Source organism: Arenibacter flavimaris (assembly GCF_030291335.1).
Lineage (GTDB): Bacteria > Bacteroidota > Bacteroidia > Flavobacteriales > Flavobacteriaceae > Arenibacter.
Map to the genome: position 1 here is coordinate 173786 of NZ_JASWIM010000005.1, position 57671 is coordinate 231456.

The following is a 57671-nucleotide window of genomic DNA, read 5'->3' on the forward strand; positions in this document are numbered from 1 at the left end:
GAAAATTGGCAAACCCCAATTGGAGAAGATTGTAGAGGGCTACACTAGGGAATCCGGGGTGAGGTCTTTGGAAAAACAAATAGCAAAAATGGTGCGGCATGCCGCTAAATCCATAGCAATGGATGAGGAGTACAACCAAAAGGTTTCCTTTGAAGATGTTGAAAAGGTTTTGGGGCCTGCGCGAATGGAAAGGGATAAATACGAGAATAATGATGTTGCCGGGGTGGTTACGGGATTGGCCTGGACCAGTGTTGGTGGCGATATCTTGTTTATAGAGTCCATTTTGTCCAAAGGAAAAGGGAATCTGACCATTACCGGTAACTTGGGTACGGTGATGAAGGAGTCGGCCACGATAGCGATGGAGTACATCAAATCCAATTCTGACAGATATGGAATTGACCCAGAGGTATTTGATAAATACAATGTGCATATCCACGTTCCGGAAGGGGCTACTCCAAAAGACGGACCCAGTGCGGGGATTACCATGTTAACTTCCCTGGTATCCTTGTTTACCCAGAAGAAAATAAAAAAGAGTCTGGCCATGACTGGAGAAATTACCTTAAGGGGGAAAGTGCTCCCTGTTGGAGGGATAAAGGAAAAGATTTTGGCAGCCAAGAGGGCGAAAATTAAGGAGATCATACTATGTGAGGATAACAGGAAGGATATTTTGGAAATCAAGGCGGATTATTTAAAGGGGCTTACTTTTCATTATGTGAATGACATGCAGGAGGTTATTGATATAGCCATTACCGATGAGTCCGTTAAAAATCCAAAGCAACTTTAAAAAGGTTGTTTAAAGACATGCATCAAAAGTACCTACTGGGCGATTGGTAGGTACTTTTGATTTAGAGGGGGATTCCTTTTGTAAAAATGTTAATTTTTAGGATTGTCAATACCGTGCAATTGGGCAATTCTTACTATTTTTAAACTTATGGGAAAGATTACTATTGCTATTGATGGATATTCCTCTACAGGAAAAAGTACTATTGCCAAACAGTTGGCAAAGGCATTGGATTACGTTTATGTAGATACAGGGGCCATGTACAGGGCGGTAACACTTTATGCTATGCGCGAAGGTTTTATTGGAGGCGAAACGGACGATCTGGAAGGATTGGTGGATGCCCTTCCCAAGGTGGACCTTAAATTTGTCTACAATAAATCCCTTGGGTTTTCGGAAATGTATCTCAATGGCGAAAATGTGGAGAAAGAGATCCGGACCTTGCCGGTTTCACAACAAGTCAGCAAGATTGCCACTATTGAGAAGATTAGATTGAAATTGGTGGGGATGCAACAGGAAATGGGTAAGGAAAAAGGCATTGTAATGGATGGTAGGGATATAGGGACCGTTGTATTTCCCAATGCCGAATTTAAAATTTTTATGACCGCTTCTCCAGAAACTAGGGCGTTTAGAAGATATAAGGAGCTTTTGGACAAGGGGGAGAAGGTCTCTTACAAGGAGGTGTTGAAGAATGTTCAAACCCGGGATTATATTGATTCACATCGAGAATTTTCACCCTTGAGAAAAGCCGATGATGCTATAGAATTTGATAACAGTGATATGGGGCTAAAGGAGCAATTGGAACGCATATATAATTTTGCGCTCCGTAAAATTGAAGGAAAATAATTTTTTTTGTTTGATCTTGAAAATATCAATTAGGGCGCAGTCCGGAAGCCTTGTGGCAAGAACCCTGACTGCGCCCTAATTAATTTATGTTTCCCTTAGTTGGGGATAACCAAAACTTGGTCTGGATGAATAACATCGGGATTTTTAAGGATATTGGTGTTTGCCTCAAAAATTTTCTTGTATTTCATAGGGTCGCCATAGTATTTTTTGGCAATCTTGCTTAGGGATTCCCCACTTTTTACGGTGTGTCTGTGGTAAACGCTTTCATCGGCCACGGTAATATTGGCTTGGATGTCCGAAGGATTTTCACCGCCCAGTTCCTTTATTTTATCCCACAAAAGATTTTTCTCATACTGGGTTGCAGCCTGGCCTTTTATTTTAAGGATACCCGCTTCCTCACTTACGTCACCGTCCTTTATTTTTAATTGCTCGCCCAGGTTTAAGACAGCTTGATATTTTGCTTTAACACTCATAATTGTATTTTTTTAACGATTAATATTTATTGCTTCAAGATAGGGATTCTAAGCATAGTTTTTATCAATTTTCAGAAAATAGTCAAGTAATTGTCATTCATCTCATTTTTAGGTTTGTAAAACCATTTTTTAGTTGTATTTTTGCACTCCTTTTTTAGCAAAGCATCGAGAGGAAAAAGGAACCAAAAGAAAATCAATATAACTTCTTTCGTGGTAATTGTTAGCTCTTGTAACTCCATGGAATACAAATTTATAATCAGCAAATGGCTGAAGAAAAAACATCAGTTGAGGTAGAAGAAACTACCGAAGCTACACAAGAAACAAAAGTAGAAACCCCAGCGCAGGATCCAAAAGAGTTTTTGGAGAATTTTGATTGGGACAAGTACGAGCAAGGAATAGAGCGTGTTGATGATTCCAAATTAAAGGAATTTGAAAGCTTGGTCGCAGAAAACTTTGTGGATACGGCAGATGAGGAAGTTGTACAGGGAACTGTAGTGTACCTTACAGAGCGGGAGGCGATTATTGATATCAATGCCAAATCTGAAGGGGTTATTTCACTAAACGAATTCCGATACAATCCAGACCTAAAGGTTGGGGATAAAGTAGAAGTGTTGATCGATATCCGTGAGGATAAAAGTGGACAGTTGGTGCTTTCACATAGAAAGGCAAGAACTATCATGGCTTGGGATCGTGTAAATGCGGCCCATGACAAAGAAGAGATTGTTAGTGGTTTTGTGAAATGCAGAACCAAAGGTGGAATGATCGTGGATGTTTTTGGAATTGAGGCATTCTTACCAGGTTCACAAATAGATGTTAAGCCTATCCGTGATTACGATCAATATGTAAACAAAACTATGGAATTCAAAGTGGTTAAGATAAACCACGAATTCAAAAACGTAGTTGTTTCGCATAAGGCGTTGATCGAGGCTGATATCGAAGAACAGAAAAAAGAGATCATCGGTCAATTGGAAAAAGGACAGGTACTTGAAGGTGTTGTTAAAAACATTACTTCTTACGGTGTCTTTATCGATCTTGGCGGTGTTGATGGATTGGTGCACATTACCGACCTATCTTGGAGCAGAATCAACCATCCTAATGAAGTGGTGGAATTGGATCAGAAATTGAACGTTGTTATCCTTGACTTCGATGAGAACAAATCTAGAATCCAGTTAGGTCTTAAGCAATTGGAGAAACACCCTTGGGATGCTCTTAGCGAAGATATCAAAATTGGAGACAAGGTTAAAGGTAAGGTAGTGGTTATTGCCGACTACGGTGCATTTATCGAAGTTGCAGAAGGTGTTGAAGGATTGATCCACGTTTCTGAAATGTCTTGGTCCACACATTTGCGTTCCGCTCAGGATTTCGTAAAAGTTGGTGACGAGGTGGAAGCTGTTGTATTGACCTTGGATAGGGAAGACCGTAAAATGTCTCTTGGAATTAAGCAATTAACTCCAGATCCATGGACCGATATCACTAGCAAATATCCTGTAGGATCCAAGCATAAAGGTATTGTTCGTAATTTCACCAATTTCGGTGTGTTTGTTGAATTGGAAGAGGGAATAGACGGGTTGATCTACATCTCGGATCTTTCTTGGACCAAGAAAATCAAGCATCCTTCCGAGTTTGTTACCGTTGGGGATACTTTGGAAGTTGAAGTATTGGAATTGGATGTGGATGGTCGTAAACTAAGTTTGGGACACAAACAGACCACAGAAAACCCTTGGGATAAATACGAAACCGAGTTTGCTTTGGATACAGTTCACAAAGGAGCTATAGCTGAAATAGTGGATAAAGGAGCAACCATCGATTTTAACGAGGATATCGTTGCCTTTGTACCATCTCGTCATTTGGAAAAAGAAGATGGCAAGAAATTGGTAAAAGGTGAAGAGGCCGAGTTCAAGATCATTGAATTCAACAAGGAATTCAAAAGGGTAGTGGCCAGTCATACCGCTATCTTTAGAGAAGAGGAACAACGCAATGTAAAAGCTGCCGTTAAAAAAGCTGCAGCCTCTGCTGATGAAGCGAAGCCTACCATAGGTGATGCCAACGAAGCATTACAGGCGTTGAAAGATAAAATGGAGGCTAACGACAAGAAAAAGAAGTAAGCTTTTAGGTTATTGATATAGAGGAGCCCTGGCAAATTGCCAGGGCCTTTTTGTTGGTAAAATTTACTGGTTTTGGATTCCTTTTGGGGTTTCTATGATCAATAGTTTTATTTAATAGGAGTAATTTAGTAAAACCAATGATTAAATTATTCTTTCATTTTACTCAATTGGTTGTTATTGATTTTTAATGGTATTCATGAATGCTACGCATTTGGGCGATGCAAAAAATGAACAGGACACAAACTTGAGATAGTAAATTATATTTTTTTGCAATTCGCACACAACTTTTGAGATTGATCCGTTTCTATTACAATTGTACATTCTTTTAGGGGTAGGCTTGGTTCCAATGCAAACCAAAGGTTTTCAGGGTGTTGTATATGGGTTCAAATTACTTATTTCCGATCTGTAAGGGTCTTTTGTTTTTATGGCGGCAATATTAAATAGAAATCCCTACTTTTGTAATTCAAAAGCATTGGCCAAATCATCTATGAGTCAAAAAGTATTACTTTCTTCCAAAGAAATAAATATTATCCTGCATCGCCTGGCTTGCCAATTATTAGAAAACCATCTCGATTTTAAAAATACCGTTCTCATAGGGATACAGCCTAGAGGGATATTTTTGGCTTCACGCCTTGCCAAGATACTTAAAGAGGATTATGGGGTAAAAAAAATAGATTTAGGATTCTTGGACATTACATTTTACCGCGACGATTTTAGGAGAGGCGACAAGACCTTGGAAGCCAACAAGACCAAAATCGATTTTCTAGTTGAGGATAAGAAGGTAGTTTTTGTAGATGATGTACTTTATACGGGCAGAAGTATAAGGGCGGCTTTAACGGCGATCCAGTCTTTTGGGAGGCCGTTGGAAATAGAGTTGTTGACATTGATCGACCGGCGTTTTAGTAGGCATTTGCCAATACAGCCCAATTATAGAGGGCGGCAAGTAGATGCTATAAATGGAGAAAAGGTAAAGGTAATGTGGGAGGAAAATGATGGAGAGGATGTAATATATTTAGTAAAGACATAGGTATGGGCGAATTAAGTGTAAAACACTTGTTGGGAATCAAGTATCTGAAGGAATCGGATATTCAGCTCATTTTTGAAACTGCAGATCACTTTAAGGAAGTGATCAACCGATCTATTAAAAAAGTTCCTTCCCTACGCGATATCACCATAGCCAATATATTTTTTGAAAACAGTACCCGTACACGACTTTCCTTTGAATTGGCAGAAAAGAGACTGTCCGCAGATGTTGTTAATTTTTCCGCAGCGCAATCTTCAGTAAAAAAAGGGGAGACCTTGATCGATACCGTAAATAATATCCTTTCCATGAAGGTAGATATGGTGGTAATGCGACATCCCAACCCCGGAGCGGGAATCTTCCTTTCCAAACACGTTAAGGCCTCTATAGTCAATGCAGGGGACGGTGCCCATGAGCATCCAACCCAAGCCTTATTGGATTCCTATTCCATTAGGGAAAAATTGGGGGACGTGGCAGGAAAAAATGTAGTTATCGTAGGGGATATCCTTCATTCACGGGTGGCACTTTCCAATATCTTTGCCCTGCAATTACAGGGCGCCAATGTAAAGGTGTGCGGACCTAGGACCTTGCTTCCCAAACATATAGAATCCTTGGGTGTCACTGTAGAAACCAATCTGAGAAAAGCGTTGAACTGGTGCGATGTTGCCAATATGCTGCGAATTCAGAATGAAAGACTCGATATTAGTTATTTCCCGACTACAAGGGAGTACACCCAGCAGTATGGGGTTAATAAAGCCTTGTTGAACAGTCTGGACAAGGAAGTTGTAATTATGCACCCAGGGCCCATTAACCGTGGCGTGGAAATAACCAGTGATGTAGCGGATTCCAAACAATCCATTATATTGAACCAGGTAGAAAATGGGGTCGCCATACGTATGGCTGTGATTTACTTGTTGGCGTCAAAAATTAAATGAAAGGCCTATGATTTTGGATAAAGAAGGAAATGTAACCACTGTGCTTCAAGAAAATATCTCCTTGAACAAGTTTCTATCCAATCTTAAGGAAATATATCCCAAAATTAAGAACGATCACATAATTGTGAACCTTTTTTCTTTTTCAAAACTGACCTCCAACGACGTTTTGGAATTTTTGGAAATCTCCAATGCCCATCGAAAGACTAAAAAATCCTTCGTCCTGGTAACTGGAAAAGTTTCCTATGACGAGGTCCCGGACCATATCTGTGTGGTGCCTACCATTCAAGAGGCAAAGGATATTATAGAAATGGAGGAGATTGAAAGGGACTTGGAACTTTAAGAATAAATAATTTATAAGTGATAGTGGAAGAAGGATTATAATTGTAATGATTGCCAAGTTTAGTGGGTTATCATTGTGGTTTGTAAGTCTTTTGAATATAACCAGGGTATAATCTTCCATTTTCCACTTCAATATTACCTTTTTATGAAGCTAACCGTATTGGGTTGTTACGCGGCAACACCAAGATCTTTTAACAATCCCACGTCGCAAGTACTGGAGATTAAGAATCAATTGTTTTTGATAGACTGTGGAGAAGGGACACAGGTGCAATTGCGTAAGAGCAAGATAAAATTTTCCCGTATCAATCATATTTTAATATCGCATTTGCACGGAGACCATTTTTTTGGTCTACCCGGATTAATATCTACTTTTAGGTTGTTGGGCAGGACCAATGAACTACATGTTTACGGCCCGAAGGGAATTAAGGAGGCAATTACCCTTTTTCTCAAATTGGGGGATTCTTGGACCAATTATCCACTTCTTTTCCATGAATTGACTTCAAATGAGCCAGAACGGATATTTGGGGATGACAAGGTGTCCATAACCACAATTCCATTGGAACACAGGATATATACCAATGGTTTTCTGATCAGGGAGGAGTTGGGAGAACGCAAATTAAATGTAGAGGCCGTTGCAAAGTACAAAATAGATAAATGTTACTTTCAAAATATTAAACTGGGAAAGGACATTACCTTGGACAACCAGGAAGTGATACCCAATGCCTTATTGACCTTTGATCCTCCTGCAGCAAAGAGTTATGCTTTTTGTAGTGATACGGCCTTTTCCCCAAAAATTGTTCCTTGGATCCAGAATGTTGATGTCTTATATCACGAGGCCACATTCTTGGAGACGGAAAAGAGATTGGCCCCCAAAACAAAACATTCCACCGCCAAGGAGGCTGCTACCATTGCCAGGGAAGCCAATGTAGGGATGTTGATATTGGGACATTTTTCAACCAGGTACCAATCTTTGGATCTCTTTAGGGAAGAGGCCAAAACCATATTTCCAAATGTGGAACTAGCGGACGACGGTAAGGAGTTTGAGCTATAGCCCAGGAAATAGCTGTCACTTTACAGGGGAGCCAATGAAGATCTAGATGTTGTACGACTTTAGGTCTAGGTCGGTAACCTCCAAATGTACCGGGTTTTTAACGGATACTTCTTGAAATTTCCCGTTTTGATAAAAGTAGAATGTATTAGCTTCCCGGGACCATTGGTAATCTACGTCTGCAAATTATCGTATGGGTCTTTCCCATATATATAGTGCTTAAAAAAACTCCACTTACTTTTCGCATTTCAGTTTGTTTTGTGCAATTTTGTATATTAACTTTTCGCGATAATAATATCCAAGAATACATATGCAAAAAGACCTAGGGAATTACAGGAAGTCCTATGAGAAAAGCTCTCTTACAGAAGAGGTTATTTCGGATAACCCTATGGAATTATTTCAAAAATGGTTTTATGAAGTTGAAGCTTCCGAAGGAGTGGATGAACCCAATGCCATGACGGTGTCTACCATAGGTTTGGACGGGTTTCCAAAGAACAGGGTGGTATTGTTGAAGAAATACACCTATGAAGGTTTTATTTTTTATACCAATTATGAAAGTGAAAAGGGCAGGGCCATTACCCAAAATCCCAATGTGTGTATTTCTTTTTTTTGGCCCAATATGGAAAGGCAGATCATTATAAAGGGAAGGGCGGAGAAAATAGCGGAAAATTTATCTGACGGATATTTTGAATCACGACCCGAGGGGAGTAAACTGGGAGCAATAGTATCCAAACAGAGCGAGGTGGTTCCGAGCAGGGAATATTTGGAAAGGAAATTAAAGGCGTTGGAGAAGGAATATGATAATAAGGAGATAGAACGTCCCAAATACTGGGGCGGCTTTATTGTAAAACCTATATCCATGGAATTCTGGCAGGGACGTCCCAATAGATTGCACGATAGGATACGCTATAGTATACAGGCTAATTTGGATTGGAAAATGGAAAGGTTGGCACCTTGACTTTTAGTAATACATTGGATTTGAATTGTCCTGGGGATGTGCAATTTATTTAAAGGAAATAAGGGAAACGGACGAATACAAAATTTGACAATTTTCCTAAAAGGCAATATTTTAAGTATTTAATGTTAGGGTGTAGTCTGTGATTACCGGTGGAGCCGGGGAGGCACACATTCTCAATTTTTAGTTTTCTTTTTTCAATAAATTTAAAGGATGTAAACGTATGAAAACGGTAATATTGGTAAGGCACGGAAAATCTTCTTGGGAATACAATGTTTCGGATAGGGATAGACCACTAATGGAAAGGGGGATAAAGGATGTGAATAAGGTGGCCAAGGAATTTTCGTCCAATTTAAACCATATTGATGCAGCTTATTCCAGTCCGGCCAATAGAGCCTTGCATACCGCTATGATTTTTTTAAGAGCCATAAATTATTCGTACACAAAATTTCAATTGTCCAATGACTTATATGATTTTTCGGGTGAGGATGTATATCGATTTATAAAAGGACTGAACAATGACAAGGATACTGTTATTATATTTGGACATAACGAAGCCTTTACACATATTGCCAATTCCCTTGGAAACATGTATATTGACAATGTTCCTACCAGTGGGCTGGTACAATTACAATTTGACACAAACGATTGGGGTACCGTAACAAAAGGTATTACGGTACGGACACTTTTTCCAAAACAATTATAAGAATGATCAAGAGTAAAAATCAATATATAAATAGAGAAATAAGTTGGTTAAGTTTTAATGAGAGGGTTTTACAGGAAAGTGCCGACAAGAATGTTCCTTTAATTGAGCGACTCCGGTTTTTAGGGATATTTTCCAATAACTTGGACGAATTCTTTAAGGTAAGGTATGCCACCGTTAAAAGAATAGTGGATGCTGGAAGATCCGGGAAAAGTGTTCTGGGCGGGGAAACAGCAAAGGATCTTCTCGAGGAAATCACCGAAATCGTAATTAAACAGCAAACCAAAAGCTTAAAGATATTAAGCGATATTGAAAAGGAATTGGAAACCCAGAATATTTTTTTGATCAATGAAAAAAAAATCACGGAGTCCCAATGTTCCTTTATAAAGAATTATTTTATCGAAAAGGTCAGTCCAGTTTTGATGACCATTATTTTAAACGACTTGGCCGGCTTCCCCATGCTAAAGGATACAGCGGCCTATCTGGCGGTAAAACTGATTTTAAAGAAAGAGCCGGGCAGCAAATCCAATGTCAGGGAAAAGCGATATGCACTAATAGAAATACCTAAGGGTATAGATCGTTTTGTGGTGTTGCCGAAGGAGGGCGATAAAAATTATATCATTATTCTCGATGATCTTATCAGGTACTGCCTGGGGAGTATTTTTAATATGTTCGACTATGAATCCATCTCGGCGCATATGATAAAAATTACCCGTGATGCCGAGTTGGACATGGATAATGACTTAAGCAAGAGTTTTATTGAAAAAATATCGTCCAGTGTTGAGCATCGAAAAATAAGTGATCCAGTGCGCTTTGTGTACGATAAGAGCATAGGTAAGGATACGCTCGATTTCTTAAAGGAAAAAATGGATATAGAGGACACGGATAGTGTAATTCCGGGAGGTAGATATCACAATAGACGGGATTATATGGGATTTCCCAGCTTGGGCAGAAATGATCTCATGTACGCTAAGATTACCCCACTTCCCATAAAGGGAATTTCATTGGAGGGCAGCCTTTTTGAGCGGATAGCGGAAAAAGATTTCCTGCAGTATACCCCATATCAGACCTTTTCTTACATTATCAAGTTTCTAAGGGAGGCGGCCCTGGATCCCAAGGTGAGAAATATCAAGATTACAGTATACAGATTGGCCGATAACTCCCAGGTGGCGGCCTCCTTGATAAATGCCGTAAAAAATGGAAAACAGGTAACGGTACAGATAGAGTTACAGGCCAGGTTTGACGAACAGGCCAATATTGAATATGCGGAACAGTTACAATCCGAGGGGGTAAAACTTATTTTTGGTGTGCGTGGCTTAAAAGTGCATAGCAAAATATGTCTGGTAGAGCGGGAAGAAGGGACACAAATTAAACGCTACGGATTTGTTAGTACAGGTAACTTTAATGAATCAACGGCCCGTATCTATACGGATTATACCCTATTTACGGCACATGATGGGATACTGAAGGAATTGAACAAAGTCTTTGATTTCTTTGAAACTACCTATAAGATCAATAAATACAAACATCTGATTGTTTCTCCGCATTATACCAAAAATGTGTTCAAGAAGTTGATCGATAAGGAAATTCAAAATGCCAAGGCGGGCAAGGAGGCCTATATCAAGATAAAAATGAACAGTTTTACCTCCTATAAAATGGTGGACAAACTGTATGAGGCCAGTAGGGCAGGAGTAAAAATTCAGCTTATTATCAGGGGTATTTGCTGTTTGGTGCCAGGGGTTAAGGGAATGAGTGAAAACATAGAGGCTGTTAGTATTGTGGATAAATTTTTGGAGCATCCTAGGATCTTCATTTTTGGAAATGATGGTAATTCCAAAGTATATATATCCTCGGCCGATTGGATGACGAGAAATTTGGATTATCGTGTAGAAGTTGGAGTACCTATTTATGATGGGGACGTTAAACAAGAGCTTTTGGATACCTTTGATATTTCTTGGAGGGATAATGTAAAGGCAAGGGTGTTTTCCGAAAAACATGATAATGCCTATAGAAGGAACAATAATCCCAAAGTGCGTTCACAATTCGCCACCTATGATTACTACCTTAATAAATTGAATTCCTAAAAAAAACAGCTACTTTGAAAGTTCGGAAATATGCGGCCATAGACATAGGCTCCAATGCCATACGGTTGCTTACCCATAACGTAATTGAAGAAGAAGGGAAAGATACCCTTTTTAGAAAAAGTGCCTTGGTCCGATTGCCAATTAGGTTAGGGGAAGATGTATTTAAGAATGGAACTATTTCCAAACGTAATGAAGAGCGGTTGTTGAATGCTATGAAGGCATTTCAGCTCTTAATGGAAGTACATGGGGTGGAGAAATATATGGCCTGTGCAACTTCGGCTATGAGGGAAGCGGATAATGGACAGCTGGTTATAGACAATATCTTAGAGGCCACAGGAGTACAGATTCAGTTGATAGATGGGGAAAGGGAGGCTTCTATTATAGCTTCCACAGACCTTAAGAATCTGATTAGGAAAGATGAAACTTATCTTTATATAGATGTGGGAGGAGGGAGTACCGAGTTCACTGTTTTTTCCGAAGGGAAGATAAAAATTTCGGAATCCTTTAAAATTGGAACTGTTCGGCTCCTAAATGATATGGTAGATGATACCAAGTGGAATGAATTGGAACACTGGCTGAAGAAACACGTGAAGGGACTTCCCAATTTATCGATCATTGGTTCTGGAGGAAATATTAATAAATTACATAAAATGTCTGGTAGAAAGGAGGGGGAGTCCCTTTCCTATATTTGGTTAAGGGCGCAATATCATTTTCTGACGAGCCTGACATTTGAAGAAAGGATTTCGGAATTGGGACTAAATCCTGATAGGGCGGATGTAATTATTCCTGCAACACAAATTTTTGTCTCCTCCGCCAAATGGGTCGGAGCCAAAAAAATTCATGTTCCTAAAATAGGCTTGTCAGACGGGATAATAAAAACACTGTACTACGCCAAAGAGTAAGGATTTCCAGAACAACTTATAGGTTTATTAGTGAAACTCTATTTTGAGAAGTCGGTAAGACGCACTTAAAATTGTAAGTTGAACTAATCCCGCCTTTTTCGGCGGGATCTAGGTTCAATACCTTTTGTTGACCTTATTTCCAGGAAGCCAATTTAACCGTGTACGGTTTCAGAAGTACCTAGATCCTTCATGATAGATGCTTCATATGATAATAATGCATCCCATTTTTGGTCCACTTCCTTACGATCCCCATACTTGCGGGCGAAGTTTAGGAACATAGTGTAATGACCTGCCTCACTGATCATTAGTTTGTGGTAAAAATCAGCAAGCTCCTTGTCCTTTAATTGCTCGGATAATAATCTAAAGCGTTCACAGCTTCGGGCTTCGATTAATGCGGCATATAACAAACGGTGCACCAATTGGGTGGTTCTGCTGCCACCTTTGGGGAAAAATTTTAATAAGGCAACAACATATTCGTCCTTTCTGTCTCTTCCAAGTGTTTTTCCACGATCCAATATTCGGTCGTGAACCATTTTAAAATGTCCCATTTCCTCCCTGGACAAGGCTATCATTTCTTGGGTAAGTTCTGTGTATTCGGGAAAGCTAACAATCAATGAAATAGCCGTACTTGCGGCCTTTTGCTCACAATAGGCATGATCTGTTAATATTTCATCGATATTTTTCTCAACAATGTTGACCCATCTTGGGTCTGTGGGTAATTTTAAACCTAACATAGCACAATTTTCTATTTCAAAAATAGAAAGAATACTATAAACCGCGGTAATTTATGCTGATATAGTTTTATATTTAAACCTTCTTTGTAGACAGGGTGGAATCATATGAATTGCTCATGGTCTTACTAAACGTAATATTGAAATTTATAGTTTAACACGGAATAAATATATTGTAATATGTTGTTTAAAAATATCGGTACCCAGCTTCTGAAAATTTTAAAGGATAATGTGGACAAAGAAAACAGACAATGGCTGTTTTCGAAAATTGAAGGTATTGTGGAATCAGAGTCTACAAAGGATTTGTATCTGACCTATAGCTTGGTGCCCGCGAAAATTAAATCTGAAAAAGATCTTTCGCTTTTATTGGATGATAAGGAATTAAAGGATTACCTAGAAGTTCAACATGCCAATCTTCAGCAGATAGGTAGAATTTATTTGCTTTATAAGGTATTGGAGGCCAAGGAAGAATTTTTTAAGGCCAAGGTGGCCAATATTATTGAGGTGGCGGATAAGGGCGAACTTGAAACCTTCCTGAAATTTTTGGTATTGTTGCCCCATCCTGAAAACTATAAAGTACAGGCAGTGGAAGCACTTAGGACCAATATCTCTACCGTTTTTGATGCTATAGCGTTAAACAACCCGTATCCTGCGCTTTATTTTAATGAACAGCAATGGAACCAAATGTACCTTAAGGCAGCGTTTATGCAGCAAAATCTAAATGAAATAGTGCAGGTGGAAAAAAGGGGGAACAAGGAACTTGCAAGAATTATTTCGGATTACGCCCACGAGCGTTGGGCGGCATCAAGGGAGATAGATCCCTGCTTTTGGAGGCCTGTGGGCAATTTTATGAACGACAAACTCCTAAAGGATATGAAACGGTTATTTGCCAGTGAAAATATGGCCGAAAGAAAAGCGGCCGCTCTTTGTTGTTACCATTCCAATTCAAGTGAGGCCAAGGCAATGTTGGATGGGTATTCCGAGCTCGTAAAGGGAATTGAAAGTGGAAATATTACCTGGGGCAACATAAAGAATAGGACTGTGTTTTAAAAATAAAAGAGCGGCTCAATATTGCCATTGAGCCGCTCTTTTTTTTGATTTTTTTTAAAATATTACTTCTTCAATGAATTGATCCACCCGGCAATTTTAAGGGCTTCATCTTTGGGCACATGGGGCATAGGTGCCATGGGGGTTGCGTATTCAGGCCAATTTTTGGGCTGTGGGTTATATATTAACTCCACTATTTTTTCATTGTTATAATTGCGTTTTGATATCTCGGTAAATGAAGGCCCAATGACCCTCTTTTCCTTATGGTGGCATGCCACACAAGTGTTGGACATCAAAAGTGGCTGTACTTCGGTGTCCGACAATACCTTGTTCTTGACTGAAGGTTTTTTTGGAGCCGGTTTCCTAAAGCTGACAGCTTTTTTTAATAAACTACTTCGCTTGGTGGAGAGTTCGGATGCGGGAGTTAAAGCTCCTTCAGGTATATTATTTAGGGTGTAGTACAAGGTAGGATGTAAAATGGTGTGACCGGATTCCTTGGCTTTTACCCCGGGCAACATAATTTCGTGGACATAGTATTGCCTGATATTGTCAATGACTATGCGGACCTTCATGCCATCATCACTCACTTTTACCCCTTTAATCTTAATTTCCTCAATATTTGTCTGTGGACTACCGTAGGCTGCATGATATTTATAAATGTAACTTTTTCCGAAATAGGAATCCAGATCCTCGGCCGAAGCTTTGTCCACGGGCAAAGTAAATTCAATTTCAAAACCATCGGGCGTGGCGCTTACAGTTTTCATTTCAAAAGGGGTACGTCCGGTCCAGGTTAAATATTCCAGACCAGAATTGGTGGTGCCGGCAGAACCCCAACCTCTGTTGGTCTCCCCTACGAAAAGCTTTCCATCATTATCAAAATCCATACGCATCACACCTGACTGAAAACCTGCTCTGAAATCGAAGGCTACACCCTGGTATTCTCCCTTCACTTTTTCCAAGACTACCCTCATTATCTTACTCTGCCCCATGTCGCCCACTAGTAATTGTCCTTCAAATGGACCAAATTTACCCTTGGTTTCATCGACCCTGATTTCGGAATTGGATATGCCCAAAATACCATGTGGCAATATGACCGCAGGTAATTTTAATTCGGGGAAGGATTTTTTTATTTCATAGGCAAAAGCTGGATTTTTTTCGTCCATGATGTTTTCAGGCTTCACATAACGCCCATTTACCTTGACCTGCCTTTTATCCAATTTGCTATAGAATTCGTCCTCGGTAAGTTTAATTGGAGAATCCTCATGCCCGGTCCATCTAAGTCCGGCCGGATGTCCGGCAAAGGCACCTTTTGGAAGATGCCAAATAGCGCCTGAACCTACCCAGTCTCCTTGATTGTCCGTGTAAAACAATTCCCCGTCTACCAGGCCATAACCTGCTGGGGATCGCATACCCGTTGCCCAGGGTTCCATTTTTCCATCTTCGGTGATTTTCATGGTCCAGGCCCTCCAGGGTACCCTGCTTTCCCCTCTCCACCATTCTTCATTTCCGAAGGCCACATTGGCCGTTACAAAAAAGGTATTGTCCGGAGCCAATACCGGACCAAAGGAATACTCGTGGTAGTGGGTAGAAATAGGCCAAGCATATATGGTCTTGTACTCATCTGCCACGTCATCACCGTTGGTGTCAATTAGTTTGGTCAACTCTCCTCTTTGGGCAGTATATAGGGCTTGGTCATGATAGGCCAATCCTAAAGGTTCGTGCAATCCGGAGGCGAATTTTTTAAAAGTTGGGGATACTCCATTGGCCATGGATGGATTTTCAATAATCCAAACATCTCCCCGTCTGGTGCAAACAGCAAGTTTTCCATTGGGAAGGGACAACACCCCTCCTCCTTCCATCTGGATGCCCTCGGGCGTTGGTACCGTAATTAACCTGTAGTAGTCATCCTCGGTTGGTGCATTTTGTGCCAAGAGGGTTGTGGCTGATAAAAATAGCGTAGCACAACATAATATGCCTATTCCTCTAATTGTATTTTTCGTAATGGTTCTCATATTTCTTACCAAATTATTTCATATTTAATAGTGCTTCCATCCACAGGAATAATTAATTCCGTCTCATTATTTACCTCCCTAATAATAGGTTCCTGACCGGATAATACGTTTATGTAGAATTGGTGATCATTGATGTCAAAAGACCCGTCTGCCAATTTTTTGGCCTTTCCGGAGGCAATCTTATAGTACCAATTGGGTTCCCCTATTTTGGAAAAATGCACCTCATTGATAAAATGGGTGTTTTTGTCATTGGGGTAAACCCTGTTCTCCACAGCAACACCTTTATAGGTGTATTTAAAGATTGGAAGACCATTTTCTGGGTTCATGCTATATCCTCCGGATTTAAATTCGGGAGCGCTTCCCTTTCTTGGAAACGGACTTTGTAAATCGCTTAGAGCGGATAAAGGTTGGTTTAAAAAAGTCCATAGGACCGCACCATTTGGCCTAAAGGAGCCATCACCTCTACTATGCCACATGGGGGTGGCATCAACAAAGTTGCCACGCCACATACCAACGAGATTTTCCGTCCCCATATCATATACAAAATTTAAGCCTTTAGGAGTCCCTACACCAATGGTGTGGGAAAGACGCTCCTGGTTACCTCCAAAACTTACAAAACCCCTTAGCATTCGTGGTGTAGCCTCTGCATTGACCAAAATAGGGGAAACGGAATTTATTTTTGGTGGGTAGGAATCGTAAACGTGGAAGGTTTTTGGATTGGTTTGTTCCGTTGAAATTGATAGGCCTAATCTCGGGGCCCTCCAGCCCGCATTTTTTATATTGATCAAAGTAAATGCATGGTCTCCCGCAGATAAAGAAACAGATTTTTCCAATTCTTCCTGGGCGCCGGTGGAGTTATTTGTGGCTATGGTTTTACCATCCAGGGAGAAGGAGATGCCTCCGGTATATCCAATGGTAAAGATATAATTGCCCGCTTCCGGAACACTAATGCTTCCTGAATAGTGAAGGCCATAACGATCTTCCTCCTCTACCACATTGACATCTATTAGTTTTCCGGATTTCTTTTCGGAGGCCTCTGCAGCTTCCAAATCTTCCAGACCTTTAAAATCGCCTTTATAGGTAACGTAACTTAAATTGGTCATGGTGACCCCGGACTCTTTCAAGAGTTGATACTTTATATTCCTAAAGGCCATAGGACCATGATCTCCTTGGATCATTAACGGGCCCATTGCGGTTTCTTCCGTGGAGATAGGACCTCCAGTAGGTAAAGGTACCTCTACATTGCTATGGATCAAGACATCGTTCAAGAATACGGAAACAAATTTTGCATTGGCAATTTTATTTCCGACATCATCAAATTTAGGGGCTTCAAAATGAATTTTGACCTTTTGCCATAAACCAGGGGCTTTGGCAGGATTGCTCAAAGGTGTAATGCCTAAGAATTTCTTGGAAGGTTCTTCTTCCCAGTTCCGATGGATGCCTCCAAAATCATAGGAGGTAGGATTCATAACGCCCCAGCTATCCTTTATTTGAAGTTCATACCTGCCTTGTAGGTAAATACCCGAATTTGATCCATTGGGAATTAAGATCTCCATTTCCAATTTTATATCACCATGTTCCCATTTCGACAAAAGATGGTCTTTTTGGGTAAAGGTGTAATCGTTGAACAAAACACCTGTTCCAGGTTCTGTATGGATAGGATGTAAGGTTTCTTTAGACTTTTTTAGTTTGCGTTTTTCCTTCTTGGTTAAAATAGCCGGTGCTGGATCTTGATGGGTGTGGACTGTTATGTTCCTGTCTGCAACGACATCACCTACTATTTTCCAATTTTCGGAGGGGTCTTTAAACTCGTTTAAATTTTCTAAGGATAATGGCTCTTGTGCCAAAAGGATAAAACCAGAAAATAAAAAGAGTATTGATAATTTGATTTTCATTTGGTTATTTTGGGTTTCTAATTTATAGGCCTTAAAAGTATCACATAAATTATTTTAAAGAGGGACTAAAATTATTTTTTAACATTTGGACATGGCCTAGGTAGGGCTTTCAAAAGAGTGTTTTTTTAGCCGGTACCTAAAGAATTATTGGTGGATTTCGCACTGTGCCAATTGCCTATGGATAAACGTAACCTAGGTATTAAATGCCGGTGGTCCTTAATCGTATTTTTTCACTGGTTTGTATAAAAATCTTTTCAAATGATTTAAATTGCTGCATTATTGTGGGTAAAATTGAATTTAAGGCAAAAAAAGTATTTGTAATAGTATAATTTGTTTTTAGCTAAGGTGTTTTTAAGATTAATGTTAAGTCTACCTGCGATACCTTAATACAAGGGTTATACTGAATAAATTAATTAAAATGGGTAATATTTTAAAGTTGGCAATGGGACTAATCCTAGTTTGTTCCCTGGCTTCATGTACTTCGAAAGAGACCAGAATATTGGTGTTTAGTAAAACGGAAGGATTTAGGCATGGATCTATTGAGGCTGGTGCGGAGGCATTGAAAAAATTGGGTACGGAAAATGGATTCTTGGTAGACGCAACTGAAGATGCGACCTATTTTACCGAAGAATTATTAAAGCAATATTCCGCAGTTGTATTTTTAAATACCACTGGTGATGTATTGAATGAGGTACAACAGGCAGATTTTGAGAGATATATTCAAGCTGGTGGGGGATTTTTGGGAATCCATGCGGCGACGGATACTGAATACGCCTGGCCTTGGTACAATAAATTGGTGGGGGCCTATTTTAAGGGACATCCTAGAATTCAAGAGGCAAGGTTGAATATTGTGGATAAGAACCACCCAGCTACCCAATCTATGTCCGATACCTGGATGAAGACGGATGAATGGTATAATTTTAAGGATATCAATCCGGAAATTAAGGTGTTGGTAGAAATTGACGAGACCAGTTATGAGGGAGGGGAAAATGGGGAACACCATCCTATTTCTTGGTATCATGACTATGATGGGGGTAGGTCTTTTTATACTGAAATGGGACATACGGATGCCACTTTTGAAAATCCTATTTTTTTAGATCACCTATTGGGTGGTATTAATTATGCTATAGGGGATACTGCCTTGGATTACAACAGGGCCAGGACCGAAAGGATCCCTGAGGAAAACAGATATGTTCGCAAGGTGCTCGATTTTAACTTGAACGAGCCAATGGAATTGGAAGAATTACCGGGTAGGGGGATTTTGTTCATAGAGCGCCAGGGTGCCTTGAAGCTTTACGATTTTAAGGAGGAAAAAACAAAGCAATTGGCCCAGTTGGACCTGTTTTATGGCAATGAAGATGGGTTATTGGGTATAGCAGTGGACCCCGATTATCAGAATAATAATTGGATCTATCTATTTTATTCCGCCCCTGGTGAAAAATCGGAGCAACGAATATCTAGATTTACCTTGGCGGGGGATTCCTTGGATATGGCCTCAGAGAAAAATCTATTGACCATACCTACTCTTCGCAAATGCTGCCACAGTGGCGGAGCTTTGGAATTTGGACCGGACGGTAATTTGTTCATTGGTCTGGGAGACAATACCAACCCCTTTGAATCCTCTGGTTATGCACCCATAGATGAACGGGAGGGCAGAGCCTTATGGGACGCTCAAAAATCGGCGGCCAATACCAATGACCTTAGGGGAAAGATATTGAGGATTAAGCCGGAGGACGATGGAACTTATTCCATACCGGACGGGAATTTGTTCCCGGTTGGTACCCCCAATACAAGACCGGAAATATATGTAATGGGGTGCCGTAACCCCTTTAGATTTTCAATAGATAGTGAAACTGGGTATCTCTATTGGGGAGATATTGGACCCGATGCCGGTAAGGGCGATCCCAATCGGGGACCACATGGAATGGGTGAATTTGACCAGGCCAGAAGAGCTGGAAATTGGGGGTGGCCCTATACCCGTGGCAATAATCAGGCATACAATGATTATGATTTTACCACGGAAACACCCGGTGAAAAATTTGATCCTTCCAAACTAATAAACGATTCCCCGAATAATACAGGATTAAGGGAGCTTCCGCCCGCACAGGAATCAATGATATGGTTTTCGTACAGTGCTTCGGAAGAATTTCCTTGGTTGGGTACTGGAGGGGTAAACCCTATGGCGGGCCCAATTTATCATGCTTCCAACTATCCCAATGCTACCAATAAATTTCCTGAATATTTTGAGGATAAGATTTTATTGTACGAATGGATGAGGGACTGGATCTATGTGGTAACCCTAGATGAAGATCACAACTATGTTAAGGCAGACCCTTTTATGCCCAGCGATGAGTTTTCCCATCCAATGGATATGCTTTTTGCTTCGGATGGCAACCTTTATGTGCTGGAATATGGACAAAAGTGGAATTCACAAAACATGGATGCCCGCTTAAACAGGATTAGTTATGTTAGTGGAAATCGCAAGCCGGTTTCCCGAATTACCTCGGATAAAATGGTTGGTGCCCAACCTTTAACCGTGAATTTTTCAGGGAGTGCTTCCGAAGATTTTGATAGGGACCGGTTGCGGTATGAGTGGTATTTTAATTCTGATGAGGTTCAAGATACCTCAATGGAGCCAAGTTTTACCTTTAATGAACCCGGAAATTATACGGTTCGTTTAAAGGTGTCGGATGAAGCTGGAAACACGGATACATCCACCCACAAAATATTGGTGGGCAACGATATTCCCGAATTAAAAATTGAATTGGATACGCAGAACAGAACTTATTGGGACGGGCATAAAGTAGCCTACAAAGTTGTTGTGACCGATAAACAGGATGGCAGTACCCTTGATGGTACCATTGACCCTAAGGATATTAAGGTCACTTTTGATTATATTCCGGAAGGAGAGGATATGGTCAAGGCCACGATTGGACATCAACAGAACACCATACCGGAAGGTAAATTAATTATGGACGATACGGACTGTAAGGCCTGTCATGCCATTAATATAAAGGTAAATGGGCCTTCGTACGAGGAAATAGCGGCGCGCTATACTGCCAAAGACAAAAATTACCTGATAGATAAAATTATCAAAGGAGGCTCGGGGGTATGGGGAGAAAGTATGATGTCCGCACACCCACAGCTTAAGGTGACTGAAGTAGATAAAATAGTTGATTATATTCTTTCATTAAATTCGGAAATTGGCAAGGATGATGATCTATTGCCTATTCAGGGCGAAGTTGAATTTAATTCGCATCAGGCCAAAAATAGCCAAGGAAAGTATGTGTTAATGGCTTCCTATACGGATAAGGGAAGTAAAGAGCAGCCCGAATCTTCACTTTCGGTGAGAGATCAAATCGTTTTTAAATTTCCAAAGTATGTAGGAGCCAATGCCGATGAAAAAAGCGGGGGATTGAGCAATTGGGAGGTGGAAGGCGACCGGGTTGTTGGGTCCATTAAAAATAATTCCTATTTGAAATTCAATGACATTGGCTTGGAGGGTTTAAAAAAGATAGAGCTGTACATGTATTTTGGGGCCGATTACCCCTACGAGGGCAAAGTGGAGATTAGGGAAAACAACCCTGACGGCAAATTAATTGGGGAAAGCTCCCTAAAGTATTATAACAAGGAGAAAGGGGCAAAGAAGAACTTTCTTATTCCAGTGAAGCCCACCAAGGATTTTGATGCCCTCTGCCTTGTTTTTAAAGGTACAGGTGACAAGGAGCAAATAATAGCCAATTTTAACGCCATGATATTGAAGTATTAGACTGGTTGTTGGATAGGTTGTATATGGGATTTTTACGGACTACGGAGAAGTCAACAGTTCGCCTTACTGTTAAAACACTTTTAAAATGGACGTGTTATAATCGTTATAACCCATTAATTAATTAACTTTATCGGTTGGAGTTGCCTTCGATATGGGGATTTTTACCATATTTGGACCTTGTTCCCAATGGCCAGTAACACAATGGAAAAATAGAAGCGTTTATCAATAAAAGAATATTGAAATATTATGGAAGAGAAAATGATGATTATAGACCCGCATGTACACATGACCTCCAGGACCACCGATGATTATGAGGCAATGGCCGCTGCTGGGGTAGTGGCTATTATAGAGCCGTCGTTTTGGTTGGGTCAGCCACGTACACAGGTAGGGTCGTTTCAAGATTATTATAGCAGCCTTGTGGGGTGGGAGCCTTTTAGGGCCAGTCAGTTTGGAGTACATCATTATTGCACAATAGGGTTAAATTCCAAGGAAGCCAATAATGAAGCCCTGGCGGAACAGGTAGTTGAATTATTGCCATTGTATGTGCACAAGGAAAATGTAGTGGCCATTGGAGAAATTGGTTATGACGATCAGACCCCTGCCGAAGACAAATATTTTAGAATGCAGTTGGAGTTGGCCAAGGAGTTGAATATTCCGGTACAGATACATACCCCGCATAGGGATAAAAAGTCGGGTACCTTAAAAAGCATGGAAGTTTGTTTGGAACACGGTCTGGATCCAGGTATGGTTGTTATAGATCACAACAACGAAGAAACCGTTAAGGATGTATTGGATCGCGGTTTTTGGGCGGCCTTTACGATTTATCCAAAAACCAAAATGGGAAATGAAAGAATGGTGGAAGTAGTAAGAAACTTTGGAAGTGATCGTATTATTGTGGATAGTTCTGCGGACTGGGGCGTTAGTGATCCCTTGGCGGTGCCAAAAACAGCTTCCCTCATGTTGAAAAGGGGAATAGCTAAATCTGATGTGGTTAAAACCTGTTACCAAAATGCCTTGGATATTTTTGGAAAAAACGGTAAAATGAAAGAATCCGATTGGTTAAACCCACAAGGCATCAATCAAACCAAATTATATAACGACAATAGTGTTTTGCGAGGGCAGGAGCCCAAGGTGGATACGGATAAAATAGTATAATGAATCCTGTATTGAAAGGATATTTAAGGCTCGCCAGACCAGCAAATTTACCTACAGCCGCCGCCGATGTTTTGGCAGGTGTGGCTATTTCGGGTGTATTTACCGGAGTTTTTTCCAATATGGAATGGAATTCCAGTATGGGCGATATACTATTGTTGGTATTATCCTCTGTGTTTCTATATGCTGCCGGTGTTGTTCTCAATGACGTCTTTGATCATAAATTGGATAAAACAGAACGACCGGAAAGACCCATTCCATCCGGATTGATTTCGGTTCAATCTGCCGCAATCTTTGGTGGGGTGTTGCTGAATTTGGGAGTTCTATTTTCTTTTTTGGTAGGCTCTGTAAGTGGTATGGTAGCTGTAGCATTAGGACTCTTTATTCTTTTGTATGATGGCCTGGGGAAACACCATTCCTTCTTTGGACCTCTTAATATGGGAGTTTGCAGAGGTTTAAACTTACTTTTGGGGATTACCTTTTTGGGAGATTTCAGTCACTGGGTGTATTTTATATTTCCTGTATTGTACATAGCGGCCATAACCCTTATTAGCAGGGGCGAAGTGCATGGACACAATAAGAACCATATAATTTTTGCAGGGGGGCTGTACAGCTTGGTGATTGTGGGGATTATTGTTCTTTTTTCAATCTCCGGTCTAAATTTATTGGAGGCCCTTCCATTTTTATTGTTGTTCGCTTTTTTAATATTTAGGCCTTTGTTCAGGGCATATGCCGAAAATTCACCCAAGAACATAAAAAAAGCGGTCATGGTCGGGGTAATATCGATCATTGTTTTGGACGCGACCATGGCCGTGGGATTTTCACATTGGTGGGTCGGGCTGATTATACTATTACTATTGCCCCTATCTATTTTTTTATCAAAACTGTTCGCAGTTACCTAACGTTTTAAGTATGTCACATTATAAGCCAATAGAGCAATCCTTTAAAGTATCTTATGAGTATAAGTTACATTTTACGGAAAATATATTTAGTTTGGACAACCCCTTGTTCAAGGATATTATTAAAGGGTATAACAAGAAGGGGGATGTAAAAGTACTTTTTGTTATAGACAGTGGTGTTCTGGCCTGCCACCCAAATTTAAGTGACGAAATTACTTCCTATTGTTCACAAAATAGTGCTGTATTACATTTAACCGAAAAAATTGTGATCACTGGTGGGGAACAGTGTAAGAACGACTACGGCAATGTAGAGCGGATATTGAATGCCGTAAATGACAATCGAATCTGTAGGCACTCCTTTGTTGTGGCCATTGGCGGAGGTGCTATTATAGATATGGTGGGATATGCAGCCGCTATAGCCCATAGGGGGGTGAAGTTGATAAGAATTCCTACCACGGTGCTTTCCCAGAACGATTCGGCCGTAGGAGTGAAGAATAGTTTTAACATTTTGGGAAAAAAGAATTTTTTGGGAACTTTTTCTCCAGCGTATGCCATAATTAATGATAGTGATTTTTTAACCACCTTAGAGCAACGCGATTGGATTTCCGGCATAGCGGAGGCGGTAAAAGTAGCTTTGATAAAGGATGCGGTATTCTTCGATTTTATTGAGGACAAAAGTGCCCTACTCCGGGCACGTGATATGGAGTCTATGGAATATCTGATTTATCGCTGTGCGGAGATGCATATGGAACATATAGCCCAAGGGGGAGATCCTTTTGAAAGTGGTTCTTCCAGACCATTGGATTTTGGCCACTGGGCCGCCCATAAACTGGAATATATGACCAATTATCAACTAAGACATGGTGAGGCGGTTGCCATTGGTATGGCCTTGGATTTGGTGTATGCCCACTTTATAGGGTTGATAAGTAAGGAGACGCTGGACCGTATTTTGACAGTGCTGGAACAAATAGGGTTCAATTTACACATCCCTATTCAAAAGGATGGTGATTTGGATGATTTGCTGAACGGTATTCAGGAATTTAGAGAGCATTTGGGCGGGGAACTTACTATTACCTTGATATCAAAAATAGGAGCTAAACACGATGTACATGAAATTGATATTTCCACCATGGAAAAAGCAATCGTGTGGTTGAACGAAATGTATAAACCTAAAGTATCCAATACCATATGTTAATACAAAATAAATACCATCTTAGCTATTGTAGCAACATTCATCCAGGGGAAGATTGGGAACAGACTTACCATAGCCTAAAAACATATCTTCCCAAAATAAAGAAGGAGGTTGCCCCTGAATCCCCTTTTGGTATTGGACTGCGTTTGTCCAACCAGGCAAGTTTGGGGCTTGATGAAGGTAGTAATTTGAAGGATTTCAAGGATTGGTTGGACCAAAATCAATTCTATGTCTTTACCATGAACGGATTCCCATATGGAAATTTTCATAACGAAAGGGTAAAAGATATGGTACATGCCCCGGATTGGACCACCCAGGAAAGATTGGATTATACGGAGCGACTTTTTGATCAATTGGCATTTTTGATTCCCGACGGAATCTCAGGAGGTATCTCTACCTCTCCTGTAAGTTATAAGCACTGGCATTCTTCTGATAAGGCATTGGACAAGGCCTTTACAACTGGAGCCGAAAGTATGGCGAAGATTGTTTTGCAGTTGGAGCAAATTGAAAGGAATACTGGTAAATATCTGCATTTGGATATTGAGCCGGAACCAGATGGTATGATAGAGAATAGCGATGAGGTTCTTTATTTTTATGATACCTATTTGATTCCCATAGCTACCCAAAAATTGATCGCAGTCTTGGGATGCAATAAGGAAAAGGCCAGGGATTTAATTCTAAGGCATATAACGGTTTGTTATGATGTGTGCCATTTTTCCCTAGCCTATGAGGAACCGGAGTATACATTGGCAAAATTCAAGAGTGCTGGGATAAAGGTTGGTAAAATACAAGTGAGCTCGGCGCTGAAAATCCTTTTTGAAGAGGGTGATAATGAGGCTATATGGCACTCGCTTAGTCAGTTTAACGAGCCCACCTATCTACATCAGGTAACCGAAAAGATTGGTAATAAGGTGGTGACCTATAGGGATTTGCCTGAAGTTTTGGAACAGCGATCCCATGCCAAAGAGCTAAGATCCCATTTTCATGTACCTATTTTTTTGGAAAGGTACGATCATTTATTTTCTACCCAGGACCAAATTCTTAAGGTGTTGGAATATTTAAGAAAAGATCAATTTTCGGATCAATTGGAGATAGAGACCTATACTTGGGATGTTTTGCCCAAAGGGCTCAAAACAGAACTGTCCAATTGTATTGTCCGCGAAATTGAATGGTTACAGAGTAAAATTTAAGGCATGAAGAAAACCGTAGTGTTGAATGTTGTAGGATTAACGCGAGGATTGATAGGGGAACATACCCCCTTTATTAAATCTTTTTTGGAGAGAGGTTCATCCGCGACAATTACACCGCAATTGCCTGCGGTAACCTGTACTGTGCAGGCCACGTATTTAACGGGAAAAACCCCTTCCGAGCACGGAATCGTTGGTAATGGTTGGTATTTTAAGGAAGAACATGAGGTAAAGTTTTGGCGTCAATCCAATAGTCTCATCCAATCCGAAAAAATATGGGACAAATTAAAAATGCGGGATGGCAATTTTAGCTGCGCCAATATGTTCTGGTGGTACAATATGTATTCCAATGCGGATTTCAGTGTTACCCCTAGACCAAATTATTTGGCCGATGGCAGAAAGATTCCGGATGTGTATTCCTATCCTGCGGAGCTAAGGGATTATTTGCAAAATGAATTGGGAACTTTTCCGCTTTTCCATTTTTGGGGCCCAAAGACATCTATAAAATCCAGTAAATGGATTGCGGACGCTAGTATAAAAACCGACGTTTTGCACGATCCTACCCTCACTTTGGTATACTTGCCTCATTTGGACTACAATATGCAGCGCCATGGAACGGATTTATCCAAAATTTCAAATGATTTAAGGGAGATAGATAATGTAGTTAAGCAATTGGTGGAATATTATGAAACCAAATCGGCCCATATTATTTTACTTTCCGAATATGGGATTACCAATGTGAACAATCCCATCCATTTAAATAGAAAGCTCAGGCAAGAAGGTTACCTTGCTATTAGGGAGGAAAGGGGACTGGAATTATTGGATGCGGGTGCCAGTAAGGCGTTTGCGGTAGCGGATCATCAATTGGCCCATGTATATGTAAAGGATAAAGGGGATTTGGATAAGATCAAGGCTTTATTGAAGAACATAAAAGGGGTGGGGCAAGTGCTTTCCGGAGACGAAATTAAAGATCTACAATTGAATCATGAACGTTGTGGGGACTTGGTAGTGATAGCCGATAAGGATTCTTGGTTTACCTATTATTTCTGGTTGGATGATAAAAAGGCACCTGATTATGCAAGAATGGTGGACATTCATAAAAAGCCCGGTTATGACCCAGTAGAGATGTTAACCGATCCCAAGGATAAATTTTTGATGCCCAAGGTTATTTGGAAGTTGTTGAAAAAGAAGCTTGGTTTCCGAACGGTAATGGATATTATTCCACTCGATGCCACTTTGGTTAAAGGGTCGCATGGTAGATTACCTGAGGATTCCAAGGATCACCCAATATTGATTACCAATAAAAGTGATGCTCCCCTTAAAGATAGTCTATTGGCCACCGAAGTATACGGTATTATTGAAAATCATCTTATAAATTCTTAGTATGCGACTTTTTTCCAAAATATTTTCGGCAGTATTCACAGTATTGTTTGTTTGGGCTGCATTGGTTCAATACAACGATCCGGATGCCCTTATGTGGTACCTTATCTACGGTATTGCGGCCGTGGCGTCTTTTTTATTTTTCCTTGGAAAACTAAATTTATTGATACCAGTGTTGTTGTCGTTTGCCTACTTAATAGCGGCGTGGATTTTTTGGCCGGACCAGTTTGAAGGAGTTTCAATAGGCGGAGGCAATATAGATAATATAGAACATGCCAGAGAGTCCTTGGGACTTATAATCAATGCCCTGGTAATGTTGTTTTATGCTTGGAGGGTAAAGGTTGTCAGGGGCTAAATATCTAAATCGAACTCTTTTCGCAAAAGATCGATGGCCGGATTTTTTTCCCTTAATTTTTGGTACTTCTCTTCCGGTGTAAATGCAAATTTTTTGGCAGTGGCCTCGTTTACAGTTATTCTCAGTTGTATAAAGTGGTTATTGAGTTTTAGCTTTAAATACTCCATTAAATCGTACTTTTCCCGCTCAATTTCCTTTTTCATGGTGCCATTTGGCAACTCAATCCAAATGGTGAAATTATCGGTGAGCTTGGGAACATCGGAATGTAGGTTGGATGCCAAGATTTTCCGACCATCATTATCCAAAATGTCAACGAAAGCTGCCCAATGCTTTTGCATTTCCTCTTCCGTAAAATTGGCTTTGGGAAGGTTGCTCTCGTCAATAACATCCTCTTTTTTGTTCAGTTGATGTTCTTTTTTGGCCTTTAAGCTGGATAGTGATAGACCGGAGACCCTTCTTTCGGTAGATTTTATGTTTATTTTGGTCCTGGGCACAGGATGGGATTCCTGTACAACTTTGGCGCTGCTTTTGCCATCATTCCTAAGTGGATTTTGGGAAGCGGATGGATTTTGGGTAATTTGACCCTCTACGATGGCCCTTTCAGTATTGGGTGCATCGGTTGTGATGGTTTTAACCTCCGTTGGGTTGGATTTTACTTCTTTTTCTAAAGGGGAGGGCCTACTTACCTTATAAAAGGAGGCCGGGATTATGAAATCTGGTTTGTTACGACCATTCCCTAAGGATTCAGACTTTTTTTTTTCTCCATCAAAATCGATAGAGGCTAATTTCATTAAGGTCAATTCAACAAGAAGGCGCTGGTTTTTACTGGACTTGTACTTTATGTCGCAATCGTTGGCCATATCGATCGCCGACAATAAAAAACCACTGGTCGTATTCTTGGATTGTTCACTATAGTGTTTTTTTGCCTCCTCTCCAACTTCTAAGAGCTCAATGGTGTTTTGATGCTGGCATACCATTAAATCCCTAAAATGTGAGGCCAGACCACTTATAAAATGGTGTCCGTCAAAACCTCTGGCCAAGGTTTCATTGAAAAGAATCAATAAGCCCGGAATATCATGTTTTAAAATAAGATCCGTAGCTGCAAAATAAGTGTCGTAATCAAGTACGTTTAAATTCTCGGTTACGGCCTTCCTGGTCAATTTTTTACCCGAGAAGCTCACTACCCTATCAAAGATGGAAAGCGCATCCCTCATAGCGCCGTCCGCTTTTTGGGCTATGATATGAAGTGCATCGTCTTCAGCTTCTATCTCTTGGTTCTCCGCAATATATTTAAGGTATTCGGCAGCATCCTTTACCGTGATGCGTTTAAAATCAAATATCTGGCATCGGGATAAAATGGTAGGGATAATTTTATGCTTTTCAGTCGTGGCCAATATAAATATGGCATGGGCAGGAGGTTCCTCAAGTGTCTTTAAGAAAGCATTAAAGGCAGCCTGGGAAAGCATGTGCACCTCATCAATAATATATACCTTATATTTTCCAACCTGAGGGGGTATCCGCACTTGACTTGTCAACTCCCTTATGTCATCTACCGAATTATTGGATGCTGCATCCAGTTCAAAGATGTTGAAAGCATAGTCCTCATCTTCGTCCGTTCTGCCATCCTGGTTGATCTTTTTTGCTAAAATACGGGCACAGGTAGTTTTTCCTACACCTCTGGGACCTGTAAACAATAATGCCTGAGCCAGGTGATCGTTTTCTATGGCGTTGGTCAAGGTGTTTGTAATAGCCTGTTGCCCAACAACATCCTTGAATGTTTGGGGTCTATATTTTCGGGCGGATACAATAAAAGGTTCCAAGGCTATTAACTTAAATTTTATATACTTACAAAACGCCTGAGGCGTGAAGTACAAATATAAAAATAGCATTGTATTAAAGGGCCTATTTAACTTTCTTTAGTATTTTATTTATCAACAATTGAATTACCTTTGTAGCAGCAGGTCGCCTTATCGCTCCCCGCGTTCCGTGGGGAGAGGAAAGTCCGGACACCATAGTGCAGTATAGCGGGTAACGCCCGTCCATTGAGAGATGAGGACAAGTGCAACAGAAAGTATGTACAGGTTATGCTGTAGTGAAACCAGGTAAACTCTATACGGTGCAACGTCATGTAAATCAGTGTTTGAGGGCTGCACGCCCAAGCTGAAGGGTAGGCGGTTAGAGCCTTTGGGCAACCATGGGCCTAGATAAATGATAGGGAGGCCATGAAGTATTTCAAGGCTAACAGAATCCGGCTTATGACCTGCTTTTTTTAATGAGACAGCATTTGCTATGCAAATGCGTAGTCGAATTAATGCCGCCGCAGGGCGGTATCTTCCTGATGAATGTGGCCAATGAAGATTTTTTGATTAATGCCGCCGCAGGGCGGTATCTTCTTGATGAATGCGGCCATTGGAAGATTTTTTTTGATTAATGCCGCCGCAGGCAGCATCTTTTCCTTATAATTCGGTCGGCCCAAACTTTCATTATTCTTCCATCCATTCGAAAAAGCTAAAAACACTACCGCCATATCTTCTTTGGTGGGTGAAGTGCTCCAAATGTGATAGATCGGAATGTTTCGAATGCTCAACGATCAAAACACCGTTCTCTAGCAGCAGCTGCCTTTCAAAGACCAATTTGGGAATGGTGGCGAATTCTTCAGGGGACAGATCGTAGGGCGGATCGGCAAATATAATATGTGCTTTTATTGGGTTGGCCTGCAAATATTGAAATACATCTTTTTTGATGGTCGTTATAGGAAAGTCCAATTCTGAGGATGTGGCGGTAATAAACTTGACACATCCAAAGTCTGCATCTACGGCGGTAATATTTTCGGAGCCTCTAGAGGCAAATTCATAACTAATGTTTCCTGTTCCGGCAAAGAGATCCAAGACGCTCACCTCGTTAAAGTGGTATTGGTTATTGAGTATGTTGAAGAGGGCCTCCTTGGCCATATCGGTTGTGGGTCGGACAGGCAGTTTTTTAGGGGCAGTTAGTCTTTGGCCTTTGTTCTTACCGGATATAATGCGCATTAAAGAGTGTTTAGTAGTGTAAAATCTATGGTCTCCTTTTCCGATCCCCCAAAATGATAAAATGAAGTGTTGGAGGGGATGAAAATGGAAATGTCCCTTATGTATTGATGGCACATATTATATAATTCATCACCTTCCTCAATAGATCCAAAAAGTTTGAGTTTGGTGGTGTCCGTATCCAATTTTAATTGTTCCAAAGTAAATAATAGATAGTATATAAAATCTTCCTTGGTGGAAAAGCTGAAGTTGTTGAACAGTATCAACTTTTTGTTGGAAATTACGGCTATATCCATATGACCCTCAATAAGATGTACATAACAAATAGAGTCGCTTTGATTGCCGTGATGGGTCGTCAAGGTCTGAATCATGATCGTTCCATGGTGCATAAATTCAAATTCGCCGAAAAGGTCGTATATGTAATTGTTTATATTCATAAAGGGAACATAAACGTTAACCATGTCCAGACTTTTAATTTCATCGTATTCCAGATGGTCGTTCGCTAGGATTTTGGCATTGAATTTTAGGTAATTGGCCAACTCATCTTTGTTGAAAAGTGCTTGTGGGACCAAGCTAAAAAGATTGTTCCGATGTATGACGACGACTTCGGAAAACTTTATGTTGCTTACCTTATTTTTTTCAAAGAGCTGTTTGATCTCCTTTTGAACGGCATAAGGGGTAAGTTCATTTTCAAACACTAGTCTTTCCGAAGCAAGAATGGTATTGGATAGTGTGTCCAGTACACAAAAAGAAAGTCCATTCAAGCTAACTTGAATGGACAATTTATGATATTCCGATTTAGAATTTTCTAAAACGCTATTGGTCGTTTCGTTTGTCATATATAGAGGGCCAATTTCCACTAGTACTTACCTCGGTCAATGATCCAACCTTAATTACATTTCCATTTACCTCATCTACATTAATTTGGGTGTTTTCCCTTGCCAATAAAGATTTGGGTTGGTCATGTAAAACAACATCCTTCCTAACTTTTACTTCGAAGACGGGAGCTTTGTATCCGCTTTTTTCGATGATGGTCGACTTCATTTCAAATTTCTCACCATTGGGAGCAAAAGGTACGTTCATCATTGTCTTAAAACGATCGTCTTTCTTGAACAAGGAATCCTTCACTGAAACAGTACCAAGTGTATCAATTATCTTAACCTCTTTCAACATGTCGATACCAAAATTCTTATCGTACTCCAAATAAGAGGAATCTCTCTGTTGGGTAATGGTATATTTGCCGGTGTCCACAAAACTTACTAAGGATTCAAAATCCTTTGCATATCTGCCATTTACAGTTTTGTACGCTTCTTGGGAATTTCTAATATCCTTCAAATTTGAGATTACCTTGGCAAAACGTTCTTGCTTAACTTTCTTAAATTCAATGGGGCCGTTCACAGAATTATATATCATATAACCCAACACGATAGATACTATCCAAAGGAAAATTTGTAAAATGGTCTTCATTTTGTAAGTGTTATTTTATTTAGTGGTTGTCACAAATCTACAATTTTTTTTTAATGGTAAAAGTATTTGACCTTAAAAATACTGATTATCTTTGATGTCCTATGACTTCTATAACCGACGCTACTTTTTTTAAACTACTTACAGACAAATTTCCGCATGTTCCAACTGCCAAGCAGTCAGTGGCTTTGCAAAAACTTGCAAGTTTTGTTTTGTCCAAGGAAAAGGATAGTGTTTTTATGTTAAAAGGGTTTGCGGGTACTGGAAAAACAACCATTGTGGGGACTATTGTGACCAATCTTTGGAAGACTACGATGAAGGCTGTTTTAATGGCTCCTACAGGCAGGGCGGCCAAGGTCATGTCCAATTACTCGGGAACACAGGCTTTTACAATTCATAGAAAAATCTATTTTCCCAAAAAGCAGAGTGGGGGTGGGGTACAGTTCGTATTATCGCCCAACAAGCATAGAAATACTATTTTTATTGTGGATGAGGCCTCCATGATTTCCGATACGCGTACTGATTCCAAGTTAATGGAGAATGGGTCCCTCCTGGACGATTTATTAATGTATGTTTATTCGGGACATAATTGTAAGCTAATCCTCATTGGCGATACCGCACAGCTTCCGCCCGTACATTTGAATATTAGTCCGGCCCTTGATGAAGATCAGTTATCCTTGAATTATAATAAGGAAGTTATAAAATTGGAGTTGGATGAGGTAGTGAGGCAAGCCGAAGATTCTGGAATTTTAGTAAACGCCACCAACTTAAGGGAACAACTGCAAAATGAGTTCTTTGATGACTTTAAGTTTTCGGTCAGCCATTATACCGATATAGTTCGCCTGGTGGATGGCAATGATATCCAAGAGGCCATAGATGATTCCTACTCTCAAAATGGTAAAGAGGAAACCGCCATTATAGTACGCTCCAATAAAAGGGCAAATCTATACAATGGAAATATTAGGAATAGAATCCTATATCTGGAAAACGAATTGGCCACAGGGGATTATATGATGGTAGTCAAAAACAACTATTTTTGGTTAAAACCTACCTCGGAGGCTGGTTTTATTGCCAACGGAGATATCATTGAAGTGTTGGAGATTTTTTCCATTAAGGAGTTGTACGGTTTTAAATTTGCAGAGGTTAAAGTGAAAATGGTAGATTATCCCAACCAAAAACCGTTCGAAACAGTCCTGCTTTTGGATACTATTATGGCAGAGACCCCATCTTTATCCTATGATGATGGCAACCGCCTTTATCAGGAAGTTATGAAGGATTATGCCGATGAGAAATCCAAATACAAAAAGTTTTTGGCAGTAAAGAACAATAAATTTTTTAATGCACTTCAGGTTAAATTCTCTTACGCAATTACCTGTCATAAGTCCCAAGGTGGGCAATGGGATACCGTCTTCGTGGAACAACCTTATTTGCCCAATGGAATAGACAAGGAATATCTTCGTTGGTTGTATACTGCCGTGACCAGGGCCAAGCACAAATTGTACCTCATAGGCTTTAAGGACGATTTTTTTGTTGATTAGGAATAGCCTAATTTCGCATTATAGTTTTCGAATATGACTTTTGAAACCATTTTAAGCATATTTTTAGGTATAGGGCTGGCGGCATCTGTTGGCTTTAGGATTTTTTTGCCTTTGTTTGCTTTGAGTTTGGCCGCTTATTTTGATGTTTGGCAATTAAATGAAAGTTGGGAATGGGTAGGAAGCATGGCTGCCTTAATAACCTTTGGCGTTGCTACTATTGTAGAAATTTTTGCATATTTTATTCCTTGGTTGGACAATTTGCTGGATAGTTTCGCCCTGCCTATGGCCGCTTTGGCAGGTACCGCCGTTATGGTGTCCACCGCTGCCAATTTAGATCCTGTAATTACCTGGACCTTGGCCATTATAGCTGGTGGGGGAACGGCCACCGCAATTAAAGGAGCTTCGGCTACCGGCAGATTGGCCTCAACGGCCACCACTGGCGGAGTGGCCAACCCTGTTATCGGTTTGGTGGAAACGGGAACTGCGGCCGTAGTAACTACCGCATCTATTTTTGCTCCGATTCTTGCAGCGTTTTTGGTCCTTATTATATGGATTGTCGTATATAGGCTATATAGAAAAATTAGACCAAGAACATAATCCATATTAAATTTGAATAATTTACGGGTGAAATGGGCATGACCCAAAACTGGGCACAAAATCAATCAAGATATGCGTATTACATATGACCGTCAAATATCGATAAATAGCTACTTATGAAAATTATTGCAATGATACCGGCTCGTTATGCGGCCTCAAGGTTTCCAGGTAAGCTTATGCAGGACCTTCAAGGGAAACCGGTTATCCAAAGGACCTATGAAGCCGCAGTGAATACTGGTCTGTTTCAGGAAGTGTATGTAGTTACGGACAGTACTACAATATACGATACCATTGCCAATATTGGCGGTAAGGCCATAATGAGCATAAAGCAACATGAGTGTGGAAGTGACCGTATAGCAGAGGCAGTGGAATCCATGGATGTAGATATCATCGTAAATGTTCAGGGAGATGAGCCATTTACGGATAGGGAAAGCTTGGTAAGTGTAATTGAAGTTTTTAAGGATGACGTAAAAAAGGAAATAGATTTAGCTTCCTTGATGACCAGAATTACCGATTGGGTCGAGATCAATGATCCCAATACGGTTAAGGTAATTGTGGATAACCAACATTTTGCCCTATATTTTTCGAGGGCCCCAATTCCGTATCCCAGGTCAAGGGAGTTGGACATACCTTATTTTAAACATAAGGGAATCTATGCTTTTAGAAAAAGTGCACTGATGGATTTTCAGAGACTGCCTATGCTTATATTGGAAGCGACAGAAAAAATAGAAGCCATTCGTTACCTGGAGTATGGAAAGAAAATTAAGATGGTAGAAACCAGTGTTACCGGTATAGAAATAGATACTCCCGAAGATTTGGAAAAAGCCAAAAAGGTATGGAGGTAGATTTTGGAAAAATCAGGGTAGTTGGTTTTGATGCCGATGATACCCTATGGGTAAATGAGACCTATTTTAGGAATGCGGAAGAAAAATTTGCCAGTCTTCTGGATAACTATGAAACCAAGAATCAAATAGATCAGGAACTCTTTAAAACGGAGATTAAGAACCTAGAACTATATGGTTATGGTATTAAGGGGTTTATGTTGTCCATGATAGAATCTGCCCTGGATCTGTCGAATAATAGGATTTCGCAGGCAACGATTACGGAAATTTTGAATCTAGGGAAGGAAATGTTGACGCACCCAGTGGAATTATTGGATGGGGTGGAGCAGGTATTGGAAGCATTAAAGGATAAATATCGGCTAATAGTATTGACCAAAGGGGATTTGTTGGATCAAGAGCGGAAATTGGAAAAATCGGGTTTATCCCAATATTTTCACCATGTAGAAGTTCTGAGCGATAAAAAGGAGGAAAATTATAGGAATCTGCTGGAGCATTTGGAAATTCCTGTGGAGGAGTTTTTAATGATTGGAAATTCTTTAAAATCGGACGTATTGCCTATTCTGAAAATTGGTGCAAAAGCTGTACATATCCCCTTTCATACCACTTGGCAACATGAAGAAGTGAAGATGGAGGAACATAATAACGATCATCTCACCTTAAATGGTATCTCCGATATCTTAGAGTATCTTAAGTAAGTTTATGGACATAAAGAGTAAAAATATCAACACAATTATAAGCCCTGAATTGAAGACAAATTACAAGAATTTTCCTATGGTACCACGCGTTATATTTGGTGCAGGATCTTTTGGGCAACTTGGGGAAATTTTACTGCCAAAACGGATCAACTCCGAGGCACCATTTATTTTTTTGGTAGACGATGTGTTCGAAAGCACGGGAATTATTTCTAGAATCCCCTTGGTCTTTAACGATCAAATAATATTCATTTCAGCGGATGAGGAACCTAAAACAGCCCAAGTAGATGCCTTGGTGCAGAAAATTAAAAACGATTATGCCCATTTGCCTTCTGGAATTATAGGTATTGGTGGGGGAACATTACTTGATCTGGCAAAGGCCGTGGCAATCATGTTGACCAATAAGGGCAATGCCCATCAATACCAAGGTTGGGATTTGGTAAGAAACCCTTCCGTATATCACGTAGGTATACCTACCATCAGCGGTACCGGAGCAGAAGTATCCAGGACAACGGTTCTATTGGGGCCGGAGAAAAAACTGGGAATCAACTCGGACTATACCACTTTTGATCAAGTGCTTATGGATCCCGATTTAACAAAGGGGGTGTCCAAGGAACAATGGTTCTTTACCGGTATGGATTGTTTTATTCATTGTATAGAATCACTAAGTGGTACTTTTCTAAATGCATTTAGCCAGAGCTATGGTGAGAAGGCATTGGAGCTATGTAAAGAGGTCTATTTGGAAGATAGGCAAGAGGATGATGCTAGAAATAAATTAATGATGGCTTCGTGGCATGGGGGAATGAGCATTGCCTATTCACAAGTAGGGGTTGCACATGCCATGAGCTATGGCCTGTCCTATTTATTGGGAGTTAGACATGGAATAGGGAACTGTTTGGTGTTCCAACATTTAAAGGAGTTTTATCCTGAAGGGGTGGAATTATTTGATAAAATGAGGGAAAGGCATAATATTCAGCTGCCCAAAGGCATTTGTAGTGAACTGACGAACGATGATTTTGAAATTATGATCAATGTGGCGCTTGGTCTTGGGCCTCTATGGGAAAATGCCCTTGGAAAGGAATGGAGGACTATTATAACCCCTGAGAAATTAAAGTCGATCTATCAAAAAATATAGTATATCCAACACGATGCTGTAGTTTCATGGCAGTGCTTTGTGGTATATGTAAATGGGGCAGGTATCGTTGAATGGGGATATCTGTAATAGGTACAAAAGACTTCGAACGTTTTAAATAGTTGTTGGTTTATGCAGACCCTTGCCAAATTAATATATTTTAAAATTTTAGGCTGGAAATTGGTTGGTTCCTTTCCACAGCTGGACAAATGTGTTGTTATTGTGGTGCCACATACCAGTTGGGTCGATTTTTTATTGGGACTTCTAATTCGACGGGTATTGAACGAGGATATTCATTTTATAGGAAAGAAGGCGCTGTTTAAACCTCCATTTGGCTGGTACTTTCGCTGGATGGGCGGAACTCCCATTGATAGAAGTAAAAATATGGATACCGTGAGTGCTACGGCCAAGATATTTGATCAAAACAAAAAGTTCAGATTGGCGCTTTCCCCCGAGGGAACCAGAAAAAAGGTTGCGAAATGGCGGACCGGTTTCTATTATATAGCCAAAACGGCCAAGGTTCCCATTGTTATGGTGGCCTTCGATTTTGGAAAAAAACAGATCAAAATCTCCAAACCACATTATCCTACGGAAAATAAAGGGGAGGATTTTGCAACCTACAAGGCATTTTTTAAAGGGGTAGTGGGCAAGGTACCGGAAAATAGCTTTTGAGTATTTTTAAAGATACCTCGTCTAGACCGTATAAATATCTCCTGGCCAAGCCGTATTTCTACCAGTTCAAACATATTTCCATAAAGGATTTTTGGTGGTGGATATTTTGACTGTCCAAATAAGAGGAAGCGCTATATGTATTTGGAAGGTCATACTGCTGGACGCCTTGGATTTAATTCCCCCGATAAAATTAAAACTGCTCTAAATGGGCTGTACACAACAATTTCGGGCATTTATACATCTTTGGTGCCATAATAAATCCATTTTTAGGTCTGGAATACTAATTTTGATCATGTTACGTTATGAAGGGACAAGGTGCAAGCCTCTATATTACATAGCATAACGATGATTAAAACAGCATTTATAGTATAAATTCCATAGAGAATGAAAAGTAATCGAATAATAGTATTTTTAATCGCCGTCTTCTGTTGTTCCTCGACCATGGCGCAATCCGAAGTTATGGTTACAAGCTTGGACGATGACAATGGCACGGGCACTCTACGATGGGCCATAAATACGGCCAATACTGATATGGAGGTCAATAAAATAACCTTTATGGAAGGATTGGAGGGGACTCTTAGTTTGGCTTCGGACCTACCCCACATTACCAATAACCTGACCATTATTGGACCAGGGGCTAAGAATGTGGTCATTTCTGGGGAGGGGGCTTATCGTATGTTTGTGGTTAATAAAGGGTTTAGTTTGGATATTTCTGGATTTACCTTAACCGATTCTGCGGATAATTATAATGATGGAACTATTTTTGCCGTTTCTGGGTCGGCAATAAATGCCTCTGAAATAACGGTTACGGGAGTTAGCAACCAAACTGCATTTTGGTCCAAGGGAGATAATTCTTCCATTACGATCTCCAATTCTATCTTTGAAAATAATTCAGCAACCTTATTTCGAAGTTATTGGGGGTCAACACCAAGTTTTACTTCGGACAATGAAAATGACTATACCAATAGAATTACGATTACCGGATCCTCTTTTATTTCCAATAGGGGATTGATCTTTTCAACAGAGCATTATGTGAAGATCGATAATTGCACCTTTAGAGGTAATTATGATCAAATAGCCAGTTTTAAGGGGGTAAACCGCTACCAAATATTGAACTCCAAATTTGTAAATAATACAGGTCGTTTACTGTTTACTTTTTCAAGTAAGATTGGCGATACCCCTTCCTGGGGAGAAGATACCCTAGGGACCAATAATACCCTTTTTGACGGGAACCTGTTTCAGGGGAATACGGGAACTATTATTAATACAGGGGGAGGATTTAAACATGATTCCAAAACAACCATTACCAATAACATTTTTGTCAACAACGGCAATAACTGGTATGGAAATCCAATAGAAACTTCAGGAAACCAGCAGAATAATTTTATTACCTCGGTTACCCCGGCGGACGATGAGGGGACGGTTGTTCTAACGTTGAACAAGTCACTTATCATCCAGTCTGAGGATAAACTGCATTAAAATATTCAGAATTTTTTACCTGATCCCATAATATTAAAAAACCAAAAGAGGCCCATATGTGGGCCTCTTTTGGTATGTAAAAAAAGTGATTATTATTCCTGCATGGTGTGGTACACATTTTGCACATCATCATCCTCTTCAATTTTCTCCAAGAGTTTTTCAACATCGGCCGCTTCTTCCTCGCTAAGGGCCTTGGTGACCTGTGGAATACGATCAAAACCTGAAGATAGAATTTCAATCCCTCTGTTCTCCAGTTCTTTCTGAATGGCCCCGAAACTTTCAAAGGGAGCATAGATCAAAATACCATCCTCATCGGCAAAAACTTCTTCGGCCCCAAAGTCGATCATTTCCAATTCCAGTTCCTCAGGGTCTATTCCTTCGGCAGGAATCCTAAAATTACAGGTATGGTCGAACATGAACTCAACCGAACCAGAGGTTCCCAGGCTACCGTTGCATTTATTGAAGTAGCTTCTAACATTGGCTACGGTCCTCGTATTATTGTCTGTAGCGGTTTCTACTAAAATGGCAATCCCATGAGGGGCATATCCTTCAAAAAGTACTTCCTTATAATCGCCCAAACTTTTGTCAGAAGCACGTTTAATGGCCCTTTCCACATTGTCCTTGGGCATGTTTACCGCCTTGGCATTTTGAATAACGGCCCTTAATCGCGCATTGGAGCTCGGGTCTGGCCCTCCCTCTTTTACTGCCATTACAATGTCTTTGCCTATTCTGGTAAAGGCTTTTGACATTGCGGACCACCTTTTCATTTTACGTGCTTTTCTAAACTCAAAAGCTCTTCCCATTTTTTAGTTTTATTAGAGTAATATGGAACAAATTTAATAATTTTTACTGCTGGCGCAAGAGTTAGGCTTACTTGCTAACAATAATTTCCTCAATACTGTGGGCCAACTTAAAATCTTTGTCTGTAACTCCCTCCGCATCATGGGTGGAAAGCCTTATATTAAGGGAATTGTATACGTTGCCCCAATCCGGATGGTGATTTTGTGCTTCACATTCAAAGGCAATTCTGGTCATTACCGAGAAAGCGTCCTTAAAATTTTTAAATTCAAAGGAGGTTTCAATGGCACCGTCCACGTAATCCCAACCATCCAGTTCATGCAATCGACTTTCTATTTCTGATTCCGATAATTTTTTCATGTCGGTATTTTTAATAAAGTTAATTAAAACAGGACAATTCCAAGCAGCTTACTCACTAAAGATATGATGGTCTATTATATTCTGATAGTTAAATAATAAATCTTTGGGAAGTCGGTTCGTTTTTGGCAATACCGCCAAATAGCGGTCTTCATTGGTGGTAAAGACATGCTTATAGATGGGTTGATAGTTGCCAATTCGGTCTACAATTTCCTTTATAAAATCTTCGTGATGTATGAGGTCTACACTTCCCAGGTGAAAAGTCCCCGACATATTGTGATTTATTAGGTAATGAATTTGTTGTGTTAGTTTATCATCGTTGGTAACGTTTATGATCAAATTGGGAAATACTTCAATGGGTTCCTTATTGGTCAGGGCATTCTTAATTTCCCTAATTCTTGGTGAATTTATACCAAAAACCATAGGCACTCTAAGAATTGCCATTTTGGAAACAGGTATTCTCAGAAGCATATTTTCTATTTTAATTTTCAGGCGGCCATAGACACTTTCGGACAAGGTCTTATCGTTCTCATAAGAAGGGTATTTGCTATAAGCGTCAAAAACATTGGCAGAGGAAATAAAATACAATTTGCAATCCTTGTTTTGTATGTATTCTACTATATGTTGATGGGCCATTATCTGCGCTTGGAAATTTCCTCTTAGGGCAGAAATGATTAAGTCGGGTTTTACTTTGTTCAGAATATCATGAACATCATCTTCTTCCAGGTCATACCGGAAGAATTGTTGATTGTTCCCAAAGCTCTTTCTGGACGAGTAATAAGTACCATAGGTGTCAAAATAGGAATTCAATTCCCTGTAAATGGCATTTCCTATAAATCCACTTGCTCCTAATATGAGTATTTTGTTCATTCTATCACCTCCTTTTGCAAAACTCAGTTGCTTTATCTATTAAACTTTGTAAAAAGGAAGTTTAATTATGGTGGCAGGAATGGCATTTTTCCTAATTTGAATATGTATTTTATTACCTATTTGCGATAGGGCTGTAGGTACATACCCCAAACCTATGCCTTTCCCCAAGGAAGGCGACATGGTGCCCGAGGTTACGACCCCTATTTTATTTCCCAAGGGATCAACAATGTCGTAATCGTGCCTAGGGATCCCTTTTTCATCCAGCTCAAAGGCAACCAGTTTTTTGGCAACACCTTCTTCCTTCTGTTTTGCCAAGGCTTCGCTATTTACAAAATCCTTGGTAAATTTAGTTATCCACCCCAAACCGGCTTCCAAAGGTGAGGTAGTATCATTTATGTCGTTACCGTATAAACAGTAACCCATTTCCAATCTCAAGGTATCCCTGGCGGCAAGTCCAATAGGTTTTATGTTGTAGGCGGCACCGGCTTCAAAAACCTTGTCCCAAATCTGTTGTACTTCTTCATCCTTACAATAAATTTCAAAACCGCCTGAGCCCGTATAACCGGTAGCGGATATAATTACATGCTCAATACCCGCAAAATCTGCCACTTCAAAACTGTAGAATTTAATTGCACTTAAATCTATGGACGTTAAGGATTGCATAGCTTCCACAGCTTTGGGACCTTGAATGGCAAGAAGGGAATATCCATCCGATATATTGCGCATATCCGCTCCGAATTTTTCATTGTATTTGCTAATATGCTCCCAATCCTTATCGATATTTGATGCGTTTACAACCAATAAATATTGTTCTTCCTTGATTTTGTAAACTATGAGATCGTCCACAATACCGCCGGTTTCGTTAGGTAAACAACTGTATTGTGCCTTTCCTATGGTTAATTTGGATACATCATTGGAAGTTACTTTTTGTAGCAGGTCCAAGGCCTTGGGCCCACCTACCAAGAACTCACCCATATGGGAAACATCAAAGACGCCCACTCCTTTACGGACCGTTTCGTGCTCTATATTAACTCCTTCATAGGAAACAGGCATATTATATCCTGCAAATGGTACCATTTTGGCGCCCAATGCCTCATGGGTTTTTGTCAATGCTGTGTTTTTCATTTGAATAAATTGAGGCGTAAAAATATTGAAAATTAATAGAAGGAAGAATCTATATACTTTTTGTTTTGCACAAATTAATGTTAATTTGGATTTGTACTTTGCTAATTGGTAGGGGAGGGTGACGGTCACTGAGTAGATGGAGCGGTGGATATTTTTGTCCATTTGGGAATTGGCGGGTTGATTTTCCCTGGTTTTACTGCCCATGCTCAATGGCTGTGGTATTATAATTGATTATTTTTAAACTTTATTTTAATGATGGCTATGAGAAATTTGATACATATTTTTTTATTTCTTTTTTTAACACCTTTGGTTCAGGCACAGGAAGTCTCCAACGATTTTTTAAGTGCGGATTTTCATAAGGAAAGGCGGCAGGCAGTACGCAAGGCCGTGCCTCCGAATAGTGTGGCCGTTTTTTTTGCTGCTGCCGTTAGGAATAGGGCAAATGATGTGGATTATATATACCATCAAGATCCGGATTTTTATTATTTATCGGGGTACAAGGAGCCAAATGCCCTAATGCTCATATTTTCCGAAATGCAAAAAGACAGGGACGGGGGTAGTTATAATGAGGTGTTCTATGCCCAGAAAAGGGATGTAAAGGCCGAACAATGGAATGGGAAACGGTTGGGAGTAGAAGGGGTTAAAGAGAAATTGGGGTTTGACCGCGTCTTTAATGCGGAGGAGTTTTTAAACGCGGACATGAATTTTTCCAAGTTTGAAAATGTACTATTTTTCGATTTTAAAAATGATTTTAGGGATACCAATGATCCTGCTGATATATTTGATTTGATAAGGGTGTTTAAGGAAAAGTCCAATTATCCGTCAGATTACGATGCCACTAAACAGCATCTTTATAGTATGATCAGGTCCACGGAACTCGAAAATAGTGCCAATGTGGCCCAGACTCTGGGGAGGTATTTAAATTATTACCAGGAATTGAAATCGGATAAATTATTGGTCGATTATGTGGAGGCCACAGACGATAGATCTAGAATCGAAATTAAGGAGAAGGTGGCCCTTCAATTGAAATCCAACAACCTTAACAGCGCCATGTTGGAAGAAATAATGAATACCTTAAGGGAAATTAAGACCAAGGAAGAATTGGTACTGCTAAAGAAGGCCGTAGAGATTTCGGCCGTGGGACAAATAGAGGTAATGAAGGCCATGCACCCCAATATGTCCGAAATGGAGATTCAAGGGGTACATGAGTTTGTTTATAAGAAGTATGGTGCCGAATATGAGGGCTACCCATCCATAGTGGGTGGAGGGAATAATGGTTGTATTTTACATTATATAGAGAATAATAAGCCTAAAGTGGGGAACGATTTGGTCTTGATGGATTTGGGAGCCGAATATCACGGTTATACCGCCGATGTAACCCGGACCATTCCGGCGAATGGAAAATTTTCAAAGGATCAAAAGCAGATTTACGATATTGTTTATAAGGCCCAAGAGGCGGGAATAAAAGCCAGTGTGGTCGGGGCGTCCTTTCAGGCTCCAGGACAGGCTGCAAGTGAAGTTGTTGCGAAAGGGTTGATGCAACTGGGAATTATTGGAAGCCCGGAAGAGGCCAGAAAATATTTTCCACATGGCACATCCCATTATTTGGGCCTTGATGTGCACGATAAAGGTACCTATCAACCCTTTAAGGAAAATACGGTGATTACAGTGGAACCCGGTATTTATATACCTGAGGGAAGCGAATGTGATAAGAGATGGTGGGGAATAGCGGTAAGGATTGAAGATGATATACTTATCACCAAAAATGGTCCTGTTAATTTATCGGCAATGGCTCCCAGGACTACTGAAGCCATAGAGGCTGTAATGAAACAATCCAGTCCTTTGGAGCAGTTTAAATTACCAGCCTTGGATTAGTTGTGTTTCTGGCAGGAACTAGGAAAGTTCTAAGAGTGCCTTCTCCATAGCCACTTTTAAAAATCCACCGGAAATAATCTGTTCCCTAACTTCGGCTACATTTTTTACCATTTTTTGGTAGTCCCCATTGGATAGGGTTTTTAATTTTCCGTCCAATTCCTCCAGGGAGGAAATGCAAATGCCCAACTGGCGTTCTTTTATGACGGCGGCAATGGCCGCCTTATCCCAGATAATTATTGGAAGGCCACAGAGCAAGTATAGAGATGTCTTGTGGGGATTGTTATATAAAAGGTATTGTCCAAAATGGCCTGCACATTCGTCTATGGAATTTCCGTTCCAGACCAAGCCGAAGGAACCCCTTATGTGTTTGGCAACGTCATCCGGGGAAAACATGCCCTCAAAACTTATGATGGTGTTGGCTGGGTCCACATCGTTTTTGATAAAACCGCTACCATATAATTTTAAATGGAAACTATTGTTTTTTAAGGCGTCCAATTTATAAATAAAGGCACTTTTTGCAATTCCCAAGCCACCGGCGAAAACCACATCGAATAAGCCATTATTGGAAAGCTCCGGTGCAGTATAGTCATTGTTGTCGTCCAAATAATCGAACATGTACAAGGGTATCAATTTGGCAGTGGCCCCTTGTTGTTCGAACCATTTTTTCATGTTGTCGTTATGAACAATAATTACATCGGCACAGGAGAATTTTTTCATTTCCCGGGCAATGTCCCTGTTTTTTCCCATGAGGTATTTAACATCATGAATGATCAGTACGATTTTACATTTTTTTATACCGGCTATGGTAGTGATATATTTAAAATATTTGCTCAACGGGTATTGGATGGCCAAAGTGGAATTTTTGGGCAAACGGATTAGCCCTTTGGTTATTCCAAAAAAACTTACTATCGCACCTATGGCAGAACTGGCATAAGTGGTCTGTTTAAAACCTAAATTCCTAAAGCCCATGGTGTCCAGGATCCGCTCACAATCGGTTTTTGGCTTGGAGGCCGCGCTATTGGTAGCTTTGTAATTTCGGGAGATATAATACAAATTGGTCATTACAGGTCGGTTATATAAGCTATGCAAATATAACCATGTTATAGTAAAGCGGAATTTTTTTTTGATTTCAATTCAAAAACGTGATAATATACATTAGTTTTACTTCCTTACAAATGCAATTCGCTCTAATTACGTTAAAATGAAATACGATTACCTAGTTGTGGGAGCTGGACTTTTTGGTGCTGTTTTTGCCCATGAGGCCAAAAAGAAGGGTAAAAAATGCTTGGTAATTGATAAACGCCCACATTTGGGGGGCAATGTTTATTGTGAGGAAGTGGAGGGTATAAATGTCCATAAGTACGGAGCCCATATTTTTCATACCAACGACAAAGCAATTTGGGATTATGTAAATGGATTTGTAGAATTTAATAGGTATACCAATTCGCCCGTAGCAAATTACAAGGGTGAACTTTTTAATTTGCCCTTCAATATGAACACCTTTTATCAATTGTGGAAGGTACAGACGCCCGAGGAGGCCAAGTTGGTTATTGCAGAACAGGTTAGCGAAGTAGGGGTAGACAGTCCAAAAAACTTGGAAGAGCAGGCCTTGACATTGGTGGGCAAGGATATATACGAAAAGTTGATTAAAGGATATACGGAAAAGCAATGGGGTAGAAAGGCGACCGAGTTGCCGGCATTTATTATTAAAAGGTTGCCATTGCGATTTACCTTCGATAATAATTACTTCAATGATAAATACCAAGGTATCCCCATTGGCGGATACAACAAGTTGGTGAATGGCTTGTTGGATGGAATTGAAACACGGTTGGAAGTAGACTTTTTTAAGGATAAGACGGAACTAATGTCATTGGCAGATCAAGTGGTTTTTACCGGTAAGATTGATGAATTTTACGATTACCGCTATGGTAAACTGGAATACAGGAGTTTGGATTTTAAGCACGAAACCTTGGATATTGAAAATTACCAAGGCAATGCAGTCGTAAATTATACAGCTTCAGAAATTCCATATACACGTATTTTGGAACATAAGCATTTTGAATTTGGAACGCAAAAAAAGACCGTAATAACCAAGGAATATCCAACGGAATGGTCGGGCAATAAAGAGCCTTACTATCCTATCAATGATGTAAGGAACAATGAAATTTATTCCAAGTACAAAACCCTGTCCCAAAAGGACGATATTATTTTTGGAGGAAGACTGGCCGAGTATAAATACTATGATATGCATCAAGTAATTGCTTCGGCATTGGCCAAATGCAAAAAAATCTTTAACTAGATAGATTTATTTACCCAATAGATAAGCTTTTAATTGGTCGTATTGGGAGATTTTAATCGACTTTTTCTTTTTGTCCATTACTTTTACGATGCTCTTCGGCAAATCGATATTTTCACGGATAGTATCCTCTACAACATCCAAAAACTTCACTGGGTGTGCGGTTTCCAGAAAGATACCATAGGTGTCCGGATGGGCTTGTTGGTGTTTCTTAAGGCCTAAATAACCAACAGCCCCATGTGGATCGGCAACATAGGTGTAGTCATTGTATAATTCCAACATGGCTTCCCTGGTCTCGTCATCCGTAAAGGAATAGGAAGAAAGGTTCTTGGACAGCTCCTCAAAATTATCCTTGTACAAATGTCTTATTCTGATAAAATTACTGGGGTCACCTACATCCATGGCATTGGAAATGGTGGCAATGGAAGCTTTTGGGTCATATGCGCCCGTTTTCATGTATCTTGGTACAACGTCGTTTACATTCGTAGAAGCAATAAAATGTTTGCACGGCATTCCCAATTTTTGTGCCATGATACCGGCACAAATGTTTCCAAAATTTCCGCTAGGAACGGAAAATACAATATCCTTTCCCTTGGATTTCATCTCCTTGTATGCGAACAGGAAATAAAACATCTGGGGGAGCCATCTGGCCACATTGATACTATTGGCCGAGGTCAGTTGCTTGTTTTGGATCAAGTCTTCGTCCAGGAAAGCTGTCTTTACCATATTTTGGCAGACGTCAAAAGTGCCTTCAACTTCCAGGGCGGTAATGTTTTTGCCCAAGGTGGTCAGCTGTTTTTCTTGAATATCGCTGACCTTTCCACTAGGATATAGAATAACAACCTTAACCCCGTCAACACCAAGAAATCCATTTGCCACTGCACCTCCGGTATCTCCTGATGTCGCCACCAATACTGTTACGTCTTGGGTGGTCCCGGTTGAAAAATAACCAAGACATCTCGCCATAAATCTCGCACCCACATCTTTAAAGGCCAGTGTTGGGCCATGAAAAAGTTCCAATGCTGCCACCTTGTCCCCAATTTCCACAAGGGGAAAATCAAAATCCAAAACATCTGCAAGAATTTCTTTTAGCGCCGGTTCTGGAATATCCTTGCCTACAAATTGTTGTATGGCCAGGAAGGCAATTTCATGATTGGTGTAATCTTCTATATTGTTAAAAAAATCCTTTGGAAGCGCTTCGATCATTTCAGGGAAATATAACCCACGATCAGGGGCAATTCCTTTTATAACTGCATCTTTGAAGGATACATTGGGAGCTTGTTGGTTTAGGCTATAAAAGTTCATTTTTATTAATGTTAGAATGAGTTGTAGTTTTTGGGTTCAAATTTAAATGCCGCTAACGGCATATAGTATTAACCTTCTAGAATTTTAATCCCTTGCGTATTTATTTTGGAAACATGAACGTCATAATCCACCCCTATTTTTTCGTATACCTTTTTCATGGCTTGGGCCACTTCAAGAGCATTTTCCTTACCCTTGCTCAATGCAAATATTGAAGGTCCTGAACCTGAAATTCCACAGCCCAAGGCGCCTGCTGCTATGGCATCTTCCTTGACTTTGTCGAATCCGGGAATAAGAATGGATCTAATGGGCTCTATAATGTGGTCTATCAAGGATCTACCTATTAGGTCGTAGTCATTGGTAAATAGCCCGGCAATTAGTCCGCCTACATTTCCCCATTGTTTAATTCCGTCTTCTAGGGAAATGGATGTTTTTAGTATTCTTCTGGAGTCTGAAGTCCTTACTTCTATTTGCGGGTGAATTACCGTTGCGTATAGCTCTGGAGGAGTCGGTATCTTTACGATATCCAAAGGTTGGTAACTGCGCACCAAGGTGAACCCACCAAATAGGGCGGGGGCTACATTGTCCGCATGGGCGACCCCGCTCGCCAATCGCTCTCCTTCCATGGCAAATTTCACCAACTCTAGATTGCTAAAGGGGCTGCCCAATAGTTGGTTCATGGCCCATACTGCCCCTGTGGAACTGGCAGCACTACTTCCTATGCCGCTGCCGGCCTTTATTTTCTTGTAAATCTCAATTTCAAATCCGCCAACATGATCACTTTCCGCCAGCAAGGCCAAACCGGCAACACCAGCAACATTTTGTAGGATTTCGGTTGGTAGATCCTGTCCTGTGAGCTTGGTGATCTTTATTCCTTTTTCATCGGTTCTCCTTACCACCATCTCATCGCCTACCGAATCGAGGGCAAGTCCCAGAACATCAAAGCCGCAAGAAATATTGGCGATGGTAGCTGGACAGAAAATTCTAATTTCGTTAGTTTTCATTTTTAATCAAATAAATTTCACGTGTGCCAGGTTTCTTTAAAAATTACCGATACGTATAATATCTGCAAAAATTCCAGAGGCAGTAACATCTGCCCCGGCCCCGGCTCCTTTAATAATCATTGGTTGGTTTGGGTAGCGCTCTGTGTAGAACAATACAATATTGTCACTCCCTTCCAAATTATAAAAATCATGTCCCTTGGGGATGCGCTGTAAGCCTACACTGGCTTTGCCGTTTTCGAACTGTGCAACATATTTCAATTTGCTATCTTCGTCTATGGCCTTCTTGTACATTTCTTGAAATGATGCCTCATGCTTCGTCAAGGTCTTGAAGAAATCTTCATTGTTGGTTGTTTCCAAGCTCTCTTTGGGCAAGAAAGGGTTGTTTTGGATATCCTCTATATTTAGTACATTACCACTTTCCCTTGCCAAGATCAATATTTTGCGCATAACGTCCACCCCGCTTAGATCAATTTTGGGGTCGGGCTCGGTATAGCCTTCCACTTGGGCTTGCTTCACAATATCATGAAAGGTAGTGTTATCGTTAAAATTGTTGAATACAAAATTTAAACTTCCAGAAAGTACCGCTTGAATTTTCAACACTTTGTCACCTGAGGCCACTAGGTGCTTTAAGGTGTCTATAATAGGCAGTCCGGCACCTACATTTGTTTCAAAAAGAAAAGGCGCATTGTACTGTCTTGCCAGGTCCTTTAACTCCTGATAATTGTCGTAGGCGGATGAACAGGCTATTTTATTACAGGTAACAACGGATATGCTATTCCTTAAATATGAGTTATAGGTTTCCGAGACTGTCTGACTGGCGGTATTGTCTACAAAAATACTATTTCTGTAATTGAGTTTTTTTACCTTCTCGAAGAATAGCTCTAGATTGGTCTTTTCTCCCTTGCCCAGTAATTCTTCCCAGTTTTTAAGGGCAATGCCATCTTCATCAAAAATCATAGTCCTCGAATTGGACATGCCGATAACGCGGATGTTCAGTTTTAGTTTTTCCTTCAAATATTTCTTTTGTGATTGTATCTGGTGTAAGAACTTTGCACCTACATTACCAACGCCCATAACAAAGAGGTTTAACTGCTTTACATTTTCTTCAAAAAATTCTTCGTGTAAAGTATTGAGTGCCTTTTTTACATCCTCCTTAAGGATTACGGCAGATATGTTCCTTTCGGAAGCGCCTTGCGCTATGGCACGGATATTAACGTTGTTCTTACCTAGGGTACTGAACATTTTTCCGCTGAGACCTTGGTGGCTTTTCATGTTGTCGCCGACTAGGGCAATGATGGCCAAATCTTTCTCTGCCGCCACCGGTTTTATTTTTCCAAGGGAGATTTCAATATCAAATGCATCATTGATAACTTGAACCGCATGGTCAGCGTCCTGATTGTCTATTCCTATGCAGATGGAATGTTCGGAAGACGCTTGGGTAATCATTACAACACTGATACCAGCAGTTGAAAGTACTTCGAAAAAGCGTTTTGATATACCTGTAATTCCCACCATACCTGGACCTTCAAGGGAAACAAGGGCAATATTTTCTACATGGCTTATTCCCCGCACAGTTTTACCTTGTCCATTTTTGTTCTTGGTAATTAAAGTACCTGGGGCTTCTGGGTCAAAGGTGTTTTTTATAACTATGGAAATACCTTTGGTCAGTACCGGTTGGATCGTGGGCGGATAAAGAACCTTCGCCCCAAAATGCGATAGTTCCATGGCCTCTTCATAAGATATATGCGGAATGGCCATAGCCTGTTTTACTATTTTGGGGTTGGCGGTATACATGCCGCTTACGTCCGTCCATATTTCCAGAATTTCCGCATTTATGGCATTTGCAACAATAGCAGCCGTATAGTCCGATCCTCCACGCCCCAAGGTGGTGGAATCGCCATTTACGGCCGAAGCAATAAAACCTCCCATAATAATTATGGAATTATTGCATTGGGAGGAGTAGTCAATAATATTCTTGTTCGTCAGATCAAAGTTAACGGCCGCTTTCCCAAAACTGGAATTTGTTTTTATAAGTTGTCGGCTATCGGCATGTACGGTATCTATACCTTCAACAATAAAATATTCGTTTATTATATAGGAAGACAGCAACTCTCCGTAGCTAACGATTTTGTCCGATAATTTAGGTGTAATCTCCCCTATTAAATAGGCTCCTTCCAAAAGTGTTTCCAGCGTATTGAGCTCACTCTTAACTTTACTAAGCACTTTACTTTGGGAATGAATGGGAATAAGCTCTTTAATGGTCAGGAGGTGTCTGTCCTCTATTTCCTTTAATATGGTTTTATAGGCTTGTTCCTGTGCCGAGGCCAGGGCTGCTGTCTTTAAAAGAAGATCTGTTATTCCGCCAAGAGCTGAAACTACTACGATGGTTTTGTTGGACCCAAGATCGGCGATAATATTTTTTACTAATCTTATATTATTGGCGTTGGCCACTGAAGTGCCACCGAATTTTAGAACTTTCATGGTTCAAAGGTATTAAGTAAGGAAAATTGAATTTTGATAAAATTGTTTAACAGACGTATATGTAGTAGCTTACCCCAAAGGGGTAGTGGTGCTGATAACGGTAATGGCAATGCAACCATCTATAAATGGTGTATTAAGTAGTTTATTGTCCGTATTGTTATATGTCATCACAAGAATAAAGAACCAAATGTAGTATTTTTGATTGCCCAATCAAATGTTTTGACGGATTTTTACTAAATCAACAATTTTTACTAAATATTCTTATTGAATGAAGATTTTTAATGCAAAACAGATATACGAAGCTGATAAATTCACAATAAATAAGCATAAAATTACCAGTGGGCAGCTTATGGAACGGGCTGCAATCCAGGTTTTTAATTGGATGCATTCCAGAATGCAGGGCGCCCAGACAAAAATCCATTTGTTTTGCGGTATCGGCAATAATGGAGGGGATGGACTTGTTCTTGCCAGACATTTGCAGGATCACGGTTATAATATAGAGGTCTTTGTTGTTAACTATAGCGAACACCGATCTAAGGATTTTTTAATTAATCTGGATCGATTAAAGGAGAAAGGTGTTTGGCCCGACTTTCTAAGTGAACAATCTGAATTTCCCTCAATAGGCAAAGAGGATATAGTTGTGGATGCCATTTTTGGCATAGGACTCAATAGGGTGCCCGATGACTGGGTGATCGGTTTAATGGAGCACCTTAATAATTCAAATGCTTTTATTTTGGCCATAGACATGCCTTCCGGACTTTTCATGGAAGCGGGTCTCACCCATACGGAAGGTGTTATAAAAGCGAATTATGTGCTTACTTTTCAAGTACCGAAACTTGTTTTTTTTCTTCCTGAAACGGGTAAATATATAGATCATTGGGAGGTTCTGGATATTGGTTTGGACCAGGAGTTTTTGTTCGGTTTGAAACCGCAATATGAGCTGATAGGCAAGAACGAGGTATTGTCCTTATATATTCCAAGAGAGAGGTTTTCACATAAAGGCACCTATGGACATTCCTTGATCATTGGAGGAAGTTACGGAAAGATAGGGGCCGTTGTATTGGCAGCCAAGGGAAGTATGTTGGCAGGGAGCGGATTGGTTACGACCTATGTTCCCCGGTGTGGGTATTTGCCTTTGCAAACGGCACTGCCGGAAGCCATGGTAATTACCGATAAAGAAGAACTGGAAATTTCCAAAATTGATTTCGGCTTGGTTCCTAGTGCGATTGGTATCGGTGTTGGAATGGGGACAACTGTGGCTACTGTTAAGGCATTTTCAGAATTTATGAAGGGGAATAAACTGCCTTTGGTCATTGATGCCGACGGATTGAACATTCTTTCCAAAAATCGCGACTTATTTAAAAAAATGCCTCCCCAGACCGTTTTGACCCCACACCCAAAGGAGTTGGAGCGCATTATAGGTAAATGGACCGATGACTTTGATAAGTTAAAAAAAGCAAAGCAGTTCTCTGAAAAATACGATTGCATTTTAGTTATAAAAGGGGCAAACACCATTACAATTTATAAGGATATGGGCTATGTTAATACCTCTGGAAATCCGGGCATGGCCACTGGGGGTAGTGGGGATGTGTTAACAGGGGTGATCACAGGCTTGCTGGCTCAGGGCTATTCCCCAATGAATGCGGCTATTTTTGGGGTGTACATTCATGGGAGGGCTGCTGACATTGCTGTGGAGGAATGTGGTTTTCAAGCCTTGATCGCCAGTGGTATTCTAGATAACATTGGCAAGGCCTATCTAGACCTTTTTCAAGTAGCCGAACCCGATGCTCCCCCTGCAGAAAGAGAGTAATGGCATGCCATTACTCTGCATTGGAAGTTCTTACCCGCCTTTTGATCCACATCAGGGCATTGTCCTGATCAATGAAGAATTTCATAGGTTTTTTGTAAAATAGTTTTTCGATATTAAAATTGTGCATGTCTATTTCCTTTATGGAGACTACTGCAAATGCCTTAATATTTTCTATTTCCCTAATTTGATTGTATACCATTGGATCAATGGCGTACGAATTCTTTCTTAAACTTATGTAACCGAAGTTTTTATTTCTGAAATGTATTTCCATTATACCAATTATTTGAAATACTCTTTCTTTGGTTATGGTGCTTCCTTCGTCAAAAATAGAAACCATGTAATCGTCAAATACCTGTACTTTTCCAATGTCCAGTTGATATTCTCGTACGATAATAGTCTTCTTGGGTCGTCCGACTTTCATTCTCCGTAATTTATATAGTGTGTCTGCAGCGAATGTAGAATTAACTATAACTATTATAAAAATTATTAGATTAAAGACACTTTAATCGTTTATGTGGAATGGAAATGGGCTAACTGTGATTCATTTCTTACAAATACGTAGGGATAAATAAAAAAAGGAGTAGCATTTGGCTACTCCTTTTTTGGTGTTTATTAGTGATGTCCAAGTTAGGTTTTGGACGACTTTTCTGCTTTTTTGATCTTAATGGTGAGTTCTTCCTTGGCTTCATCAAGTTCCATGTGAATAGTATCGCCTTCCTCCAATTTGGAATTTACGATTTCTTCGGCCAGAGCATCTTCAATATATTTTTGAATGGCTCTTTTAAGCGGCCTAGCTCCGTATTGTTTATCGAAGCCTTTTTCGGCAATATAATCCTTGGCTTTGTCGGATAGCTGTAAATCATACCCAATTTCCTTGATCCTGAGGAACAATTTGTTCAGCTCAATATCGATGATCCTATGGATATCTTCGCGTTCCAAAGAATTAAATACAACAACGTCATCTATTCTGTTTAAGAATTCCGGAGCAAAGGCCTTCTTCAAGGCGTTCTCGATAACACTTTTTTGATGGGTGTCTGCCTGGGCCTTTTTTGCCGAAGTTCCAAAACCAACTCCTTGGCCAAAATCCTTAAGTTGTCTCGCGCCAATGTTGGAGGTCATTATAATGATCGTATTTCTAAAATCGATCTTTCTTCCAAGGCTATCCGTTAAATAACCATCATCCAGTACTTGTAGGAGCATATTGAACACATCGGGGTGTGCTTTTTCAATCTCATCCAACAAAATTACCGAATAGGGCTTACGGCGTACTTTTTCTGTCAACTGTCCACCTTCTTCATAGCCAACATATCCTGGAGGGGCACCTACAAGTCTTGATATGGCGAACTTCTCCATATACTCGCTCATATCCACTCGGATCAAGGCGTCTTCGGAATCGAACAGCTCCTTGGCCAATATTTTGGCAAGTTGTGTTTTACCAACCCCGGTCTGCCCTAAAAATATAAAGGAACCTATAGGTTTGTTCGGATCTTTTAGACCGGCTCTGTTACGTTGAATTGCTTTGGCAACTTTGGCAACTGCTTCGTCCTGACCAATTACATTGCTTTTGATAAGTTTGGGCAGTTCGGCCAATTTGTTGCTTTCTGTCTGTGCAATCCTATTAACCGGTATACCGCTCATCATGGAAACTACGTCCGCAACATTGTCTTCTGTAACGGTTTCCTTATGAAGTTTGCTGTCTTCCTCCCATCGTTCTTGAGCAATGGCCAAATCTTTTTCTATTCGTTTTTCATCGTCCCTAAGCTTGGCGGCCTCCTCGTATTTTTGTTTTTTTACGACCGTATTTTTAAGATCGCGAACGTCTTCCAATTGCTTCTCCAGTTCCAAAATTTGTTTGGGAACATCCATATTTACGATATGCACCCGCGAACCGGCTTCGTCCAGGGCATCGATGGCCTTGTCCGGTAAATATCGGTCCGTCATATACCTATTGGTTAGGTTTACACAGGCAACAATGGCTTCATCGGTGTAAATTACGTTATGGTGGTCTTCGTATTTGCCTTTGATGTTTTTTAAGATCTCAATGGTCTCATTAACAGTGGTAGGCTCAACGATAACCTTCTGGAATCTTCTTTCCAGGGCACCATCTTTTTCTATGTATTGCCTATACTCATCCAGAGTAGTGGCTCCAATACATTGAATTTCACCTCTGGCAAGAGCCGGCTTAAACATATTGGAGGCATCCAAACTGCCTGTGGCACCACCGGCCCCGACAATAGTGTGGATCTCATCGATGAACAGGATAACATCGTCGTTTTTTTCCAGTTCGTTCATAACCGCCTTCATTCGCTCCTCAAATTGGCCGCGGTATTTGGTCCCGGCAACCAAAGAAGCCAAATCCAAGGTTACCACCCTTTTGTTGTAGAGGATTCTGGAAACTTTTTTGTTGATGATCCTAAGGGCAAGTCCTTCGGCAATGGCACTTTTACCAACACCTGGTTCTCCTATTAACAGAGGATTGTTCTTTTTTCTTCTGCTTAGAATTTGGGAAACCCTTTCAATTTCTTTTTCACGGCCCACAACGGGGTCCAATTTGTTTTCCTCGGCCATTTTGGTCAGGTCGCGACCAAAATTGTCCAATACCGGGGTTTTCGATTTTTTACTTCCTTTTTGCCCGGTACTAGAAGATCCAAAAGTGCCTTCTTTTTCTTCATTGGGCTCATCGGAATCACTGGGAAAGGATTCCGAAGTAGGTGAGTCTATATAGTCGTCATCACTTGTTATCATTGATTTAAACTGGTCTTTTACTCCATCATAATCCACCTTTAATTTATGCAATAATTTAGTGGTTGGGTCATTTTCATTACGTAAAATACACAGTAACAAATGGGCCGTATTGATAGAGGAGCTTTGAAATAATTTAGCTTCGAGAAATGTTGTTTTCAGCGCACGTTCCGCCTGTCTGGTCAGGTGCAGGTTCTTTTTGTCCTTTTGTGCAGCACCGGCATTTGGATTGGCGGGACTTAATATCTCCACTTTTCTTCTCAAGTGATCCAAGTCCACGTCCAATGCGTCTAAAATGCTTATTGCTTTTCCATTACCGTCCCGCAGTAATCCCAGCATTAAATGCTCGGTTCCAATAAAGTCGTGGCCCAATCTGAGGGCCTCTTCCTTACTGTAAGCAATAACATCTTTTACTCTAGGGGAAAAATTGTCGTCCATAAAATATCCTTTCAACTTTAAAAATAGTAAATCTATACCAATCTATGGCAAATACTATACCTAATATTCGTTAAACGTAGTGGATTTGCCGAAATAAGCCATTTTTTGGAAAAAAATTAACAATCAAATCGTTATCCGAACCCCATATTGTAGGTGTTAATAAATTCTTTACAAAAGTATGTCCTAAGTACTTGTATAGTGTCGATTTTACGTATATTGTCCTGCTTTTTTAACTAAAATAAATAGAAGATTTTAAATGGCAGAAGGAGAAAAATTAATTCCGATTAACATTGAAGATGAAATGAAATCTGCCTACATTGATTATTCAATGTCGGTCATTGTGTCACGTGCCCTGCCAGATGTTAGGGATGGTTTAAAGCCAGTGCATAGAAGGGTTTTGTTCGGTATGCATGAGTTAGGTGTTAGATCTAATAGTGCCCATAAGAAATCCGCGCGTATTGTCGGGGAAGTATTAGGTAAGTATCATCCGCATGGAGATACTTCTGTTTATGATTCCATGGTCCGTATGGCCCAGGAATGGAGTTTAAGGTATATGTTGGTCGATGGCCAAGGTAACTTTGGTTCCGTTGATGGTGACAGTCCAGCAGCAATGCGTTATACGGAAGCCCGTATGCGGAAGATTGCGGACGATATGTTGGCCGATATAGACAAGGATACCGTAGATCATCAGCTTAATTTTGATGACTCCTTGCAGGAACCTACGGTTCTTCCAACAAGGATACCTAATTTATTGATCAATGGTGCCTCCGGTATTGCAGTGGGTATGGCTACCAATATGCCGCCCCATAACCTTTCCGAGGTAGTGGACGGTACCGTAGCTTATATTGACAATAATGATATTGAGATCGATGAGCTGATCACACATATTAAGGCACCGGATTTTCCAACAGGAGGTATAATTTATGGCTATGACGGGGTGAAGGAAGCGTTCCATACCGGTCGCGGTCGTGTAGTTATGAGGGCGAAGGCCAGTTTTGAGGAAGTTCAGGGTAGGGAGAGTATAGTGGTGACGGAAATTCCGTATCAGATCAACAAGGCGGACATGATCAAGAAGACTGCCGATTTGATCAATGAAAAAAAGATCGACGGTATTTCAACTATTAGGGATGAATCGGATAGGAACGGTATGCGTATCGTATATATCCTAAAGCGGGATGCTATTCCAAATATCGTTCTCAATACCCTATATAAGTATACTTCCTTACAGTCTTCATTTAGTGTTAATAATATTGCCTTGGTGAACGGAAGGCCACAACTGTTGAATGTCAAGGAGATGATCCATTATTTTGTGGAGCACCGTCA

Annotated in this window: 49 protein-coding genes and 1 other RNA gene (2 of these 50 running past the window's edge); 31 read left to right on the top strand and 19 right to left on the bottom strand. The window is 40.3% G+C overall.

The window, feature by feature from the left end:
- Window positions 1-784, top strand: partial view of an endopeptidase La gene (lon, locus tag QSE00_RS06665; protein WP_286105387.1) — the end only. Its footprint begins 1667 nt before the window's first position; only the last 784 of its 2451 coding nucleotides appear in the window; its start codon lies off the left edge, out of view; its stop codon occupies window positions 782-784.
- 147 nt (window positions 785-931) lie between these two features.
- Entirely contained in the window at window positions 932-1624 is a 693-nt protein-coding gene (gene cmk, locus QSE00_RS06670; protein WP_110357790.1) for a (d)CMP kinase, read from the top strand.
- Between the two features lie 95 nt (window positions 1625-1719).
- On the opposite strand, the gene QSE00_RS06675 is transcribed toward cmk, so the two are convergent.
- Window positions 1720-2097 (bottom strand): LysM peptidoglycan-binding domain-containing protein, encoded by a 378-nt coding sequence (locus tag QSE00_RS06675; protein WP_286105388.1) that lies wholly within the window; start codon window positions 2095-2097, stop codon window positions 1720-1722.
- Window positions 2098-2360: 263 nt separating this feature from the next.
- Here QSE00_RS06675 and rpsA point away from each other — a divergent pair, with 263 nt between their 5' ends.
- The 9 genes from rpsA to QSE00_RS06720 all read left to right on the top strand — a co-directional run bounded on the left by rpsA (window position 2361) and on the right by QSE00_RS06720 (window position 12189).
- The gene (gene rpsA, locus QSE00_RS06680) at window positions 2361-4202 is read left to right on the top strand and encodes a 30S ribosomal protein S1 (protein ID WP_110357788.1); all 1842 of its coding nucleotides are present in this window, start codon (window positions 2361-2363) and stop codon (window positions 4200-4202) included.
- A gap of 487 nt (window positions 4203-4689) precedes the next feature.
- On the top strand, window positions 4690-5229 hold the full coding sequence (pyrR, locus tag QSE00_RS06685; RefSeq protein ID WP_031442958.1) for a bifunctional pyr operon transcriptional regulator/uracil phosphoribosyltransferase PyrR: 540 nt from the start codon (window positions 4690-4692) through the stop codon (window positions 5227-5229).
- A 2-nt stretch (window positions 5230-5231) separates the two neighbouring features.
- Entirely contained in the window at window positions 5232-6158 is a 927-nt protein-coding gene (locus QSE00_RS06690; protein WP_110358309.1) for an aspartate carbamoyltransferase catalytic subunit, read from the top strand.
- Window positions 6159-6165: 7 nt separating this feature from the next.
- Window positions 6166-6498 (top strand): ribonuclease Z, encoded by a 333-nt coding sequence (locus QSE00_RS06695; RefSeq protein WP_110358308.1) that lies wholly within the window; start codon window positions 6166-6168, stop codon window positions 6496-6498.
- Window positions 6499-6642: 144 nt separating this feature from the next.
- A complete protein-coding gene (locus tag QSE00_RS06700) occupies window positions 6643-7548 on the top strand; it encodes a ribonuclease Z (protein WP_286105389.1) in 906 nt (301 codons plus the stop codon).
- 307 nt (window positions 7549-7855) lie between these two features.
- Window positions 7856-8503 (top strand): pyridoxamine 5'-phosphate oxidase, encoded by a 648-nt coding sequence (gene pdxH, locus QSE00_RS06705; protein WP_286105390.1) that lies wholly within the window; start codon window positions 7856-7858, stop codon window positions 8501-8503.
- 220 nt (window positions 8504-8723) lie between these two features.
- Complete coding sequence (locus QSE00_RS06710; protein WP_286105391.1) at window positions 8724-9206, top strand: SixA phosphatase family protein; 483 nt, start codon at window positions 8724-8726, stop codon at window positions 9204-9206.
- Window positions 9207-9208: 2 nt separating this feature from the next.
- A complete protein-coding gene (gene ppk1 / locus QSE00_RS06715; protein ID WP_286105392.1) occupies window positions 9209-11287 on the top strand; it encodes a polyphosphate kinase 1 in 2079 nt (692 codons plus the stop codon).
- A gap of 14 nt (window positions 11288-11301) precedes the next feature.
- Complete coding sequence (locus QSE00_RS06720; protein ID WP_110358303.1) at window positions 11302-12189, top strand: Ppx/GppA phosphatase family protein; 888 nt, start codon at window positions 11302-11304, stop codon at window positions 12187-12189.
- Between the two features lie 152 nt (window positions 12190-12341).
- On the opposite strand, the gene QSE00_RS06725 is transcribed toward QSE00_RS06720, so the two are convergent.
- Window positions 12342-12923 (bottom strand): MiaE family protein, encoded by a 582-nt coding sequence (locus QSE00_RS06725; protein ID WP_286105393.1) that lies wholly within the window; start codon window positions 12921-12923, stop codon window positions 12342-12344.
- A 177-nt stretch (window positions 12924-13100) separates the two neighbouring features.
- Here QSE00_RS06725 and QSE00_RS06730 point away from each other — a divergent pair, with 177 nt between their 5' ends.
- Window positions 13101-13970 carry an EboA domain-containing protein gene (locus tag QSE00_RS06730; protein ID WP_286105394.1) on the top strand — a complete coding sequence of 290 codons (870 nt, stop codon included), beginning with the start codon at window positions 13101-13103 and terminating at the stop codon, window positions 13968-13970.
- 62 nt (window positions 13971-14032) lie between these two features.
- Here QSE00_RS06730 and QSE00_RS06735 read toward each other — a convergent pair whose 3' ends face one another.
- Complete coding sequence (locus QSE00_RS06735; RefSeq protein WP_286105395.1) at window positions 14033-15979, bottom strand: auracyanin family protein; 1947 nt, start codon at window positions 15977-15979, stop codon at window positions 14033-14035.
- 5 nt (window positions 15980-15984) lie between these two features.
- Window positions 15985-17874: a family 16 glycoside hydrolase gene (locus QSE00_RS06740; protein ID WP_286105396.1), complete on the bottom strand. Its 1890-nt coding sequence runs from the start codon at window positions 17872-17874 to the stop codon at window positions 15985-15987.
- Between the two features lie 418 nt (window positions 17875-18292).
- On the opposite strand from QSE00_RS06740, the gene QSE00_RS06745 reads away from it, so the two are divergent.
- The 7 genes from QSE00_RS06745 (at window position 18293) to QSE00_RS06775 (ending at window position 27808) form a co-directional block, all read left to right on the top strand.
- Window positions 18293-21643, top strand: a complete 3351-nt coding sequence (locus tag QSE00_RS06745; protein WP_286105397.1) for a ThuA domain-containing protein — start codon at window positions 18293-18295, stop codon at window positions 21641-21643.
- 246 nt (window positions 21644-21889) lie between these two features.
- Window positions 21890-22798, top strand: coding sequence for a TatD family hydrolase (locus QSE00_RS06750; RefSeq protein WP_286105398.1), 909 nt, complete (start codon window positions 21890-21892; stop codon window positions 22796-22798).
- On the top strand, window positions 22798-23697 hold the full coding sequence (eboC, locus tag QSE00_RS06755; protein WP_286105399.1) for a UbiA-like protein EboC: 900 nt from the start codon (window positions 22798-22800) through the stop codon (window positions 23695-23697). The genes QSE00_RS06750 and eboC overlap by 1 nt, the downstream gene beginning before the upstream one ends.
- 10 nt (window positions 23698-23707) lie before the next feature.
- A complete protein-coding gene (locus QSE00_RS06760; protein ID WP_110358296.1) occupies window positions 23708-24889 on the top strand; it encodes a 3-dehydroquinate synthase in 1182 nt (393 codons plus the stop codon).
- Window positions 24883-26076, top strand: a complete 1194-nt coding sequence (eboE, locus tag QSE00_RS06765) for a metabolite traffic protein EboE (protein WP_286105400.1) — start codon at window positions 24883-24885, stop codon at window positions 26074-26076. Before QSE00_RS06760 ends, eboE begins: the two co-directional genes overlap by 7 nt.
- Before the next feature lie 3 nt (window positions 26077-26079).
- Window positions 26080-27456: an alkaline phosphatase family protein gene (locus QSE00_RS06770; RefSeq protein WP_110358294.1), complete on the top strand. Its 1377-nt coding sequence runs from the start codon at window positions 26080-26082 to the stop codon at window positions 27454-27456.
- A gap of 1 nt (window position 27457) precedes the next feature.
- Window positions 27458-27808 (top strand): transmembrane 220 family protein, encoded by a 351-nt coding sequence (locus tag QSE00_RS06775; protein WP_110358293.1) that lies wholly within the window; start codon window positions 27458-27460, stop codon window positions 27806-27808.
- Here the strand turns inward: QSE00_RS06775 and QSE00_RS06780 are convergent.
- Window positions 27805-29628: a DNA polymerase III subunit gamma/tau gene (locus QSE00_RS06780; RefSeq protein WP_286105401.1), complete on the bottom strand. Its 1824-nt coding sequence runs from the start codon at window positions 29626-29628 to the stop codon at window positions 27805-27807. The two genes, QSE00_RS06775 and QSE00_RS06780, sit on opposite strands and share 4 nt — an antisense overlap.
- Window positions 29629-29762: 134 nt before the next feature.
- Here QSE00_RS06780 and rnpB point away from each other — a divergent pair.
- Window positions 29763-30079, top strand: an RNA gene (gene rnpB / locus QSE00_RS06785) — RNase P RNA component class A.
- Window positions 30080-30291: 212 nt separating this feature from the next.
- On the opposite strand, the gene QSE00_RS06790 is transcribed toward rnpB, so the two are convergent.
- The 3 genes from QSE00_RS06790 to QSE00_RS06800 are packed head-to-tail and all read right to left on the bottom strand — an operon-like array spanning window position 30292 to window position 32301.
- Window positions 30292-30837 (bottom strand): RsmD family RNA methyltransferase, encoded by a 546-nt coding sequence (locus tag QSE00_RS06790; protein ID WP_286105402.1) that lies wholly within the window; start codon window positions 30835-30837, stop codon window positions 30292-30294.
- Window positions 30837-31673: a DUF3822 family protein gene (locus QSE00_RS06795; RefSeq protein ID WP_286105403.1), complete on the bottom strand. Its 837-nt coding sequence runs from the start codon at window positions 31671-31673 to the stop codon at window positions 30837-30839. Before QSE00_RS06795 ends, QSE00_RS06790 begins: the two co-directional genes overlap by 1 nt.
- Window positions 31651-32301, bottom strand: a complete 651-nt coding sequence (locus QSE00_RS06800) for a hypothetical protein (protein ID WP_110358290.1) — start codon at window positions 32299-32301, stop codon at window positions 31651-31653. Before QSE00_RS06800 ends, QSE00_RS06795 begins: the two co-directional genes overlap by 23 nt.
- A 101-nt stretch (window positions 32302-32402) precedes the next feature.
- Between QSE00_RS06800 and QSE00_RS06805 the strand changes: the two genes are divergently transcribed.
- The 7 genes from QSE00_RS06805 to QSE00_RS06835 all read left to right on the top strand — a co-directional run bounded on the left by QSE00_RS06805 (window position 32403) and on the right by QSE00_RS06835 (window position 39250).
- Window positions 32403-33836, top strand: coding sequence for an ATP-dependent DNA helicase (locus QSE00_RS06805; protein ID WP_286105404.1), 1434 nt, complete (start codon window positions 32403-32405; stop codon window positions 33834-33836).
- A gap of 33 nt (window positions 33837-33869) precedes the next feature.
- Window positions 33870-34433 (top strand): DUF4126 domain-containing protein, encoded by a 564-nt coding sequence (locus QSE00_RS06810; protein WP_110358288.1) that lies wholly within the window; start codon window positions 33870-33872, stop codon window positions 34431-34433.
- A 116-nt stretch (window positions 34434-34549) separates the two neighbouring features.
- Window positions 34550-35278, top strand: coding sequence for a 3-deoxy-manno-octulosonate cytidylyltransferase (kdsB, locus tag QSE00_RS06815; RefSeq protein ID WP_110358287.1), 729 nt, complete (start codon window positions 34550-34552; stop codon window positions 35276-35278).
- Entirely contained in the window at window positions 35269-35970 is a 702-nt protein-coding gene (locus QSE00_RS06820; protein ID WP_110358286.1) for an HAD family hydrolase, read from the top strand. The genes kdsB and QSE00_RS06820 overlap by 10 nt, the downstream gene beginning before the upstream one ends.
- Window positions 35971-35974: 4 nt before the next feature.
- Entirely contained in the window at window positions 35975-37102 is a 1128-nt protein-coding gene (locus tag QSE00_RS06825) for an iron-containing alcohol dehydrogenase family protein (RefSeq protein WP_286105406.1), read from the top strand.
- 129 nt (window positions 37103-37231) lie between these two features.
- The gene (locus QSE00_RS06830; protein ID WP_110358285.1) at window positions 37232-37771 is read left to right on the top strand and encodes a 1-acyl-sn-glycerol-3-phosphate acyltransferase; all 540 of its coding nucleotides are present in this window, start codon (window positions 37232-37234) and stop codon (window positions 37769-37771) included.
- Between the two features lie 384 nt (window positions 37772-38155).
- Window positions 38156-39250 carry a hypothetical protein gene (locus QSE00_RS06835; protein WP_286105407.1) on the top strand — a complete coding sequence of 365 codons (1095 nt, stop codon included), beginning with the start codon at window positions 38156-38158 and terminating at the stop codon, window positions 39248-39250.
- Between the two features lie 92 nt (window positions 39251-39342).
- On the opposite strand, the gene QSE00_RS06840 is transcribed toward QSE00_RS06835, so the two are convergent.
- The 4 genes from QSE00_RS06840 to gcvT all read right to left on the bottom strand — a co-directional run bounded on the left by QSE00_RS06840 (window position 39343) and on the right by gcvT (window position 42400).
- Entirely contained in the window at window positions 39343-40053 is a 711-nt protein-coding gene (locus QSE00_RS06840; protein WP_110358283.1) for a YebC/PmpR family DNA-binding transcriptional regulator, read from the bottom strand.
- Between the two features lie 67 nt (window positions 40054-40120).
- Window positions 40121-40408, bottom strand: a complete 288-nt coding sequence (locus QSE00_RS06845; protein WP_110358282.1) for a 4a-hydroxytetrahydrobiopterin dehydratase — start codon at window positions 40406-40408, stop codon at window positions 40121-40123.
- Window positions 40409-40456: 48 nt separating this feature from the next.
- Window positions 40457-41275 (bottom strand): sugar nucleotide-binding protein, encoded by an 819-nt coding sequence (locus QSE00_RS06850; RefSeq protein ID WP_110358281.1) that lies wholly within the window; start codon window positions 41273-41275, stop codon window positions 40457-40459.
- Window positions 41276-41314: 39 nt separating this feature from the next.
- A complete protein-coding gene (gcvT, locus tag QSE00_RS06855; protein WP_286105408.1) occupies window positions 41315-42400 on the bottom strand; it encodes a glycine cleavage system aminomethyltransferase GcvT in 1086 nt (361 codons plus the stop codon).
- Between the two features lie 261 nt (window positions 42401-42661).
- Here gcvT and QSE00_RS06860 point away from each other — a divergent pair, with 261 nt between their 5' ends.
- Window positions 42662-44275 carry an aminopeptidase P family protein gene (locus QSE00_RS06860; RefSeq protein ID WP_286105409.1) on the top strand — a complete coding sequence of 538 codons (1614 nt, stop codon included), beginning with the start codon at window positions 42662-42664 and terminating at the stop codon, window positions 44273-44275.
- 18 nt (window positions 44276-44293) lie between these two features.
- Here the strand turns inward: QSE00_RS06860 and QSE00_RS06865 are convergent, their stop codons facing one another.
- Window positions 44294-45337: a beta-1,6-galactofuranosyltransferase gene (locus QSE00_RS06865; protein ID WP_286105410.1), complete on the bottom strand. Its 1044-nt coding sequence runs from the start codon at window positions 45335-45337 to the stop codon at window positions 44294-44296.
- A gap of 139 nt (window positions 45338-45476) precedes the next feature.
- Between QSE00_RS06865 and glf the strand changes: the two genes are divergently transcribed.
- The gene (gene glf / locus QSE00_RS06870) at window positions 45477-46574 is read left to right on the top strand and encodes a UDP-galactopyranose mutase (RefSeq protein WP_110358279.1); all 1098 of its coding nucleotides are present in this window, start codon (window positions 45477-45479) and stop codon (window positions 46572-46574) included.
- A gap of 6 nt (window positions 46575-46580) precedes the next feature.
- On the opposite strand, the gene thrC is transcribed toward glf, so the two are convergent.
- The 4 genes from thrC to QSE00_RS06890 form a co-directional block, all read right to left on the bottom strand.
- Entirely contained in the window at window positions 46581-47876 is a 1296-nt protein-coding gene (gene thrC, locus QSE00_RS06875; protein ID WP_286105411.1) for a threonine synthase, read from the bottom strand.
- A 68-nt stretch (window positions 47877-47944) separates the two neighbouring features.
- Window positions 47945-48877: a homoserine kinase gene (locus QSE00_RS06880; RefSeq protein WP_286105412.1), complete on the bottom strand. Its 933-nt coding sequence runs from the start codon at window positions 48875-48877 to the stop codon at window positions 47945-47947.
- A 36-nt stretch (window positions 48878-48913) separates the two neighbouring features.
- Complete coding sequence (thrA, locus tag QSE00_RS06885; RefSeq protein ID WP_110358276.1) at window positions 48914-51358, bottom strand: bifunctional aspartate kinase/homoserine dehydrogenase I; 2445 nt, start codon at window positions 51356-51358, stop codon at window positions 48914-48916.
- A gap of 69 nt (window positions 51359-51427) precedes the next feature.
- On the bottom strand, window positions 51428-51568 hold the full coding sequence (locus QSE00_RS06890) for a hypothetical protein (protein ID WP_181422964.1): 141 nt from the start codon (window positions 51566-51568) through the stop codon (window positions 51428-51430).
- A gap of 58 nt (window positions 51569-51626) precedes the next feature.
- On the opposite strand from QSE00_RS06890, the gene QSE00_RS06895 reads away from it, so the two are divergent.
- Window positions 51627-53168, top strand: a complete 1542-nt coding sequence (locus QSE00_RS06895) for an NAD(P)H-hydrate dehydratase (protein ID WP_286105413.1) — start codon at window positions 51627-51629, stop codon at window positions 53166-53168.
- A gap of 10 nt (window positions 53169-53178) precedes the next feature.
- On the opposite strand, the gene QSE00_RS06900 is transcribed toward QSE00_RS06895, so the two are convergent.
- Both QSE00_RS06900 and QSE00_RS06905 read right to left on the bottom strand, forming a co-directional pair.
- On the bottom strand, window positions 53179-53589 hold the full coding sequence (locus QSE00_RS06900) for an STAS/SEC14 domain-containing protein (RefSeq protein WP_110358274.1): 411 nt from the start codon (window positions 53587-53589) through the stop codon (window positions 53179-53181).
- Between the two features lie 206 nt (window positions 53590-53795).
- Window positions 53796-56348, bottom strand: a complete 2553-nt coding sequence (locus QSE00_RS06905; protein WP_110358273.1) for an ATP-dependent Clp protease ATP-binding subunit — start codon at window positions 56346-56348, stop codon at window positions 53796-53798.
- 256 nt (window positions 56349-56604) lie between these two features.
- Here QSE00_RS06905 and gyrA point away from each other — a divergent pair, with 256 nt between their 5' ends.
- Window positions 56605-57671, top strand: the 5' end (the start) of a protein-coding gene (gene gyrA, locus QSE00_RS06910; protein WP_110358272.1) for a DNA gyrase subunit A. Its footprint extends 1465 nt past the window's final position; 1067 of the gene's 2532 nt are visible here — the first part of the coding sequence; it begins with the start codon at window positions 56605-56607; its stop codon lies beyond the right edge, outside the window.

Coding starts and splice junctions, on each gene's coding strand:
- QSE00_RS06770 (WP_110358294.1), top strand. CDS start 26,080: ATGAAGAAAACCGTAGTGTTGAATGTTGTAGGATTAACGCGAGGATTG.
- QSE00_RS06745 (WP_286105397.1), top strand. CDS start 18,293: ATGGGTAATATTTTAAAGTTGGCAATGGGACTAATCCTAGTTTGTTCC.
- QSE00_RS06820 (WP_110358286.1), top strand. CDS start 35,269: ATGGAGGTAGATTTTGGAAAAATCAGGGTAGTTGGTTTTGATGCCGAT.
- QSE00_RS06805 (WP_286105404.1), top strand. CDS start 32,403: ATGACTTCTATAACCGACGCTACTTTTTTTAAACTACTTACAGACAAA.
- QSE00_RS06735 (WP_286105395.1), bottom strand. CDS start 15,979: ATGAGAACCATTACGAAAAATACAATTAGAGGAATAGGCATATTATGT.
- QSE00_RS06795 (WP_286105403.1), bottom strand. CDS start 31,673: ATGACAAACGAAACGACCAATAGCGTTTTAGAAAATTCTAAATCGGAA.
- QSE00_RS06905 (WP_110358273.1), bottom strand. CDS start 56,348: ATGGACGACAATTTTTCCCCTAGAGTAAAAGATGTTATTGCTTACAGT.
- QSE00_RS06695 (WP_110358308.1), top strand. CDS start 6,166: ATGATTTTGGATAAAGAAGGAAATGTAACCACTGTGCTTCAAGAAAAT.
- QSE00_RS06845 (WP_110358282.1), bottom strand. CDS start 40,408: ATGAAAAAATTATCGGAATCAGAAATAGAAAGTCGATTGCATGAACTG.
- pdxH (WP_286105390.1), top strand. CDS start 7,856: ATGCAAAAAGACCTAGGGAATTACAGGAAGTCCTATGAGAAAAGCTCT.
- QSE00_RS06725 (WP_286105393.1), bottom strand. CDS start 12,923: ATGTTAGGTTTAAAATTACCCACAGACCCAAGATGGGTCAACATTGTT.
- QSE00_RS06750 (WP_286105398.1), top strand. CDS start 21,890: ATGGAAGAGAAAATGATGATTATAGACCCGCATGTACACATGACCTCC.
- cmk (WP_110357790.1), top strand. CDS start 932: ATGGGAAAGATTACTATTGCTATTGATGGATATTCCTCTACAGGAAAA.
- QSE00_RS06800 (WP_110358290.1), bottom strand. CDS start 32,301: ATGAAGACCATTTTACAAATTTTCCTTTGGATAGTATCTATCGTGTTG.
- QSE00_RS06810 (WP_110358288.1), top strand. CDS start 33,870: ATGACTTTTGAAACCATTTTAAGCATATTTTTAGGTATAGGGCTGGCG.
- QSE00_RS06760 (WP_110358296.1), top strand. CDS start 23,708: ATGTCACATTATAAGCCAATAGAGCAATCCTTTAAAGTATCTTATGAG.
- QSE00_RS06895 (WP_286105413.1), top strand. CDS start 51,627: ATGAAGATTTTTAATGCAAAACAGATATACGAAGCTGATAAATTCACA.
- QSE00_RS06865 (WP_286105410.1), bottom strand. CDS start 45,337: ATGACCAATTTGTATTATATCTCCCGAAATTACAAAGCTACCAATAGC.
- rpsA (WP_110357788.1), top strand. CDS start 2,361: ATGGCTGAAGAAAAAACATCAGTTGAGGTAGAAGAAACTACCGAAGCT.
- thrC (WP_286105411.1), bottom strand. CDS start 47,876: ATGAACTTTTATAGCCTAAACCAACAAGCTCCCAATGTATCCTTCAAA.
- QSE00_RS06850 (WP_110358281.1), bottom strand. CDS start 41,275: ATGAACAAAATACTCATATTAGGAGCAAGTGGATTTATAGGAAATGCC.
- ppk1 (WP_286105392.1), top strand. CDS start 9,209: ATGATCAAGAGTAAAAATCAATATATAAATAGAGAAATAAGTTGGTTA.
- QSE00_RS06730 (WP_286105394.1), top strand. CDS start 13,101: ATGTTGTTTAAAAATATCGGTACCCAGCTTCTGAAAATTTTAAAGGAT.
- QSE00_RS06900 (WP_110358274.1), bottom strand. CDS start 53,589: ATGAAAGTCGGACGACCCAAGAAGACTATTATCGTACGAGAATATCAA.
- QSE00_RS06840 (WP_110358283.1), bottom strand. CDS start 40,053: ATGGGAAGAGCTTTTGAGTTTAGAAAAGCACGTAAAATGAAAAGGTGG.
- QSE00_RS06675 (WP_286105388.1), bottom strand. CDS start 2,097: ATGAGTGTTAAAGCAAAATATCAAGCTGTCTTAAACCTGGGCGAGCAA.
- pyrR (WP_031442958.1), top strand. CDS start 4,690: ATGAGTCAAAAAGTATTACTTTCTTCCAAAGAAATAAATATTATCCTG.
- kdsB (WP_110358287.1), top strand. CDS start 34,550: ATGAAAATTATTGCAATGATACCGGCTCGTTATGCGGCCTCAAGGTTT.
- QSE00_RS06790 (WP_286105402.1), bottom strand. CDS start 30,837: ATGCGCATTATATCCGGTAAGAACAAAGGCCAAAGACTAACTGCCCCT.
- QSE00_RS06700 (WP_286105389.1), top strand. CDS start 6,643: ATGAAGCTAACCGTATTGGGTTGTTACGCGGCAACACCAAGATCTTTT.
- QSE00_RS06835 (WP_286105407.1), top strand. CDS start 38,156: ATGAAAAGTAATCGAATAATAGTATTTTTAATCGCCGTCTTCTGTTGT.
- glf (WP_110358279.1), top strand. CDS start 45,477: ATGAAATACGATTACCTAGTTGTGGGAGCTGGACTTTTTGGTGCTGTT.
- QSE00_RS06860 (WP_286105409.1), top strand. CDS start 42,662: ATGAGAAATTTGATACATATTTTTTTATTTCTTTTTTTAACACCTTTG.
- thrA (WP_110358276.1), bottom strand. CDS start 51,358: ATGAAAGTTCTAAAATTCGGTGGCACTTCAGTGGCCAACGCCAATAAT.
- eboE (WP_286105400.1), top strand. CDS start 24,883: ATGTTAATACAAAATAAATACCATCTTAGCTATTGTAGCAACATTCAT.
- QSE00_RS06825 (WP_286105406.1), top strand. CDS start 35,975: ATGGACATAAAGAGTAAAAATATCAACACAATTATAAGCCCTGAATTG.
- eboC (WP_286105399.1), top strand. CDS start 22,798: ATGAATCCTGTATTGAAAGGATATTTAAGGCTCGCCAGACCAGCAAAT.
- QSE00_RS06775 (WP_110358293.1), top strand. CDS start 27,458: ATGCGACTTTTTTCCAAAATATTTTCGGCAGTATTCACAGTATTGTTT.
- QSE00_RS06740 (WP_286105396.1), bottom strand. CDS start 17,874: ATGAAAATCAAATTATCAATACTCTTTTTATTTTCTGGTTTTATCCTT.
- QSE00_RS06690 (WP_110358309.1), top strand. CDS start 5,232: ATGGGCGAATTAAGTGTAAAACACTTGTTGGGAATCAAGTATCTGAAG.
- gcvT (WP_286105408.1), bottom strand. CDS start 42,400: ATGAAAAACACAGCATTGACAAAAACCCATGAGGCATTGGGCGCCAAA.
- QSE00_RS06830 (WP_110358285.1), top strand. CDS start 37,232: ATGCAGACCCTTGCCAAATTAATATATTTTAAAATTTTAGGCTGGAAA.
- QSE00_RS06710 (WP_286105391.1), top strand. CDS start 8,724: ATGAAAACGGTAATATTGGTAAGGCACGGAAAATCTTCTTGGGAATAC.
- QSE00_RS06880 (WP_286105412.1), bottom strand. CDS start 48,877: ATGAAAACTAACGAAATTAGAATTTTCTGTCCAGCTACCATCGCCAAT.